Source organism: Rhodococcus sp. NJ-530, assembly GCF_003860625.1.
Classification (GTDB): domain Bacteria; phylum Actinomycetota; class Actinomycetes; order Mycobacteriales; family Mycobacteriaceae; genus Rhodococcus_F; species Rhodococcus_F qingshengii.
Window position 1 is genome coordinate 5,002,583 of the sequence record NZ_CP034152.1, and the last position, 56,819, is coordinate 5,059,401.

Annotated in this window: 55 protein-coding genes, 1 pseudogene and 1 riboswitch (2 of these 57 running past the window's edge); of the genes and pseudogenes, 34 read left to right on the forward strand and 22 right to left on the reverse strand. The window is 62.3% G+C overall.

Annotated features, from left to right (window positions below; all coding sequences use genetic code 11):
* Window positions 1–357, reverse strand: partial view of a carboxymuconolactone decarboxylase family protein gene (locus EHW12_RS23200; protein ID WP_007733549.1) — the 5' portion only. The gene continues 222 nt to the left of window position 1, outside the view; 357 of the gene's 579 nt are visible here — the first part of the coding sequence; the start codon lies at window positions 355–357; the stop codon falls past the left edge of the window.
* Between the two features lie 135 nt (window positions 358–492).
* On the opposite strand from EHW12_RS23200, the gene EHW12_RS23205 reads away from it, so the two are divergent.
* Window positions 493–1,683 carry a pyridoxal phosphate-dependent aminotransferase gene (locus EHW12_RS23205; protein ID WP_125051846.1) on the forward strand — a complete coding sequence of 397 codons (1,191 nt, stop codon included), beginning with the start codon at window positions 493–495 and terminating at the stop codon, window positions 1,681–1,683.
* A complete protein-coding gene (locus EHW12_RS23210) occupies window positions 1,680–2,690 on the forward strand; it encodes an AraC family transcriptional regulator (protein WP_003940556.1) in 1,011 nt (336 codons plus the stop codon). Before EHW12_RS23205 ends, EHW12_RS23210 begins: the two co-directional genes overlap by 4 nt.
* Here EHW12_RS23210 and EHW12_RS23215 read toward each other — a convergent pair.
* Both EHW12_RS23215 and EHW12_RS23220 read right to left on the reverse strand, forming a co-directional pair.
* The gene (locus EHW12_RS23215; protein WP_003940409.1) at window positions 2,687–3,112 is read right to left on the reverse strand and encodes a VOC family protein; all 426 of its coding nucleotides are present in this window, start codon (window positions 3,110–3,112) and stop codon (window positions 2,687–2,689) included. The genes EHW12_RS23210 and EHW12_RS23215 overlap by 4 nt on opposite strands.
* Window positions 3,113–3,169: 57 nt before the next feature.
* On the reverse strand, window positions 3,170–3,610 hold the full coding sequence (locus tag EHW12_RS23220) for an Lrp/AsnC family transcriptional regulator (protein WP_125051848.1): 441 nt from the start codon (window positions 3,608–3,610) through the stop codon (window positions 3,170–3,172).
* Window positions 3,611–3,689: 79 nt separating this feature from the next.
* Here EHW12_RS23220 and EHW12_RS23225 point away from each other — a divergent pair, with 79 nt between their 5' ends.
* The 3 genes from EHW12_RS23225 to EHW12_RS23235 all read left to right on the forward strand — a co-directional run bounded on the left by EHW12_RS23225 (window position 3,690) and on the right by EHW12_RS23235 (window position 6,035).
* The gene (locus EHW12_RS23225; RefSeq protein WP_003940360.1) at window positions 3,690–4,427 is read left to right on the forward strand and encodes an AzlC family ABC transporter permease; all 738 of its coding nucleotides are present in this window, start codon (window positions 3,690–3,692) and stop codon (window positions 4,425–4,427) included.
* A complete protein-coding gene (locus EHW12_RS23230; protein ID WP_003940007.1) occupies window positions 4,420–4,749 on the forward strand; it encodes an AzlD domain-containing protein in 330 nt (109 codons plus the stop codon). The genes EHW12_RS23225 and EHW12_RS23230 overlap by 8 nt, the downstream gene beginning before the upstream one ends.
* A 140-nt stretch (window positions 4,750–4,889) precedes the next feature.
* On the forward strand, window positions 4,890–6,035 hold the full coding sequence (locus EHW12_RS23235; protein ID WP_125051850.1) for a HoxN/HupN/NixA family nickel/cobalt transporter: 1,146 nt from the start codon (window positions 4,890–4,892) through the stop codon (window positions 6,033–6,035).
* Between the two features lie 22 nt (window positions 6,036–6,057).
* On the opposite strand, the gene EHW12_RS23240 is transcribed toward EHW12_RS23235, so the two are convergent.
* Window positions 6,058–6,426 carry a hypothetical protein gene (locus tag EHW12_RS23240; protein ID WP_042451261.1) on the reverse strand — a complete coding sequence of 123 codons (369 nt, stop codon included), beginning with the start codon at window positions 6,424–6,426 and terminating at the stop codon, window positions 6,058–6,060.
* Between the two features lie 136 nt (window positions 6,427–6,562).
* On the opposite strand from EHW12_RS23240, the gene EHW12_RS23245 reads away from it, so the two are divergent.
* A complete protein-coding gene (locus EHW12_RS23245; protein WP_125051852.1) occupies window positions 6,563–6,937 on the forward strand; it encodes a hypothetical protein in 375 nt (124 codons plus the stop codon).
* Window positions 6,938–6,990: 53 nt separating this feature from the next.
* Here the strand turns inward: EHW12_RS23245 and EHW12_RS23250 are convergent, their stop codons facing one another.
* Window positions 6,991–7,452, reverse strand: a complete 462-nt coding sequence (locus EHW12_RS23250; RefSeq protein ID WP_003940014.1) for a hypothetical protein — start codon at window positions 7,450–7,452, stop codon at window positions 6,991–6,993.
* 83 nt (window positions 7,453–7,535) lie between these two features.
* On the reverse strand, window positions 7,536–8,327 hold the full coding sequence (locus EHW12_RS23255) for a MerR family transcriptional regulator (protein WP_030535330.1): 792 nt from the start codon (window positions 8,325–8,327) through the stop codon (window positions 7,536–7,538).
* 248 nt (window positions 8,328–8,575) lie between these two features.
* Between EHW12_RS23255 and EHW12_RS23260 the strand changes: the two genes are divergently transcribed.
* Entirely contained in the window at window positions 8,576–8,803 is a 228-nt protein-coding gene (locus tag EHW12_RS23260; RefSeq protein WP_020970523.1) for a hypothetical protein, read from the forward strand.
* A 94-nt stretch (window positions 8,804–8,897) separates the two neighbouring features.
* Here EHW12_RS23260 and EHW12_RS23265 read toward each other — a convergent pair whose 3' ends face one another.
* The gene (locus EHW12_RS23265) at window positions 8,898–9,314 is read right to left on the reverse strand and encodes a hypothetical protein (protein WP_007733561.1); all 417 of its coding nucleotides are present in this window, start codon (window positions 9,312–9,314) and stop codon (window positions 8,898–8,900) included.
* A 147-nt stretch (window positions 9,315–9,461) separates the two neighbouring features.
* Between EHW12_RS23265 and EHW12_RS23270 the strand changes: the two genes are divergently transcribed.
* Window positions 9,462–10,094 (forward strand): alpha-ketoglutarate-dependent dioxygenase AlkB, encoded by a 633-nt coding sequence (locus tag EHW12_RS23270; RefSeq protein ID WP_007733562.1) that lies wholly within the window; start codon window positions 9,462–9,464, stop codon window positions 10,092–10,094.
* On the opposite strand, the gene EHW12_RS23275 is transcribed toward EHW12_RS23270, so the two are convergent.
* Window positions 10,087–11,625 (reverse strand): AMP-binding protein, encoded by a 1,539-nt coding sequence (locus tag EHW12_RS23275; protein WP_125051854.1) that lies wholly within the window; start codon window positions 11,623–11,625, stop codon window positions 10,087–10,089. The two genes, EHW12_RS23270 and EHW12_RS23275, sit on opposite strands and share 8 nt — an antisense overlap.
* The gene (locus tag EHW12_RS23280; protein ID WP_003939849.1) at window positions 11,622–12,449 is read right to left on the reverse strand and encodes a crotonase/enoyl-CoA hydratase family protein; all 828 of its coding nucleotides are present in this window, start codon (window positions 12,447–12,449) and stop codon (window positions 11,622–11,624) included. The genes EHW12_RS23275 and EHW12_RS23280 overlap by 4 nt, the downstream gene beginning before the upstream one ends.
* 105 nt (window positions 12,450–12,554) lie before the next feature.
* On the opposite strand from EHW12_RS23280, the gene EHW12_RS23285 reads away from it, so the two are divergent.
* Window positions 12,555–13,328, forward strand: a complete 774-nt coding sequence (locus EHW12_RS23285; RefSeq protein ID WP_042921741.1) for a hypothetical protein — start codon at window positions 12,555–12,557, stop codon at window positions 13,326–13,328.
* 22 nt (window positions 13,329–13,350) lie between these two features.
* On the opposite strand, the gene EHW12_RS23290 is transcribed toward EHW12_RS23285, so the two are convergent.
* Window positions 13,351–14,043, reverse strand: a complete 693-nt coding sequence (locus EHW12_RS23290) for an SDR family NAD(P)-dependent oxidoreductase (protein WP_125051856.1) — start codon at window positions 14,041–14,043, stop codon at window positions 13,351–13,353.
* 134 nt (window positions 14,044–14,177) lie between these two features.
* Between EHW12_RS23290 and EHW12_RS23295 the strand changes: the two genes are divergently transcribed.
* The 8 genes from EHW12_RS23295 to EHW12_RS23330 all read left to right on the forward strand — a co-directional run bounded on the left by EHW12_RS23295 (window position 14,178) and on the right by EHW12_RS23330 (window position 23,992).
* Window positions 14,178–15,095, forward strand: coding sequence for a LysR family transcriptional regulator (locus EHW12_RS23295; RefSeq protein ID WP_020970528.1), 918 nt, complete (start codon window positions 14,178–14,180; stop codon window positions 15,093–15,095).
* A gap of 139 nt (window positions 15,096–15,234) precedes the next feature.
* On the forward strand, window positions 15,235–16,611 hold the full coding sequence (locus EHW12_RS23300) for an MFS transporter (protein WP_125051858.1): 1,377 nt from the start codon (window positions 15,235–15,237) through the stop codon (window positions 16,609–16,611).
* A 63-nt stretch (window positions 16,612–16,674) separates the two neighbouring features.
* Window positions 16,675–17,556 carry a shikimate dehydrogenase gene (locus tag EHW12_RS23305; protein WP_007733571.1) on the forward strand — a complete coding sequence of 294 codons (882 nt, stop codon included), beginning with the start codon at window positions 16,675–16,677 and terminating at the stop codon, window positions 17,554–17,556.
* A 44-nt stretch (window positions 17,557–17,600) separates the two neighbouring features.
* Complete coding sequence (locus EHW12_RS23310; protein ID WP_206434860.1) at window positions 17,601–19,553, forward strand: FAD-dependent oxidoreductase; 1,953 nt, start codon at window positions 17,601–17,603, stop codon at window positions 19,551–19,553.
* Entirely contained in the window at window positions 19,550–20,374 is an 825-nt protein-coding gene (locus EHW12_RS23315; protein ID WP_125051861.1) for an aldo/keto reductase, read from the forward strand. The genes EHW12_RS23310 and EHW12_RS23315 overlap by 4 nt, the downstream gene beginning before the upstream one ends.
* The gene (locus EHW12_RS23320) at window positions 20,374–21,468 is read left to right on the forward strand and encodes a Gfo/Idh/MocA family oxidoreductase (RefSeq protein WP_125051863.1); all 1,095 of its coding nucleotides are present in this window, start codon (window positions 20,374–20,376) and stop codon (window positions 21,466–21,468) included. Before EHW12_RS23315 ends, EHW12_RS23320 begins: the two co-directional genes overlap by 1 nt.
* Window positions 21,465–23,192, forward strand: coding sequence for an FAD-dependent oxidoreductase (locus EHW12_RS23325; RefSeq protein ID WP_125051865.1), 1,728 nt, complete (start codon window positions 21,465–21,467; stop codon window positions 23,190–23,192). Before EHW12_RS23320 ends, EHW12_RS23325 begins: the two co-directional genes overlap by 4 nt.
* Window positions 23,189–23,992 (forward strand): TIM barrel protein, encoded by an 804-nt coding sequence (locus tag EHW12_RS23330; protein WP_125051867.1) that lies wholly within the window; start codon window positions 23,189–23,191, stop codon window positions 23,990–23,992. Before EHW12_RS23325 ends, EHW12_RS23330 begins: the two co-directional genes overlap by 4 nt.
* A gap of 54 nt (window positions 23,993–24,046) precedes the next feature.
* Here EHW12_RS23330 and EHW12_RS23335 read toward each other — a convergent pair whose 3' ends face one another.
* Window positions 24,047–25,135 (reverse strand): 3-deoxy-7-phosphoheptulonate synthase, encoded by a 1,089-nt coding sequence (locus tag EHW12_RS23335; RefSeq protein ID WP_030535319.1) that lies wholly within the window; start codon window positions 25,133–25,135, stop codon window positions 24,047–24,049.
* Between the two features lie 373 nt (window positions 25,136–25,508).
* On the opposite strand from EHW12_RS23335, the gene EHW12_RS23340 reads away from it, so the two are divergent.
* The 3 genes from EHW12_RS23340 (at window position 25,509) to EHW12_RS23350 (ending at window position 27,512) form a co-directional block, all read left to right on the forward strand.
* Window positions 25,509–26,558 carry an ABC transporter substrate-binding protein gene (locus EHW12_RS23340; RefSeq protein WP_037125863.1) on the forward strand — a complete coding sequence of 350 codons (1,050 nt, stop codon included), beginning with the start codon at window positions 25,509–25,511 and terminating at the stop codon, window positions 26,556–26,558.
* A gap of 166 nt (window positions 26,559–26,724) precedes the next feature.
* The gene (locus EHW12_RS23345) at window positions 26,725–27,015 is read left to right on the forward strand and encodes a CD225/dispanin family protein (protein WP_003940575.1); all 291 of its coding nucleotides are present in this window, start codon (window positions 26,725–26,727) and stop codon (window positions 27,013–27,015) included.
* Window positions 27,016–27,065: 50 nt separating this feature from the next.
* Window positions 27,066–27,512 carry a DUF2752 domain-containing protein gene (locus tag EHW12_RS23350; protein WP_064114434.1) on the forward strand — a complete coding sequence of 149 codons (447 nt, stop codon included), beginning with the start codon at window positions 27,066–27,068 and terminating at the stop codon, window positions 27,510–27,512.
* An 11-nt stretch (window positions 27,513–27,523) separates the two neighbouring features.
* On the opposite strand, the gene EHW12_RS23355 is transcribed toward EHW12_RS23350, so the two are convergent.
* From EHW12_RS23355 to EHW12_RS23365, 3 genes are read right to left on the reverse strand one after another with little or no spacing between them, the layout of a single operon-like run.
* Window positions 27,524–28,624 (reverse strand): DNA alkylation repair protein, encoded by a 1,101-nt coding sequence (locus tag EHW12_RS23355; RefSeq protein WP_054188897.1) that lies wholly within the window; start codon window positions 28,622–28,624, stop codon window positions 27,524–27,526.
* Window positions 28,624–28,941, reverse strand: coding sequence for a nuclear transport factor 2 family protein (locus tag EHW12_RS23360; RefSeq protein WP_007733586.1), 318 nt, complete (start codon window positions 28,939–28,941; stop codon window positions 28,624–28,626). Before EHW12_RS23360 ends, EHW12_RS23355 begins: the two co-directional genes overlap by 1 nt.
* Complete coding sequence (locus tag EHW12_RS23365; protein ID WP_125051869.1) at window positions 28,938–30,608, reverse strand: PucR family transcriptional regulator; 1,671 nt, start codon at window positions 30,606–30,608, stop codon at window positions 28,938–28,940. The genes EHW12_RS23360 and EHW12_RS23365 overlap by 4 nt, the downstream gene beginning before the upstream one ends.
* 195 nt (window positions 30,609–30,803) lie before the next feature.
* Here EHW12_RS23365 and pruA point away from each other — a divergent pair, with 195 nt between their 5' ends.
* Complete coding sequence (pruA, locus tag EHW12_RS23370; RefSeq protein WP_125051871.1) at window positions 30,804–32,465, forward strand: L-glutamate gamma-semialdehyde dehydrogenase; 1,662 nt, start codon at window positions 30,804–30,806, stop codon at window positions 32,463–32,465.
* On the forward strand, window positions 32,465–33,430 hold the full coding sequence (locus tag EHW12_RS23375) for a proline dehydrogenase family protein (protein ID WP_064114431.1): 966 nt from the start codon (window positions 32,465–32,467) through the stop codon (window positions 33,428–33,430). Before pruA ends, EHW12_RS23375 begins: the two co-directional genes overlap by 1 nt.
* On the opposite strand, the gene EHW12_RS23380 is transcribed toward EHW12_RS23375, so the two are convergent.
* The gene (locus EHW12_RS23380) at window positions 33,427–34,725 is read right to left on the reverse strand and encodes an NtaA/DmoA family FMN-dependent monooxygenase (RefSeq protein WP_125051873.1); all 1,299 of its coding nucleotides are present in this window, start codon (window positions 34,723–34,725) and stop codon (window positions 33,427–33,429) included. The genes EHW12_RS23375 and EHW12_RS23380 overlap by 4 nt on opposite strands.
* 113 nt (window positions 34,726–34,838) lie before the next feature.
* Window positions 34,839–35,384 carry a CGNR zinc finger domain-containing protein gene (locus EHW12_RS23385; protein ID WP_003939872.1) on the reverse strand — a complete coding sequence of 182 codons (546 nt, stop codon included), beginning with the start codon at window positions 35,382–35,384 and terminating at the stop codon, window positions 34,839–34,841.
* A gap of 68 nt (window positions 35,385–35,452) precedes the next feature.
* On the opposite strand from EHW12_RS23385, the gene EHW12_RS23390 reads away from it, so the two are divergent.
* From EHW12_RS23390 to metE, 7 genes are all read left to right on the forward strand, one after another.
* The gene (locus EHW12_RS23390; RefSeq protein WP_003940332.1) at window positions 35,453–36,400 is read left to right on the forward strand and encodes an EamA family transporter; all 948 of its coding nucleotides are present in this window, start codon (window positions 35,453–35,455) and stop codon (window positions 36,398–36,400) included.
* A gap of 45 nt (window positions 36,401–36,445) precedes the next feature.
* Window positions 36,446–37,402 (forward strand): ABC transporter ATP-binding protein, encoded by a 957-nt coding sequence (locus EHW12_RS23395; RefSeq protein ID WP_042921758.1) that lies wholly within the window; start codon window positions 36,446–36,448, stop codon window positions 37,400–37,402.
* The gene (locus tag EHW12_RS23400) at window positions 37,402–38,196 is read left to right on the forward strand and encodes an ABC transporter permease (protein WP_125051875.1); all 795 of its coding nucleotides are present in this window, start codon (window positions 37,402–37,404) and stop codon (window positions 38,194–38,196) included. Before EHW12_RS23395 ends, EHW12_RS23400 begins: the two co-directional genes overlap by 1 nt.
* On the forward strand, window positions 38,197–39,321 hold the full coding sequence (locus EHW12_RS23405; protein ID WP_064114428.1) for a histidine kinase: 1,125 nt from the start codon (window positions 38,197–38,199) through the stop codon (window positions 39,319–39,321).
* Window positions 39,318–39,947 (forward strand): response regulator transcription factor, encoded by a 630-nt coding sequence (locus EHW12_RS23410; protein WP_003940330.1) that lies wholly within the window; start codon window positions 39,318–39,320, stop codon window positions 39,945–39,947. Before EHW12_RS23405 ends, EHW12_RS23410 begins: the two co-directional genes overlap by 4 nt.
* Window positions 39,948–40,166: 219 nt before the next feature.
* Complete coding sequence (locus EHW12_RS23415) at window positions 40,167–40,604, forward strand: helix-turn-helix transcriptional regulator (RefSeq protein WP_003940179.1); 438 nt, start codon at window positions 40,167–40,169, stop codon at window positions 40,602–40,604.
* A 105-nt stretch (window positions 40,605–40,709) separates the two neighbouring features.
* A riboswitch (cobalamin riboswitch) is annotated at window positions 40,710–40,911 on the forward strand.
* A 158-nt stretch (window positions 40,912–41,069) separates the two neighbouring features.
* On the forward strand, window positions 41,070–43,334 hold the full coding sequence (gene metE / locus EHW12_RS23420) for a 5-methyltetrahydropteroyltriglutamate--homocysteine S-methyltransferase (RefSeq protein ID WP_064114433.1): 2,265 nt from the start codon (window positions 41,070–41,072) through the stop codon (window positions 43,332–43,334).
* Between the two features lie 58 nt (window positions 43,335–43,392).
* On the opposite strand, the gene EHW12_RS23425 is transcribed toward metE, so the two are convergent.
* Both EHW12_RS23425 and EHW12_RS23430 read right to left on the reverse strand, forming a co-directional pair.
* On the reverse strand, window positions 43,393–44,991 hold the full coding sequence (locus EHW12_RS23425; protein WP_125051877.1) for an ABC transporter substrate-binding protein: 1,599 nt from the start codon (window positions 44,989–44,991) through the stop codon (window positions 43,393–43,395).
* Between the two features lie 173 nt (window positions 44,992–45,164).
* The gene (locus EHW12_RS23430) at window positions 45,165–45,779 is read right to left on the reverse strand and encodes a TetR/AcrR family transcriptional regulator (RefSeq protein WP_116057956.1); all 615 of its coding nucleotides are present in this window, start codon (window positions 45,777–45,779) and stop codon (window positions 45,165–45,167) included.
* A 104-nt stretch (window positions 45,780–45,883) separates the two neighbouring features.
* Between EHW12_RS23430 and EHW12_RS23435 the strand changes: the two genes are divergently transcribed.
* The 5 genes from EHW12_RS23435 to EHW12_RS23455 all read left to right on the forward strand — a co-directional run bounded on the left by EHW12_RS23435 (window position 45,884) and on the right by EHW12_RS23455 (window position 51,866).
* Entirely contained in the window at window positions 45,884–46,435 is a 552-nt protein-coding gene (locus EHW12_RS23435) for a MarR family transcriptional regulator (RefSeq protein WP_003939926.1), read from the forward strand.
* 109 nt (window positions 46,436–46,544) lie between these two features.
* Window positions 46,545–47,744 carry a homogentisate 1,2-dioxygenase gene (locus EHW12_RS23440; RefSeq protein ID WP_030535304.1) on the forward strand — a complete coding sequence of 400 codons (1,200 nt, stop codon included), beginning with the start codon at window positions 46,545–46,547 and terminating at the stop codon, window positions 47,742–47,744.
* Window positions 47,741–48,610, forward strand: a complete 870-nt coding sequence (locus EHW12_RS23445) for a hypothetical protein (protein ID WP_125051879.1) — start codon at window positions 47,741–47,743, stop codon at window positions 48,608–48,610. The genes EHW12_RS23440 and EHW12_RS23445 overlap by 4 nt, the downstream gene beginning before the upstream one ends.
* Entirely contained in the window at window positions 48,607–49,797 is a 1,191-nt protein-coding gene (fahA, locus tag EHW12_RS23450; protein ID WP_125051881.1) for a fumarylacetoacetase, read from the forward strand. The genes EHW12_RS23445 and fahA overlap by 4 nt, the downstream gene beginning before the upstream one ends.
* A gap of 176 nt (window positions 49,798–49,973) precedes the next feature.
* Window positions 49,974–51,866, forward strand: coding sequence for an FAD/NAD(P)-binding protein (locus tag EHW12_RS23455; protein WP_241199034.1), 1,893 nt, complete (start codon window positions 49,974–49,976; stop codon window positions 51,864–51,866).
* 50 nt (window positions 51,867–51,916) lie between these two features.
* On the opposite strand, the gene EHW12_RS23460 is transcribed toward EHW12_RS23455, so the two are convergent.
* The 4 genes and pseudogenes from EHW12_RS23460 to EHW12_RS23475 form a co-directional block, all read right to left on the reverse strand.
* On the reverse strand, window positions 51,917–54,340 hold the full coding sequence (locus EHW12_RS23460; RefSeq protein WP_125051884.1) for an ATP-dependent Clp protease ATP-binding subunit: 2,424 nt from the start codon (window positions 54,338–54,340) through the stop codon (window positions 51,917–51,919).
* Window positions 54,341–54,454: 114 nt separating this feature from the next.
* On the reverse strand, window positions 54,455–54,970 hold the full coding sequence (locus EHW12_RS35445) for a hypothetical protein (protein WP_037128543.1): 516 nt from the start codon (window positions 54,968–54,970) through the stop codon (window positions 54,455–54,457).
* Between the two features lie 146 nt (window positions 54,971–55,116).
* Window positions 55,117–56,088: pseudogene (locus EHW12_RS23470) on the reverse strand (MFS transporter); the annotation flags it as partial.
* Window positions 56,089–56,177: 89 nt separating this feature from the next.
* Window positions 56,178–56,819, reverse strand: partial view of an NAD(P)-dependent oxidoreductase gene (locus EHW12_RS23475; RefSeq protein WP_050654757.1) — the 3' portion only. The gene runs 261 nt beyond the window's last position; only the last 642 of its 903 coding nucleotides appear in the window; its start codon lies beyond the right edge, outside the window; the stop codon is at window positions 56,178–56,180.

Below are 56,819 nucleotides of genomic sequence, written 5' to 3' on the forward strand. Positions count from 1 at the left end.
CGCGGCCCGCTCGTCTTCGCTGTACTTCGATGAATCCCGGTAGTTCGCGATCTCTTTCAACTTGTCGATGTCCAAACCGTCCAAGCGCGAGAGCATCGTCCCGAAGTCGACACACCACGAGCAGCCGACAGTCCAGGCGACGCGATAGACGGCCAGTTCACGAATGTTCGACGGCAGCACCTTCGACGCCTTCTGCACAGCCATTTCGTGGCGGGCAGCCGCTACGAACAATTTCCGATGGTTGGCCAGGACGGCAAAGGGCTCGGGGACTTCGTCGTACTGCCTGGCGGCGAATTTGTATGCCACTTTGATCAACGGACTGGCTTCTGACGGTGTCACTGCGGGAATGCGAGTCATGGCAAGCCTCCGTATGTTCTGGGGCACCGGATTCGATGCTCTCTACAGAGTTGGACGATGGCGGCGATTCAAACGTGACAAGCACCGCGTCCGAGCGGATGTGAGGATGCGGTGTCAGCCGACTAAGCTGCAAAGATGCCTTCGACGCCCCGCAACCGCACCGTCTCGCGTCTGCAGCCGTTCGCATCCACGATCTTCGCCGAGATGACAGCGTTGGCCACACTTCACGACGCGGTCAACCTCGGTCAGGGCTTTCCGGATACCGACGGCCCTGCTGCCATGCTCGAGGTAACGCGCCGAGCCATCGCCGAGGGCGTCAATCAATACCCGCCCGGTCCGGGCATGCCCGTCTTGCGTCAGGCCATCGCGGAGGATCGGCGCATCCGCTACGGACTCGACAGTGATCCCGACTCCGAAGTTCTGGTCACCGTCGGCGCCACCGAGGCGATCAGTGCTGCGATTCTCGGACTGGTCGAACCCGGCGAAGAAGTAGTGCTGATCGAGCCGTACTACGACTCCTACGCTGCATCCGTCGCGTTGGCAGGCGCTGTACGTCGCACAGTTCCGTTGGTAACCGCGGGAGACGGATTTGCGGTCGATCTCGATGCATTGCGCGGCGCGATCACCGCCAAGACGAAGATGCTGATCGTCAACAGTCCTCACAACCCCACCGGCACCGTATTCACCGATCACGAACTTCGAGCGATCGCCGAACTCGCGTGCGAACGCGACCTGATCGTGTTGAGCGACGAGGTCTACGAGCACTTGGTCTTCGACGGCCTCACCCACACACCGATGGCGTCGCTCCCGGGCATGCGTGAGCGCACCGTCACGGTGTCCAGTGCCGCAAAGACTTTCAATGTCACCGGCTGGAAAACCGGCTGGGCGATCGGCCCCCGAGAACTCATCGACGGAGTCCGTGCCGCCAAGCAGTTCATGTCATTTGTTGCCGGTGCACCGTTCCAACCGGCCGTTGCTTACGCGCTCACCAACGAACAGCCGTGGGTCGTCGAACTTCGACAGAGCTTGCAAGGCAAACGCGACGTGCTCGGTAAAGCTCTGACCGAGGCCGGTTTCACGGTGCATTCCGGTGGCGGCACGTACTTCCTCCTTGCCGACATCAGACCGTTGGGCGAAACCGATGCGGGAGATTTCTGCCGCGCACTGCCCGAGCGGATCGGCGTCGCGGCCGTTCCGGTCGACGTGTTCGCGGACAACCGCGACGATTGGAAGCACCTGGTGCGCTTCGCCTTCTGCAAGCAGGACCATATTCTGTCCGAAGCTGCACGCCGTCTCCACCTGCTCCAAGGAGCAGCGCACCCATGACAGCGCGGACCATCCCGACCGCATTCGTCCACCGCTATCTCGCGTTCTCGCCGGACAACGACGTCGATTTGTCGGGTGCACTGCGCGCTGCCGGGATCGACCTCGAGACACTGTCCGACCCGCGCGCCCGGCTGACCCCGACTCAGGTCACCACGTTCATCCAATCCACCTGGCAGATCACCGACGACGAATTGTTCGGCCTCGGATCCGCCCCGGTCCCCCGTGGCACTTTCCGATTGATCTGCCTGACGTTGATCCATTGCCCTGATCTCGGATCGGCCTTCGCTCGAATGTCCGACGTGATCCGTGCGCTACCGGCTCTGGCCCCACTGTCGATCGAGAAGGGCGAGGAAAGCACTCGGGTGAGTTTCGCTGTCCGAGCTCGCGAAGGCGTCGCCGAACCTGATGTCGCAGAACGTGTCACAACCGATTTCGTCCTGATCTTGCTGCACCGATTTTCCGCATGGTTGATCGGAAAGCGCGTCCGACTTCGGGCGGTCGAGTTTCCGTACTCGGCACCGGATGCACGGTTGGCGCAGGACTACGACTACATCTTCGGAGCGCCGGTCACCTTCGGCGCGAAGCGCGCGGCACTGGAGTTCGACAACTCGGCCATGCGTGCACCGATCATCCAAACCGAGGAGACGTTGGAGGAGTACCTCCGAGAATCTCCGATTCAGCTCATGTCCGAACGTGATTACGACAGCACTGCGTCGGCGCAGGTACGACGGGTCCTGGAACTCGGGGTGAAGGGGCGAACCTCCACGGCCGAGGAGATCGCGGAGATGCTCTCGATCAGCGTTCCCCATCTGCGTCGACTGCTGCGGCGTGACGGAACATCACTCAATCAACTACGCGAGGAAGTGCTCCGCGACGTAGCCATCGCTGGTTTGCGGCGCGGAGAATCCGTCGAAGTACTCTCGGCGCGATTGGGGTTCTCCGAGCCCAGCGCCTTCCGTCGGGCCTTCAAACGATGGACCGGCGACACTCCGAGTTCGTACCGCTAGCTGACGCAGAACTCGTTTCCTTCGGGATCGGTCATCGTGATCCACACGCTCGGCCCCTGCGCTCCTCGGTGCAGGATCGTCGCCCCCACCGTCTCGAGGTGCGCTGCGACATCCTCGCGCTTGTCGCCCACTCGTATGTCGAAATGGAGCCGGTTCTTCACCGTCTTCGATTCCGGAACCAGTTGGAACAGAACGCGGGGACGTTCGGGATGCTCCGGATCGCTGATGGCCGCACCTTCGCGCCAGACGAGGACTCCCTCGAATGTCGTGGTGTCGGATTCCTTGGCGTGACCAGCGGCGACGAGGCCCCTGATGAAGTCTTCGTCGCTGGGCTCCGCTGCCCACCCGAGTGCTGCGGCCCACCACTTCGCCTGTTCGTGCGGATGTGCCGAATCTACTGTGACTTGAAATTCGTATCCCATGTTCCGACGTTAACGCCGACCACCGACACCTAGTGAAGGTTCAGCCGAGCCCGGGCATCAGTCGACACTCTTGATGGTCTTCATGGTGATCAACGATGTCACCCGCGAGACAGCCGGAAGCCCGCTGAGCTTGGTGACCATGAAGTTCTCGTACGTCGCGAGATCTTTCACCGCGACGCGAATGAAGTAGTCGGGAATTCCGAACAATCTCCGACATTCGATCACTTCGTCGAAGGCGGCGACCTGGGATTCGAAGTCCTCGATGGTGGCCTGGTCGTTGACTCCGATCTCGGCGGTGACGATCACTTGAAATCCTCGGCCAAGCGCTTCCTGACCGACGATCGCGCGGTACCCGGTGATGATTCCGTCGGCTTCGAGCTTTTTCACGCGGCGCAGGCAAGGGGACGGTGTCAGACCCACCAGATCCGCCAACTCGGTATTGGTCAAACTCGAGTCCTGGCGTAGGTGAAACAAAATTGCGTCATCCATGGCATCCATCGCACTATTATTGCGCACCGTTCAATATGTGGGCATTCTGAGCAATCGATCACCTCGATCTTTGTTATAGATTTGCGTCGTGATCGAACCAGCATCGTCGACGGCCGCACCGGCCGTCGAACTCCCACCGCGAACCCCGGCGTGGCGGCACGCCTTCCAGCTGTCGCTACCGGTTGGATTCGGCCTGCTCCCACTTGGGATCGCACTTGGCGTTCTTGTGGTCCAACAAGGGCTCAGCCCTTGGTGGGCAGTCGCTTTCACCTCGCTGATCTACGCAGGATCGCTGGAGTTTCTCGCGGTCGGAATGGTCGCGGCCATGACACCGCTGCCGTACGTCGCTCTGACCGCACTGCTGGTCAACTTTCGACATGTGTTCTACGCCTTGAGTTTTCCGCTGGAAAAGATTCGCAACCCCTTCGCCCGCTTCTACAGCATGTTCGCGCTGACCGACGAGGCCTATGCGATGTCGGTAACTGCCGATCCCAAGGCACTCACCGGACGCGTCATCGTCTACTCCCAGCTGTACCTGCACGGCTACTGGATCGGTGGCGCGATTCTGGGCGCGACAGCAGGACAGTGGATTCCGGACTCGATCGTCGGCCTCGACTTCGCCCTGACGGCGTTGTTCGTCGTCCTCTCGATCGAAGCGATTCGCGCACAAAACGGATTCGCGGTGCCGGTCGCCGCGGTCACCTGCGCTCTGGTCGCCCGGCTCGCAGCGCCGGACCACATGCTGCCAATTGCGATGGGCGCCTTCGTGCTCTTCCTGATCGGGCGCTTTGTCTACGACTCACGAAAGGCGAAGATCGATGCCTGACACCTCGTACATCTTTGCGGCGGTCGCAGTCATGGCCGTGGTCACCTTCGCGCTGCGCGCAATCCCCTTCGCCGCGCTCATGCCGCTGCGCTCCTCCGCCCTGGTCGGCTACCTCGGCATCTACATGCCGGCAGGCGTCATGTTGATTCTCGTCATGTATTCACTCAAAGGGGTGTCGATCACCGCCCCTTCTCATGGCCTACCCGAACTGATTGCAGTGTGCGCCACGATCGCCGCGCACCTCTGGCGAAAGAATGCCGTCCTGAGCATCGTCGTCGGAACGACGATCTACGTCGCGCTGGTCAATACCGTGTTCGCCTGAGCATTTCCCATCCGGGAGCAAAGCAGTTTTACCCCCGGATGGGTGATTTGTAACCTCCAGGCGCTTATCTGAACAGTTGAACACTTATACGATTTCAGTAGCGTGGCCGCCGGCCGCGACTGAAGGATCGGTGAGGTTCGATGTCCACGACAATGACCACGACGGGCACTCGAATCGCCGGTGCTTGGCACAGTCTGGATCGAGGCCAGCGTCGAAGCATCATCGGGATGACCGTCACCGTCGTAGCGCTCAACGTCGTCGGGTGGGCAGTTCTTCTCGGCCTGGTTGTCCCCGGCCACTACACGATCGAAGGCAGTGTCTTCGGCGTCGGACTCGGCGTAACGGCGTACACGCTCGGCATGCGCCATGCTTTCGACGCCGATCACATCGCCGCTATCGACAACACCACTCGGAAGTTGGTGGCGGACGGCAAGAAACCGATGTCCGTCGGGTTCTGGTTTTCGCTCGGACACTCGACCATCGTCTTCGTACTCGTCGCCCTCTTGGCTTTGGGTGTGCGGCAACTGGCCACCAGCCTTTCCGACGACAACTCCGATCTGGAGAAGTGGACCGGCTTGTTCGGCACCACCATTTCCGGCACGTTCCTGATCTTGATCGGCCTCCTGAATCTTTTCTCTCTCATCGGGATTCATCGGGTGTACACGAAGTACAAGGCCGGAACCTTCGACGAGGAACAACTCGAGAAGGAACTCGACAGCCGCGGCGCCTTGAACAAGATTCTGGGCCCGGTGATGAAGATGGTTCGCAAGCCCTGGCACATGTACCCGGTCGGCCTACTGTTCGGATTGGGATTCGACACCGTCACCGAAGTCGGGCTGTTGGTGATCGCCGGCGGCGCGGCGGCGACAGGGCTCCCGTGGTATTCGATCCTCGTTCTGCCGATCCTCTTCTGCGCCGGGATGTCGCTTTTCGACTCGATCGACGGATCGTTCATGAACTTCGCCTACGGTTGGGCATTTGCTCAGCCGGTCCGAAAGATCTACTACAACATGGTGATCACCGGACTCTCGGTGGCAGTGGCACTGCTGATCGGGACCCAGGAAATCATCTCGATTTTCACCGACAAACTCGACATTCACGACGGGTTTATCGGCGCCATCGGGAACTTGGATCTCGGCGCGATGGGCTTCATCATCGTCGGACTCTTCGTCGCCACCTGGCTGATTGCTCTACTCGTGTGGCGGTACGGCCGCATCGAAGAACGGTGGCAGGCTCAGTCCGGTGCAGCAGTAGCACGACGAGCGACAGCAGACGAAGCGATGTGAGTTCGACTCGGTCTACGCAGAATCATGGGCCACCCGAAAGCGAATAGCTGATGTACGTCTCGCCCCATTTCAGGTACGCGCTCGACGTCGCCTGGCCGCGGATCTGGTCGTTCTGCCACTGGTAGACAGCGCGCCACGGAAATACGGAACTCACTTGTTCCAAGGTGTACTGCTCACGATGGCCCTGCGCGAATCGCTGTTCGAGATCTTCACGAGTGCGCGGCGGGAAATTGCTGATCAGGTAGGTCCGGCCGAGAGCCTCGATGCGCCCTGGCGGCGCAAAGACATCAGCGCTGCGATAAGTGAAGGCCGCATACAGGTAGGCCGCCACCACAATCGTTGCCAGCGCTACCGCGCCGATCTTGAATGCACGTCGAAGCAGGGTCGGCATTACTCACAGTACAATCCAATTCTCCTGTCGAGCACATTCAGTGCGTTTCCCACATTTATCGAAAGACGCATCCCGCGGAGTTGGCGAGATGCAATAGTGGAGTTCGAACGGGGTGAGCCCCGGCTAGGAGAAAACGGTGCGGATACGTCATGCGGTAGTGGGTGTGGCAATCACGGGACTTGTTCTTGCAGTGGCAGGCTGCGGTGGCGGCGACGGCGAAGCTGCCGAAGGACCAGGCATCGCCGTGGCGGCGGAAACCAAGCAAGTTCCCGACCGGGTGACCGTGCATCGACCTGGCCTCATCGACACCAGCATTTCCCCGTTCGACGTGCCTGCATGGCCAGGGCAGCACCCCTCCGAATTCCTCGAGCCCAACCCGCCGTCGGGCGAGAGCGGTGAGATCGCCGGCGACCAAGCTGCGGCAACGTACGCGGCCTCGCTCGACAACCCCGATGCACTATGGAATGTCGGTGGCACGGTGCAGTGGCTGGTTGTCGAGCCGATTCCCTGAAGGTCTTCCATCTAGGTCTCCGCTCTGACCGACTCCAGACGATCTTTGCGAGTTCAGTCCCGCGACAACGCTGCACAGAATTCGCCGGGTTGGTCGACATGCAACCGCAGCCCACCGATCGTGGTGGGAGTGGCCTTCGAGAGCCGTTTCGGGAGCGTGACCGAGAGCGGTTGATCGAAGTCGACATCCACGACAGTGCCGTCGGGCCCCGGCAGAACCAAGCGATCGTCGACAATCGCATTTGCTGTCTCACCGAATCTTCGGACCATGCTCGCCCGCGAAATCCGTGATCGGTCCACCTCGACTCGAATGCCCGTGCCGGAACGAAACACCACCGTTCGAGCGGACACGAGATGCGGGTGCACGACGCGTCCGGCAAGCCAACCGCCAATCGCAATCAGCGACAACACCGTTGCAACGAGCAGCACGACGCGAAGCCACTGCCACGGCACCAGGAAGTGAATCGCCACGGCCTCGATCACACTCGCCGCAACAAATGCCACCGGTATCGACATGGTCCCCCTCGCGTAGCCGAAAGTCGCTGTATCACTGGAACCTCCGTCTCTCCTGCCCGTCGAGAGCAACCACAGTGATCGGATCACGCCGTACCGCCTGACATGAGACGTGTTGCGACGCGCGCAACCACTTCACGTTGCGCTGGATCAGGCACCAGATCCGCGATCGCGACCGAAAAGCCGACACCTGCAGAGTCTCCGTCTGAGCACACGTCGCCGAGCACCCCGGCCAGCGATTCCTCCAGCTCGCAGGACAGACACGCGATCTCGTCTGCAACGTCGACTACCTCACGCCCAGCCAATGCAGCGAAACGACGGTACAGATCGACAATTCGATTCCGGTCGCTCTCGTCGGACAGCAATCGCGCAGCTGTGGAGAACAGTTCGTGCGGCGCTGCGCCCGAGATCGCCACCAATTCCCACATGTCGCGTTCGCGCTCGAACAAGCGTCGCACCGAACCCGTGGGGGACGACGCGATCAACTCGTCGAACGCCGACAGCAGCTCCATCGGGAGCGGCGAGACCACCCTCCCAGCACCTCGCGCCGTGAGCATTTCCTCGAGGCGCACTCGCTGGTCTGCGAGGACGCGCTGCTTCCGGTCTATCTCCGCGATCAGGGAGGAAAGATCTTCGGCGAAGTCGTCCGGTTCTCGTGCATCGATCGGCGTCGGTTCGATCATCGCGGCAATGGATCCGAGTGGAATGCCGGCGGCGGAGAGCCAACGAATGCGCATCAGCCTGACCAGATCGGGAAGTTCGTAAGTTCTGTAACCGTTGGACAGTCGTCTCGGCTCGGCCAGCAACCCCAGTCGGTGATAGTGCCGAACGGTCCGCGGAGTGGTGCCTGCCGCACTGGCCACGTCGCTGATTCGCATACGAACAGCATTAACTATGACGCTACGTCATAGTCAAGGCCCGGCATGTCGGGCCTTGAGGCATAAGGTCCTGTTCTTCCTGTGTGGAGTTTCGCAGACGAATTTCGCGGGTATTGATCACTTGCGGCGGCGATTTCCAGAGCGAGGGGTCAGCCGCGCAAGGTCTGCCCCCGGCTGTCACTCGCCGGGCGGCGGGCCGCCAAAACCAGCGGGCCGCCAGAAACTATCTGTGCCAGGCGATGATTTCGATGCAAACGACACGACTCGACACCATCCTGATTCTGATCGTCGGGACGGCAATCGGACTGAGCGTCTGGCTGGCTACGCAGGAACCATTCGCGTCGATCGGACTCGGAATCGCAACGGTAGTGATCTGCTGGATCTCTTGCTCGATGATCCATGGCTTCCCACACCGATCGACGAAGGACATGCGTCCGCGCGAGAACCAGGATCGCGAGTCACCGAAACGGCGCTGACGCCGCGTAGGGATGAGGCCAACCGTGGAGGCCCGGACACAGCGAAGTGAGTGGTTCACCTACCGCAGGTGAACCACTCACTTCGGTCAGAGGATCACACCTCGTCAGGTCGCCAGGTCGCGACGGCCCAGATCACAGCGACGTCGAGGGCGATGATCACGATCGACCACAGCGGGTAGTACGGCATCCACAGGAAATTCGCCACGATCGAAAGTGCCGCGATGACGAATGCCATCCCGCGGGCCCACGCCATGCCGACGAACAATCCCAGCGACACCGCGATGCCGATGATTCCGAGCACGATGTGGATCCAACCCCATGTCGTGACATCGAATTCGAAGGTGTAATTGACTCCGACGATCAGCAGGTCGTTGTCTGCGAGAGCCGCGATGCCCTGCAGCAACGCGACGATTCCCGCGACGAAGAGCAGGCATGCTGCCGCCACCGTGGTCCCGATGGCAAAGCCTTGTCGGACAGGATGGTTCGCATGAGATTGGTGCGGAGCAGTCATGACATCCCCTTCTTCGGCGAAATAGCGTGAGAACAGTATTCAAAGGTTCACGCCGCCGGACATCACCCAGCAAGGATGAACAGCCGTCCAGCACTGCAATCAAATTTCATGGGAACATATGTTCGATTTCGGTGTACGGTGGAGTCCATGACCGCCACGATGCAACCGTCTCTGTTCGACAACGGTGACCTGGGCGTCTCTCTGGGCGATCTCGAGGGCACGGTGCAGAGACGTATCCTCACCGCCGGCGCATGGGTCGACCATCGCCCGGCCTGGCTGACCGGATCGGAGGCCGTGTTCGACAATCTGGAAGCTACGGTGCCGTGGCGTTCCGAACGGCGTCAGATGTACGACCGCGTTGTCGACGTCCCTCGTCTGGTGTGTTTCTACGCAGAGAATCAACCACTGCCGGACGCACTTCTCACCGAAGCCAAAGACGCGCTGAGCAGTCACTACTTCGACGAACTCGGCGAACCATTCGCCACGTCGGGTCTCTGTTTCTATCGCGACGGTTCCGACAGCGTTGCCTGGCACGGGGACGATACGGGACGAAGTCGCACCGAGGACACGATGGTGGCCATCCTGTCTCTCGGTGCGGCTCGCCCGCTCCTATTGCGCCCTCGTGGGGGCGGCGAATCCATCCGCTTCAATCTCGGACACGGAGATCTACTCGTCATGGGCGGATCCTGCCAACGCACGTGGGAACACTGTGTCCCGAAGAGTGCGCGGGCCCTCGGGCCGAGAATCAGCGTTCAATTCCGCACTCGCGGAGTTAGATAGCGTTGCGGAGTTCGTCTCGCAGCGCCTTCCGATTGAGCTTGCCGACGGCCGTCTTCGGTATGGATTCTGCGAAAACAACCCGACGCGGCTTCTTGTACGACGCCAGTCGCTCGCCGACGTGCGCGACCAATGATGCTTGCAGTACGTCGTTTTCGACGGTCCCGTCCTCGAGTACCACCACAGCCGTGACCGCCTCCACCCACTTCGCGTCGGCGGTACCCACCACGGCGACCTCACGGACGGACGGATGCGTCAGGAGTGCATCCTCGACTTCACGGGGGTAGACGTTGTATCCGCCGCTGATGATCATGTCCGAAGCTCGGTCCTTCAAGAACAAGAATCCTTCGGCGTCGAACTGACCGATGTCACGGGTGTGAACCCAGCCGTCTTCGGTGAAGGTGTCCGCATTCAGTTCCGGTGCATTGAAGTATCCGGCGATCGCCGATGGCGAGCGGATCACGATTTCACCCGGTTCTCCCTGGGGCACTTCGTTTCCCTCGCCGTCGAGCAGCCTGATCTCGACGTCGATGGCCGGCTGACCACAGGACAGCAGGCGGTCTTCCGTGTGATCTTCGGGCCGTAGGACTGCAATACACAGCGGTGCCTCGGTCTGCCCGTAGTACTGGAGAAAACGGTGTTGCCCCCACGCCTGCATCGCCCGTTCGATGGTGGCCAGCGGCATCGGCGACGCACCGTAGATCACGGATTTCAGACTCGAGATGTCTGCGCTCGCAAAATCAGGGCGTTCGAGGAGCATCTGAATCATCGTCGGCACCAGATTGATTGCCGTAGCCCGATGCTCGGTTATCGAGTCCAAGAAGGTCGACGGGTCGAAACCGGGGAGGATGACGGTCTTACCGCCACGCAGCCAGAACGGAAGCACGAAGACACCGCTGGCATGAATCAGTGATGCCGCGTGCAGCATCGTGTCGTCCTGAGTCGCCGGAAGCAGATTGAGCAGAACATTGCGGCAGATTCCGGCGTAGCTGCGCTGAGTGTGCTGCGCGGCCTTCAGCGTTCCCGTGGTCCCGGAAGTGAACAGCGTCAGGATCACGTCGTCGGGATCTACCTCGACGTCCGGAGTGGCCGAAGGCATGCTCTGCGCTCGATCCAACAGCGAAAGCTGTCCCTCCGAAGCTGTTTCCAGGCCGACGAACGTCCGATCCGGGAACCTGGCGGACAGTTCAGCAGCTCGGCCGGCAAGGTCAGTACCGAAAACGACGTGCGAAGTGTCGGTGTCCTCGAGCATTCGTGCGTGCTCGTCGAGCGAGAGTCGCGAGTTGAGCGGAACCCTGTTGATGCCGGCTTTGACACACGCAAAATCGACAGGCACGCTGGCAAGAGAGTTGTTGACCAGCAACGCAACCCGTGCGCCACGCCCGATACCGAGCGCGATGAATGCATGCGCCAATCGGCTGCTGAGTTCGTCCACTTCCGTGAACGTCATCGATCGATCGCCGAAGACGACGGCTGTTCGCGGTCCGTGCTGTCGCGCACCACGTGCGATCAGATCTCGGGTTACGGGCATCATGGTTCAGTTTCCTCGTTCGAATTCGGGTTGTTCTCGAATCGGCCGTGCCGGCCGGCGCCCGCGGCGAACGCAGCAGCGCCGCGCACACCTTCGGCGATGACAATGGGATTTCCTGCGACACCCTCGGCGCGCAGTGCTTCGGCAAGTGGTAGATCAAAAGATCGGTAGGCCGATGCGCGATCCGCGAGCATGCAGAGTTGTGGGAAAGCGGACAACTGGTGCGCAAGCTCCTTGGCTACCTGGAGTGACTGCCCCACTGGAACAACACGATTGGCCAGTCCGAAGGCCAACGCCTCCGAAGCGTCGACCGGGCGACCGGTCAAGATCATGTCGAGCGCTCGCCCCTGTCCGACGATTCGCGGCAGTCGCACGGTCCCGCCGTCGATGAGAGGAACTCCCCAGCGCCGGCAGAAGACTCCGAACACGGAATCCTCCTCGCAGATCCTCAGGTCCGCGAGCAATGAAAGCTCGAGCCCTCCGGCCACTGCGTATCCACTGACGGCGGCGATCAACGGTTTGGACAACACCAACCGACTCGGCCCCATCGGGCCGGTGCCGCCGCCTTCCGGATGCAACTCGTGCACGCGCGCGGGGTCGGAGACTGCGGTCAAATCCGCACCGGCACAAAATGTGCCGCCCGCACCCCACAGAATTGCCACCTTCTGACTCTCGTCCGACTCGAATTCCAGGAAGGCATCACGCAACTGCGCCGCCATCGGCCCGTCCACCGCATTCTTGCGATCAGGGCGATTCATCACGATGACAGTGACGCCACCGTCACGCTCCACATAGACATCGCCACCTGGTCGATCGGAGTCGGTCACGATATTTCCTCACTGCTCGCGGATAAGGTTTCCCGGTACCCACCATGCCACTTGTAACAGAATTTGTCAGGAGTTGTTCAAAAGTTGTTACAAACTGATCGAGGAATGTCCGCAACCCGAGTTGTGCTGGACCTCGCAACAGCGAGCCCGGACACCGAGTTCAGCACCGCTGTGCTGACCCGGGCCGGCGAGATCGTCGGCGTCAGCGCATCGAGCATTCGCGTGGCAGCGGGCCGCCTGTGCCGAGAGAACAAACTGCGTCGTACCGCTCGTGGAACGTACGTCCTCAACCCGGACGGTATCCCCACCTACAGCGAAGTGGAGGGGTGGCGAACTCGTACCGATCGCATACGCCCCTGGGACGGCACCTGGATCGCCGTCGAGCACTCGGGGCTCAAACGAAGCGACCGCACTGCCGCCCGCCGGCACGATCAAGCGCTGCGACTGGCGGGTTACGAGGAGTGGAAGCCCACACTCGCAGTCCGCCCGAACAATCTGCTCGGCGGCACGGACAGCGCCCGCCGCACTCTCCACCGACTCGGCGCCGCCCCCGAATCGGCCGTCATGGAAATCGCTCACCTTGCCCCCGAGGATGATTCGACAATCCGCACACTCTGGAACTCGGAAGCACTGTTGGCCGACATCGCGGAGGCCCGTGAAGCACTCACACAGGCGCAAACACGCCTGGCGACAATCAGTCGCGAGGAGGCGGCCCGCGAATCACTTGCTCTGGGCAGCGCGGTGATCGCGGTCATCGTGCGCAATCCGCTCCTTCCGGAAGAACTCGAACCGACGCAGCCACTGCGTGAACTGATCTCGCACATGCTCGAGTACCAGGACGCATCTCGCGAACTGTGGCAGTCACTGCTCCAGTTCTGATCGATTTCTCCCAGAAGGTAATTCAGTATGTTGCGCGGCCGCCGCTGGCGTCGTACACGGCGCCGGTCGAGTAACTCACCGCCGACGACGACAGCCAGGAGATCAGTTCGGCGATTTCGTCCGCCTTCCCCATCCGTGCCATCGGCGTCAAAGACTGCGAACGGGCGAGGATGGCCGGATCGGTGCCGGCATTCATAGGACTTTCCACGGCCGCCGGAGCTATCGCGTTGACCAGCACACCGGTGGTGGCGACCTCTTTGCCGAGTGATTTCGTCAGCGCGACGACGGCCGCTTTGGACCCGGAATATGCACTCTGATTCGGGTTTCCGTCCTTGGCCGCAATACTTGCGAGGTTGACGACCCTCCCCCACCCCGACGCAACCATCCCCGGCACGAACGCCCGGCACATCAGGAATGTCCCTTCGACGTTGATGCGGAACGTACGCTGCCAAGCCGCGAGGTCGACGTCGACGAGTGGCGCTGATGGTCCGACGATTCCCGCACTGTTGATCAAAATGTCGACTCTGCCGAGCCTGGTTCGAAGCGCATCGACTGCTGTCGGATCACTCACGTCGAGTTGTTCGTCCGCGCCGTCGGCAAGATCTGCCGTTACCACCCGAACTCCCCTCTCCGTCAACAGCTTTGCACTGGCGGCGCCGATTCCGCTCGCACCGCCGGTAACGAGCGCTGTGACACCCTCTGGGTAACCCCGCATCGCATTCACTCCTGAGTTTCTGTGCGCTATGCACTCAATTTATGTTGCAAACAGGCATAATTGCCGTCACACTGTGTAGAAATTCTGAATATATGGCGTTTGTTGTCAACGTCAAATACCTGGAGGCCTTGCCGATGGAAACCCGCTGGTTGCACGCGTTTGTCGCGGTTGCGGAAGAACTTCACTTCGGGCGGGCCGCATCACGGCTCCAGATGGCCCAGTCGCCGCTCAGCCAGATGATCCGAAAGCTCGAAAAGGACATCGGCGTCAAGTTGTTCGAACGAAGCACTCGCAGCGTCGCACTCACATCCGGCGGACATGCCTTTCTCCCCCACGCCTATCGCGTCATCGAGAACATGGAGACGGCACGACACGCTACGCGCGCGTCGTCGGGAGGCGTCTACGGACGAGTCACAATCGGGTTCACCGGAGTGCTCAACTATCAAGCACTTCCGCCACTGACACGCGCGTTGCGTCAGCGTTATCCGGAAGTCGAACTGACACTCCTCGGCCGGATCATGACGCGCGACGCGGTCATCCAACTCGAGAGCGGCGCCCTCGATCTCGCCTTCGTCGGACTACCCGTGGAATCCGCATCACTGTCTACCCGACTCATCCGACGGGAGGCATTCGGCGCTGTGCTTCCGATCGACCATCCCCTCGCAGAGAGAGACGCGATCGACCTCCGCGAATTGGCCGACGACGGATTCGTGACCACCCCGCTCTCGGCCGGCTCGGCCCTCCAGGAAACCGCGATGCGCGCCTGCATGAACGCAGACTTCAGGCCTCGCGTGGTTCAGGAGATCACCGATCCGTACATGATCCTGATGCTCGTTGCCGCCGGCGTCGGTGTAGCGCTGATGACGTCCGGTATGGCTGCTATCACCCCACCTGGCAGTGTGTTCGTCCCACTCACCGGCGAGCCGACGTTCATGAATCACGGAATTGCCTGGTCACCGCGGCACATGACCGATGCGCTCGCCGTCGCATTGGAGACATCCGAGGAAATTCTGCCGACGCCGGAGATTGAGACCAAAAACGTCATTATCTGAGACTCATTTAGTGTTGGACGCGCCATAGTCCTTCGTGGCACTGTCGTCTCAGCCGCCGAAAGGTGAGGGACGTCACCGATGCGTGGTGCATCTCCAAACGTGCCGCCACGGCCGGCCCATCGGGACGAAAGGACTTCACATGGCACCTCCGATCACCTCCACCGGATCCACGAACGCGACCGAGGAACATCCGAATGCGAACGCGCGCCGCGCCGCCGTTTCGGGCTTCCTCGGCAGCACCCTCGAGTACTACGACTTCTTCATCTACGGCTCCGCGGCCGCGCTGGTGTTCCCCAAGATCTTCTTCCCCGGCGGCGGATCAACGGCAACCCTGCTCTCGATCAGCACCTTAGGTGTCGCCTACGTCGCCCGCCCGCTCGGCGCGGTGCTTTGGGGACACCTCGGCGATCGGTACGGACGCAAGAACGCGCTTCTCGCCTGCCTGCTCCTCATGGGTGTTGCGACGGTCATCGTCGGTTGCCTGCCGACCTACGACCAGATCGGCATCGCCGCGCCGATCATTCTCGTCTTGCTTCGCCTTCTTCAAGGGCTCTCTGCGGGCGGTGAATCACCCGGCTCTTCGGCACTGACGCTCGAACACGCACCTGATCACCGTCGTTCGTTCTTCACCTCGTTCACCATGAGCGGGATCATGTTCGGCATCGTCGTCTCCAGCCTGGTATTCATCCCAGTGGCGAGCCTGCCCGACGAAGACCTCTACTCGTGGGGTTGGCGAGTTCCCTTCTGGCTCAGCATCATCGTGACCGTCGTCGCGCTGTGGCTACGTCGCGCCCTGGATGAGCCGGAGGTATTCGAGGAACTCAAGGAACAGGACGAGACGGCCGGAATTCCCGTCGTCGAGATGTTCCGCTCGCACTGGCGCACCGTGATCCGTATCAGCATGAGCTCGACCTTCGCGATGATCAACACCATCGTCAACGTCTTCGCCCTGGCGTACGCCGTCGAATCCGGCTTCGAGCGCTCCACGATGCTGTGGGCAATCGCGACCGCCAATTTTGTTGCCGTACTGACTCAGCCGCTGTTCGGCATCCTCTCGGATCGCTACGGACGCAAGCCCATCTTCGTCGTCGGCGCGATCGGAGCCGGCCTGATGATCTTCGTCTTCTTCCATTCGATCGGAACCCAAAGCGTCCCCATGGTCTTCGCTTCGGGAATCGTCATGATCGGCATCTTCTACGCCATGCCCAACGGCACGTACCCGGCGTACTTCCCGGAGCAGTTCCCCGCGAAGGTCCGATACACCGGAATGGCCGTCAGCCTCATGCTCGGACTCCTTGTTGCCGGCTTCACACCGGCTATCGCTCAGGCGATTTCAGCCGGAGACAAGAGCAACTGGACACCGGTTGCCTGGATGTGCCTGGGCTTCGCCGTCGTCTCCGCCATCGCGGCAATGACCGGACCGGAAACGTACCGCACGCCCACAGCAGAACTGGGCCAACCGAAGCCGAGCCTGCCGATCAAGCAGGACTCAGAGCTCACCAGCAACAACGCTTGACCGGACCGGCCCCTCGCGCTGAATTGCCGCGAGGGGCCGTCCCCACTTATGCAGGAGAATGTCATGACCACCGAATACACACGTCACCGTATCGGCCTTGTCGGGTCGGGTATCGCCACCTCACTCTCGCCCGCGTTGCACGCACACGAAGCAGCAGCACTGGGACTCGACGATTACAGCTACGAACTGGTAGATCTCGAGAACCTGAACATCTCGGTCGAGAAAACCGGTGAGGTGGTGCGTGGCGCCGTCGCGGGCGATTTCACCGGACTGAACATCACCCACCCGTGCAAGCAGGTTGTCGTGGACGCGCTCGACGAGCTGTCCGACAACGCGCGGTTGCTCGGTGCCGTCAATACGGTTGTGGTCGACAACGGCCGTTTGATCGGCCACAACACCGACCACAGCGGATTCCTCACAGCACTGCAGCGCGGTTTGCCCGACGCCGCCTTGGACCGAGTGGTGCTTGCCGGGGCAGGAGGGGCGGGTTCCGCTGTGGCATACGCACTCGCCGCCGCCGGCACCACGGATCTTCGCATCGCAGATATTGATCCCGCTCGCGCTGCCGATGTGTGTTCTCGCGTCGCCTCGGCCTTCCCTGGCACGCGCACAACGGCTTTGGCGATCGATGAGATCGCCGTCAACCTGACTACGTGCGACGGCGTCGTCAACGCATCTCCGATCGGGATGGTCGGCCATCCCGGAACTCCGTTCGACCCCGCGGCGCTCCACGCGGGCTTGTGGGTCGCGGACATCGTCTATCGGCCGATGCGCACCGAATTGCTCGACGCTGCAATTACTCTCGGATGTCGAGTCCTCGACGGCGGCCAGATGCTGGTGGCTCAAGCCTCTGACACCTTCACACTCCTGACGGGTGTCGAAGCCGATACGGATCGCATGCGCAGCCATCTGAGCGAGCTGCTCTCCGAGACGGCACGCGCATGAGCACAACCGAACACCTACTTTCTCGCGAAGTACCAGGAGCACTGATGAACGTGACTGCGCCGTTCGCCGAACCTCTCGACATGGGCAGCGTCCGCCTCCGGAACCGGTTCGTGTCGGCCCCGATGGAACGCAACTACTGCGAAGTCGACGGCACCATGACGGACGAGTACATCGCGTACCTCGCCCGCCGCGCCGAAGGTGGTGCTGCACTGATCTTCACCGAAGCGAGCTACGTGCGTGCCGACGGCAAGGGACGCATCCGGCAGATGGGCGTCGACGTCGACGAACGGATTCCCGGCATCAAGAAGATGGCCGACGCGATCCACGCTCACGGCGCCCTCGTCGGAGTCGAACTCAACCACGGTGGACGTACGGCGCAAGGTTCTGTCAGCGGGTTTGTTCCCGTTGCCCCGACACCGATTCCGTGTTTGGTTGTCGGCGGCGAGATGCCAGAACAACTCGACGGCGACGACATCGAGCACATCATCGAATGCTTCGGTGAAGCCGCGGCACGCTGCCATCAGGCCGGCGTCGACGTCATCTCCCTGCACGGTGGCCACGGGTATCTGATCCACCAGTTCCTCTCCCCTGCTTACAATCACCGCGACGACGAGTGGGCCGACCCCACCTTGTTCGTCAACAAGGTCATCGCCTCCGTCCACGAGCACGCACCGGGAATCACTCTGGGACTCCGATTCTCAGCCTTCGAAGGCATCGACGGCGGACTCGACGCCGAGATGACTCGCGCTCGCATCGGCGCCATCGACACCGACCGACTCGATTTCCTCGACGTCTCGGCCGGCAACTACGAAGCGGGACAGTGGATCATCCAGCCCGGTGAATGGTCGCGCGGTCTCCTCGCGCCGTACTCCGAGCAGTACCAGCGCGACTTCGACATCCCGGTGGGAGTGGCCGGACGCATCACGTCGCCGGAGATCGCTGCGCGGATCATCGAATCCGGGCAGGCGAACTTCGTCAGCATGGCTCGTACGCTGCACGCAGATCCGGACTTCCCGAATCGTGCCATCGACGGTGGCCGGTACCGCCCTTGCATTGCCTGCAACTACTGCATCGACAGCCTGGCCGCCGGCCCCATTCCCTGCTCCGTCAACCCGTGGGTCGGCCGCGAATTGGATCAGCCTACCAAGCCGGCTGATGCCACCGTGCGGGTCGCCGTCATCGGTGCCGGGCCGTCGGGAATGGCCGCTGCCCGCGACCTCGCACTTGCCGGTCACCGCGTCGACCTGTACGACGAGCGACCCAGCCTCGGTGGCGACTTCGCTCTGGCATCGAAGCTGCACGAGTATCCCGAATATGGACGGATCGTGGACTGGTACGCCGCGGAACTGGCTGAACTCGGGGTCCACTGCCACACCTCGACCCGGGCAGATGCTGCTTTGCTCTCCGGTGTCGATTTCGACGCCATAGTTCTTGCCGCCGGCGGCGTCGGCCCCGTGGTCGATCTCCCCGGAGCAGCTACCCGTACCGTTCGCGACGTCCGCGAATTCCTCGTCTCCGGCAATCCAGCTCCTGCCGCTGTCACCATCTTCGGCGCCGACCGTGAGGCTGCGGCCGTCGCCGACGATCTCCTTCAGAAGGGCACCCAGGTCGTGATGATCGGCCCGCAGGAAACCATCGCGCACGACGTCGGACGCCGCGGAAAGATCGTGCTGCTGCCGCGCCTGGCCGCAAGTGAGAACCTCACGACCTACCTCAGCTCGATCGTCACCACAGTCGCCGCTGACCGCGTCACGATTTCGACGGCCGGTGTGCTGAGCGAGGTCGATGCTCCGGGCGAACTGCTGATCTCGCAAGGCGTCGAGCCGCGTTCGGAACTTCTTGCCGAACTCCGTTCACTGGCACCACGACTCGGAGTACATACCGTCGGCGACGCGAGCGGTGACGGCGGGTCCATCCATGCCGCACTCGTGACCGCAGCCGACGTTGCCGTCGCGATCACCGCCGCCGCTGCGGCACGTCAGGAGGTTCACGCATGACCACACAGGCAGCCACACCCGTGGCAACTGCATTGCCGCCCATTGGACTCGGAACCTGGCCCCTGGTCGGTGCCGACGCCACGAACTCGGTTCTCTCCGGCATCGAGGCCGGGTACCGCCTCATCGACACCGCCGCGATCTACGGCAACGAGGGCGCCGTCGGTGTGGCGCTGGCGGAATCAGGTGTGCCGCGAGAAAAACTGTTCGTCACCACCAAACTTCGTGGCAACGACCAGGTTTCCGGCGACATTCGGGGCGCCCTCGAGCAGAGTCTGGAACTACTGGGACTCGACCAGCTGGATCTGTTCCTGATCCACTGGCCACTCCCGCGAATCGATCGCTATGTCGCGTCGTTCGAGTCGATGCTGGCCTGCCGCGACGCCGGACTGGCTCGGTACGTGGGTGTGTCGAACTTCCTGGAGCTCCACCTGCGCCGCGTCGTCGCCGAAACCGGCGAGGCACCGGCAGTCAACCAGATTCAGATGGACCCGTCGCTCGCTCGGATCCCGGTTCGCCGCGCAAACGACGAACTTGGCATCTTCACTCAGTCGTGGAGTCCGCTCGGCCGGGGTGACGTGCTCGACAACGCCGTTGTGAGCGAGATCGCCGGTCGAATCGGTTGCACACCAGCTCAAGTGGTCCTCGCTTGGCACGTCGCGCAGGGTGTGGTTCCGGTCGCGCGATCAGCGAACCCGACGCGTCAGGCCGAGAACCTGGCAGCACTCGACGTCACCCTCACCAGCGAGGACATCGAAGCACTGAACAGTCTCGACCGCGGCGAGTCTGCCGCGCGGGACGTCGAAGCAGAGGAACATTTCTGATGACGTTGAAAGTCGGAATCGTCGGCTGCGGCAAGATCGCCGGCAACCATGCCCGCGCGCTGCAACAAGTCCCCGGTGTCGAGGTGATCGGCTGCTGCGATCCCGATCTCGGACGCGCCCAGGAGTTCGCGGCAGCGCACGGCATTCCCGCAGCCGTGAGTTCAGTGGAGCAACTTCTTGCCCTCGGACTCGACGCCTGCACCGTTTGCACGCCGCACCCGGTACATGAAGAGGTAGTCGTGGCCGCTGCCGAAGCTGGTGTACATGTTTTGTGCGAGAAGCCCATCGCAGTCGATGTTGCTGCCGCCGACCGCATGATCGAGGCCGCCGACCGCGCCGGTATCACGTTCGGGGTGCTCTTCCAACGCCGATTCTGGCCGGCAGCACGTCGGATCCGCGACGCCATCGACGACGGGCGGATCGGACTACCCATGCTCGGTGAGGCGTCGGTGATCCTGCATCGCCCATCGAGTTACTACTCGGCCGACGCCTGGCGTGGACGCTGGGACACCGACGGCGGTGGCGTGCTCATGACACAGGCCGTGCACCAGATCGACATGCTGGCCTGGTTCATGGGCGAGGCCGTCTCGGTCAGCGGCTTCATCCGCACCCACACCCACGGTGCGCACATCGAGACCGAAGACAGCGCGTCAGCTGTGATCTCCTTTGCCTCGGGCGGCACCGCCACCGTCACCGCGACTACCGGTGCCAATCACAATCTGGGTAACCGCGTGACGGTGATCGGGCGCACCGGCGCCATTGCCAGCGTCCTCGAATTTCCTGAAGGGCACGAGGGTGTCAACGAAATCTGGACGGTGCCGGGCGAAGTGGAGTTCCGGTCGCCGTACTCCGCGGACATCGATGCGAATCTTGATGTGGGCGCGGTCAATGCGGCACTGACCGACTTCCACACCCTGCAGGTTCAGGACTTCGCCGACGCGGTCCTGACCGGGCGCGAACCCTCCGTCACCGGTCGAGACGCCCGCGCGTCACTTGCCATCATCGCCGCAATCTACGAATCGTCACGAACGGGCAAGGTTGTCGAGCTGACATCGACACCGACCCTCGCAACAACTGCCAAGGAGCAGAAATGAGTAGCAGTACCCCCCTCACCTACGACGTGGTTGTCGTGGGCTCCGGCGCAGGCGGGCTTTCCACAGCAATTGCCGCAGCACATGGCGGCGCGTCGGTACTCGTTGTCGAGAAGGCCGACACCTGCGGCGGCGCAACGGCCTGGTCGGGCGGGTGGATGTGGACCCCACGCAACATGTTTGCCATCGCCGACGGGGTTGTCGAGGATCGCTCGGCACCGCGGACATATCTGGAAAACCGACTCGGCGACAACTTCGACGCCGCCAAAGTTGATGCACTCCTCGACGGCGCCCCGGAGATGGTCGAGTTCTTCGAACGCAAGACTGCTCTGAAGTTCGTGCCCGGAGCCAAGATCGCCGATATTCACGGTGACACACCGGGCGTCGGCACGGGTCACCGTTCCGTCGGACCGAAACCGGTGAGTCTGCGAAAGCTCGGACCAGATGTCGCGGCGCTGCTACGTCGACAGTTGTACGAGACGTCATTCCTCGGCATGGGCATCATGGCCGGGCCCGACCTGCAGGCATTCCTGCACTCGACTCGATCGCCGAAAGCATTTGTGCACTGTGGTGTTCGGGTGACAAAGCACATGTTCGATCTCGCCACCAAGCGTCGTGGCCAGCAACTCGTCAACGGCACCGCGCTTGTCGGCATGATGCTGCGCTCGGCACTCGATCTGGGCGTCGAGTTTCGGGTGAAGACGTCCGCGACCGCGTTGCAGACCGATGACGACGGCCGCGTTGTCGGCGTCCGCCTCGAAAGTCCGGACGGCGCGTACTCGGTAACTGCCCGACGTGGTGTCGTACTCGCCACCGGCGGCTTCGCCCAGGACATCGACCGACGACGCGAACTGTTCCCGCGCACCCCCACCGGCAACGAGCACTGGTCGCTCACCCCGAAGACAACCACCGGCGACGGCATCACCCTCGGCGAATCCGTGGGCGGCCGACTCGACCGCACCCTCGCCTCCCCCGTCGCGTACTGCCCCGTCTCCATCGTTCGCTACCGCAACGGCAAGGAAGGTGTGTTCCCGCACATCCTCGATCGCGGAAAGCCCGGTGTCATCGGAGTTCTCGCGAACGGCAAGCGGTTTGTCAACGAAGCACTCGGCTATCACGACTACACACTCGCGATGGTCGAGCAGGTTCCCGAGGGCGAAGAGGTGTGCTCGTGGTTGATTGCCGATCAACAGTATGTGCGATACCTCCCGCTGGGCATGGCGAAGCCCTTGCCGATCCCGATCCAGCCGTACCTGCGCTCGGGGTACCTCACGCGTGGGCGCACTCTTCGGGACTTGGCCGAGAAGATCGGCGTCGACCCCGTGCAGTTGGAGAAAACCGTCGCAGCTTTCAATATCGGGGCCGTGGCCGGTGAAGACCCCGAGTTCGGTCGCGGTACAACACCGTTCAACCGAGGTTCCGGAGATGCTTCCAATCCGTGGCCGAACCCGTCGCTCGCGCCCTTGCAGAAGGGTCCGTACTACGCGGTGAAAGTCGTGCCAGGGAGTTTCGGCACCTTCGCCGGACTGGTCACGGACTCGTCGTCGCAGGTTCTCGATGACAACGACCGCCCCATCGAGGGGTTGCTCGCCGTCGGCGTCGATCAGGCGAGCGTGATGGGCGGGCACTACCCGTCCGGGGGCATCAACCTCGGACCGGCCATGACATTCGGTTACCTGGCCGGCCGGGAACTGGCCGGAGCCGAGACAGTTGGAGCGCACGCATGACACTCTCACTCGGACTGGCAGCCCTCACAGTGCTCGACACCGCACCGATGCAGCACGTCGCCTTGGCTGAAAAGCACGGCTTCGACACCATCGGTATCCGTCTGATGCCTGCGGCACCAGGTACGACGGCCTACCCTCTGCACGAGGACAAGCAGTCGTTGGACGAACTGGTGCGTCGACTGGGCGATTCACCGGTCGAGGTATTCGACCTCGAAATCATCCGTCTTGCAGCCGACTTCGACCCCACCGACTACGCTCCGCTGCTCGAAGCCGGAGCACAGCTCGGAGCCAAAGCCGTTCTGGTGGGCGGCGACGACCGCGACCGCGCTCGGCTCACGGACTCCTATGCCCGCCTCACTGAACTGTGCGCGAACTACGGCATCGTCGCCTCGCTCGAATTCATGCCGTGGACTGCGGTGCCCGATGCGCGTGCGGCCATCGAGATCGTCTCGGCGGCAGACGGTCCGGCTCGCAGTGTCCTCGTCGACGCATTGCACACCGACCGCTCGGCGACAACGCTCGAGGATCTTGCGTCCATCCCTCGCGAGTGGTTGCACTACGCCCAGATGTGCGACGGTTCGACCCCCGCTCCCACTGGGGACGCAGAGCTGATCCGTCAGGCCCGCGAGGAGCGTCTGGTGCCCGGCACCGGCGGCATAGCCCTGGCCGACATCTGGTCGACTTTGCCTGCCGGACTGCCGGTCAGCATCGAACTGCCCAACGAGCCACTGCGCCGCGCCGTCGGCACCGACGCCTGGCTGGAGCGCCTGGTCGAGGCCACGCGAGAAGTGTTGGCCTAGCGGCCCTGTGCGCCTTTTTGGTAGTTGGCGCTACCAAATAGGCGCACGGGGGCGTCAGCCCCTCCGAGCCGCAACGGCCTGCGCCAGACGGTCCAACTGCGCTGCGGTGGTGGACCAGTCGATGCACGCGTCGGTGATCGACTGGCCGTAGGTGAGCTCGTCCGCCTTGCCCAAGGTCAGGTCCTGACGGCCGGCCTCGATGAAACTCTCCAACATGACGCCGGCGATTCCCTGCTCGCCCTCGGTCAGACGTCGGGCAATGTCGTCGAGCACGATGACCTGACGCTCATGGTCCTTGCTGCTGTTACCGTGGCTCGCGTCGATGACCACGCGCTCGGGCAGGTTCGACTTACGCAGGCGGGCAAGGGTGTCCGCGACTGTCTCGGCATCGTAGTTCGGTCCGTCGCTACCGCCACGAAGAATGACATGGCAGTCGGGGTTGCCCGCGGTACGGATCAAGGCAGCCTGGCCGTCGAGGTCCGTTCCGGGGAACACGTGGCTCGCTGCCGCGGCGCGGGTGCCGTCGACGGCTACCTGCACGTCACCTTCGGTGGAGTTCTTGATACCGACGGGCATGGACAGCGCGCTGCACAGCTGACGGTGAACCTGACTGGCGGCGGTCCGGGCGCCGATCGCACCGTAGCTGACCAGGTCGGCAATGTACTGAGGCATGATCGGATCAAGGAACTCGCAGCCGACTGGCAGGCCCAGGCTCGACACGTCGAGAAGCAACTTGCGGCCGATACCGAGCCCGGTGTTGATGTCGAACGTGCCGTCGAGGTGGGGGTCGTTGAGCAGGCCCTTCCACCCGAGTGTGGTGCGCGGCTTTTCGAAGTAGACGCGCATGACGATGTGCAGATCGTCCCGCAGTTCGTCGGCCTTGGCGGCCAACCGGCGGGCGTAGTCCATCGCCGCTTCCGGATCGTGCACAGAGCACGGACCGACTACGACGATCAAACGATCGTCGTCACCGTTGAGGATGTTGATGGTGTCGGCCCGACCGGTGCGCACAGTGGCGGCGGCGACCTCGTCCGGAGCGTGCTGAGCACGAACAGTCGCCGGTGACACGAGCGGACTGATACTCACAGTGCGCTGATCGTCGAGGCTGTCCGAAGCTGTGGTGGTGTCGATGGTGACAGTCATGGGGTTTTCGGTTTCCTGTTCTCAGGCCGACCCCAGAGATGAAGAGAAACTCCAGCGAGCCGGTCTGTAGTCCGGCTCTTGGGTGGAGGTTGTCAGCGCGTGGTTACGCCGGCAGGCCCACCCGGGGCCGGCCTGCTAAACCAGAAATAGACGCGCTGCATGTCGGCCACGATACCTCGAGTTCGGATCAGATGGGCGCGCCCCTCCACGACGAGCCGAATCCGAGGGGAGCGTCCCGTGGCACGAGTCCGTGACGAATGGCCAAATCCGCTGAGCGATTGGCGCTTTCGAGCAAGGCTCCGGCTACGGAATTCGAATACGTTGGTCAGGCACCTGCCAATGCCCGGAACATCAGATGGAGCTGCGCCTTCTCATGCCTGTGATCGAATCGACCGAAACCTTCCACCCGACGGTGTCCCCTTTTGCGACCGATACCCCCTTGCAGTCGACAAGAGATGTGGACGGCGAGTTCACCCGTCTGATCGATTCCTTGACACGACGCGGATTCCTGGCCGGTGCGGCGGCGCTCGGTGCACTAGGCGCGCTCTCTGCATGTTCGAGCGAATCCAGCGGCACCGAAGCCTCGGACGAGTGGGTCGACATCGTCGTCGCGGACCAGGCCTACCGCCTGCCGCGGGACCCCAAGCGTGTCGTGGTGCTCGAAGCTCGAGGCGCCCTCGATTTTGCACTACTTGCCGAGTACCCGATCGTCGCGACCAATTGGGATCCGAAGTCTCAACTCATGCGCCAGGTACCCGCCGGCGCGGCTCGCCTCGGTGGGACGAACAACGAACCGAATGCCGAATCGATACTGAGCCACGACCCCGATCTTTTGGTCGTCGGGAAAGGCTGGTGGAATTACTACCAGGACAAGGGCCTGCTCGGCACTGACATCGCACCGGTGCTCGTCGTCGACGAGGGCACGACGGGCTCGTCGTGGAAGCAGGCCATGACCGCGCAGCTCACGGCTCTCGATCGCCGCGAAGTCGCCGAACGCGTCATCGCCCGATACAACGCCGAACTTGCACAAGCGCGGGCCAAGATCGGTGGTCTCCTCGAAGGCAAGTCGATTGCGATCGCCGGCGCAGACAGCGGTCAGATCTGGCTGCAGAACAACACGTTCGCCGTCTCGGTTGCGCAGGACCTCGGCTTGAACGTCTTGACCGACGCTGCCCATGCCGCACCTGATCGGAAGGATTCGACTTTCTACAGCCTCGAGGAGCTTGCGATCTTCGACCAGGCCGACTTCGTCTTGCTACAGAACCCCGACGCTGTGGAAGCCGAGTCGCCCACGTGGAAACGAGTCCGCGCTGTCCAGGACGGCCATGTCGGGCATCTGCGATACGACCTCAACAACGGCCTCGCTCTGACTGCGATGGCCCTGGCCGCTGATATCGCCGAGCAGGTACAGGTCATGCGCTGACGTCTTCGGTATCGCCTTCCGAATCAGAAATCAACCGGATTCTCTGTCATACGAACAGTCGATACTGACTCACTCGGAAACGGATTATGTTGTCACCTGCCCGTGCTCTTCGCACGTCAGAGGGTGTTTCTCCGAACGCCCTGTTTCTCCGAACGCTAGGTGACCAATGACGCAGAACCCGTACTACGGCCAGCAACAACCGGTCGGCCCTCCGCCGGACAACAATCTGGTCTGGGCGATTCTCGTGACAGTGTTCTGCTGCCTCCCGCTCGGCATCGTCTCGATCGTCAAATCAAGCCAGGTCAACACTTTGTGGGCGCAAGGTCAGTTCGACGCTGCGCGAAAATCAGCTGACGATGCCAAGAAGTTCGCCTTGTGGTCAGTCGGCGCAGGTGTTGCCGTCGCTGTTCTGTACTTCCTTTTTGTCGTCGTCCTTGCCGGATCGAGTTCCCTGTGACCGCCGACGCCGACCGGCGACACTGATCGACGGCCAAACACCGAACTGCAATGACACCGAATTGTGGTGACACCGAGAACGATGACATATCACGACTCGCCGCACTGAAGGCGCCAGCGGCAGTTGCGTTCACGGCAATTGCGCTGTGCGGCTTCATCTCCTGGAGTGACCCCACCACACCTGGTGGGGTCATTCCCGTTTGTCCGACCAAAGCGCTGTTCAACGTCAATTGTCCCGGTTGCGGTAGCACTCGGATGGTGTACAGCCTCATCCACGGCGATTTCGGTGCAGCGATGCGTTTCAATGCCTTTGGCCTCGTGATGCTGCTTGCACTGGCGTTCACGTACGTCTCGTGGACGACCGCCCGCACCCGTGGAAGACCCGTCGTGCTCTGGCATCAGTTGCGCTGGTCACCGGCTGTGATCTTGACACTCGTGTTGATCTGGACGACGGTCCGCATAGCCCCGATCCCGATATTTGCCGGTCTCCGCGTCTAGGCCGGATCTCCTCACGCGTCCAAACGGAATACACCTCGCACCTGGCGTACGCCGTTGATCTGCACCTCGACGGCATGTTCGCCGGCGTAGTACTTCCGGGTGCTGATCGGTTTGAAGGAATGCCTCTTCGCGATACGGGCCGGCACCCCGGGTTCCAGCGTTCGTGTTGTCAGTTTGAAGACCTTGGGCGTCGTCTGCCCGTTGGCCTTCACGTGGTGGACGATGTAATCGATCACGACGGTGACGGACTCGCTGCCATTGTTCGTGACGGCGAAGTCGAAGGTGAGTTCTCCACCCGCATCAACTGTTTCGCGGTCGATGACGAACCCCTCGACCACGACGTCGGTGGGCGGCGAGAACCCCAAGAGGGACAGAGCATCTGGATCGCCGGCCTTGATCAACGTCCGCAATGCATGTTTGACGATTTTCAGTGTGTTGGCATCCGGTGTCTGCAGCCAACGCTTCGCAGTCGATACTGCGAGCGCAGCGTCAGCACGACTGAGATCGTTGAGATGGTTTGCGACCGAACGTCGTACATATTCCGAATCATCCCGATACAGCTCGTCGAGAATGACGATTGTCGACTCGGGACGCGCCGTCAATTCTTTCACTCGTCTTCCCCAGGGCAAACGAGTACGAGTGCCTTCGGTCGCCAAGCGCCGGACGTGTTCGTCTTCATGGCCGGTCCAGGTGAGTGCGATCGCCAGCGAACGGTCAAGGTTCGTTTCGAGAAATGAGCGAATTGCGAATTCGGCCGTCAGACGCGACGTCAACTCGGCAAGCAGAGCCATTCCCTCGTCGAAATCCGACTCGGAGCCACTTCGTGTCGCCGTGACGGCGACGGCTTCGGTCACCGGCCAGATCATCCAACCGGTGAAGGTCTCTTCTGAAAGCGCACGGCGGATGATCTCGGCGAAGGCCGGAAGATCTCGAGACAGTTCGGCAGTCATCGCGTCCCGCACAACGCGCGTACGTTCGCCGAGACTCATACCGTCGAATTCGGATGTACTACCCCGAACGAGGGCGAGGCGTGTGTGACCGGAGGCTCGCTCTAGACAGCCTGCCAGATCGGCGACGACGGATTTCCCGAGCAGTTCGTCAGCGGTGGGCATCAGGGGCACACCGTGAGAGCGGAAATCCGATCACCGTCGAGAGTGAAATGGTGATGTAACTGGACGGGGCTTCCGGGAAAATCACCCTCGACCTTCACCGACACGACAACGGCCGAGCCTGGGGTGTTGACCGACTCGATCTTCTGGGTGAAGGTGAACGCCGTCGACACGGCGGACTTCCACGCCACGATTTCTTCGATCCCGACATACGTCCGGCCGTCGTCACGAACCACTGCGTCTTCGGTGAAAACGCCGCGGACGTCGCCGCCGTCGAAATACGCGCGCGCTGCGCCTGGCACCTTCGCTGAGTCGATCATTCGCGAAGAGTACTGCTGGGGTCCGACAGGTTCGGCGAACTCACTGCCCGAGCAGACGCCGCCAACTGAATCTCCATCAACAGCCTGGCCGACGGCTCGGAGAGGTCGGTATCCGTGATCTCCTCGACCCTCTTGATCCGATATCTGAGGGTGTTCGGGTGAATCCGAAGCTGCTCGGATGCACGTCGGACATCGCCCGAATGTGCGAGGTAAACGGAGATGCTTTCGCGCATGTTCGACCCGTTGCGTCTGTCGTAGACGTCCAGGGCGTCGACTCTCGGATCGTGCAGTTGCTCGTCGGCCGCAATGGTGTCCATGATTTCGCCCAGCAGCACCGGTGTGCGCGAGTCCGCGAGGGTGGTCACACGAACATCCCCCGACGTTCCGTCCAAGACCCGATCCACTTCGGCCCGAGCCTGGGCCACCTCCGCAAGCGTCGAAACCGGCGACGAGACCGCGGCCCGTAGCCCCGAAGGCGACACCTTGTCCAAACGCGCGACAACTTCGCGGGTCCACGAGACTGTGGATTTCACGGATTGGGTTCGCGGAAACAGCACATAGATCCGGGTGCCGACGGCACTCACCAGCGATTCACGCTGAAAGGCGCTGGCGTGCAGTCGCAAAGACGACACGAGTTCGCCCGAAGACGGCAGCCCACCGTTTCCGATACTCGCCACTCCGACCACCATCGCCGGTCCGGACATCGGGATGGTCAACGAGGCCGCGAGCGAAGGAACGTCGACACCGCCGCCGCGAACCCCGAGCAACCGCTGAATCTGTATCGCCTCGTTACTCGGCGCGTCTCGGATGCGCGAAATCAGCCGAGCAGCAACGGCCGCGGCACCGCGGAGCACGCTGTCGGCATCGCCGGCAATGGGAACCGGGCCTTCCTGCACCCAGATCGTGCCGAGAAGATCAGAGCTGAAACCGCTCTCCCCCTTGACATTGTCGGATATTCTCCGAATCGGAACCACCAACCGTCGCCTGATCGCGAGGTCTTCGTGCGCAGGCACCTCCACTACGTCGTCGCTTCGCCGCAGGCTCTCGAAGACGCCCCACTCCTGTAGCTTTCTGAGGTATTCGCGAGGTCCTTCACGGCCGAGGATTGATTGCCGGCGGAGCTCGTCCGCAGCATCTCCCGATGCCGAATAAGCCAAGACGTGGGAATGATCGTCCTCGATGCTGACCATCCCCCGCGTGATTGCGGCGACGTTCTGCGCCAGCTCGAACAAGTCTGTGTCACTACCGAATACGATGTCGTCCGAATCTTGTCGGGACACCGAATGATCGAGCACGCCCCGGATGGTCGTGAACAATCGATCCCAACGAGCATCCGGATGGACCGCTATCAAGGCGATCCCGGCGCGCTGTGCCGCCGCACGCACCGACGTGTCCGAGGCCTCCTTCGACATGACGGCCCGAGGCGCTGATCCCTTCTGATCGAGGCGGTTCAGCCAGGCCGCCAATTCGGCTGCGCCGATACCGACAGCGAGCCAGAGCTCAGAGGATTCGACGGCCGCGGTTCTGGGGCGCGTGAGGTCCCCGACCTCTGCGAACACCACGGAGTCGACGAAGACGTCATCACCTGACGGCGCGAGGACGAGCTCGACAAAAGCTCCGCCCAGCGCCCGAAGGACCGCGTCGAGCCTGACCCCACGGATAGACACGTACCACCCACTCTCCGGACCGCCGCAATGCCTCAACTTCGAGAATAGTGCATTTTCCTGCGAAAACGGTTCAGCCGATCGGACAAACACGGACACCGATGTTTGGCCGCTCAGCGGATTACTCGCCGACGTCTTTCGACTTGACTGGTTCACGACACGACAACTGCCCACTCCTGAGTCTGCCGAAGGATCGTCATGGACGCCGTTACCAATGTCCCCCACCCAGCCAACGAACCGGTGAACAATTACGCGCCGGGAAGCCCGGAACGATCGCGCCTCCGTATGAAACTGACCGAACTGGCCGAATCGCCGACCGACATCAGGCAGGTCATCGGCGGCATTCACCGAACTGCGGAAGGTAAGCGAGAGAGCGTTGTTCAACCACACCGTCACAGTTCGGTGCTCGGATCGTATGCGGGCGCAACCCACTCGGACGTTCGTGATGCCATCGACGCCGCCACACTCGCCGCCCCGGCCTGGCGCGACCTCTCGTTCGACGACCGCGCTGCGGTCTTCCTCCGCGCCGCCGATCTACTTTCCGGCCCGTGGCGCGAAACCATCGCCGCCGCAACAATGCTCGGCCAGTCGAAGACCGCATACCAGGCCGAGATCGACGCGCCCTGCGAACTGATCGACTTCTGGCGTTTCAACGTCGCGTTCGCACGTCAGATACTCGCCGACCAACCCGTTTCCGCTCCGGGAGTGTGGAATCGCGTCGAATATCGTCCACTCGAAGGTTTCGTCTACGCGATCACTCCCTTCAATTTCACCGCCATCGCCGGAAATCTCCCCACAGCACCGGCCCTGATGGGCAACACCGTGATCTGGAAGCCGTCACCCACGCAGGCCGTCGCGGCGTACCTGACAATGCAACTACTCGAAGCTGCCGGCCTCCCGCCCGGGGTGATCAATCTTGTTCTCGGCGACGGCCCCTTGGTGTCCGAGGTCGCGCTTGCCGACCCCCGACTGGCGGGTATCCACTTCACCGGATCCACCGCAACGTTCCAGCGTTTGTGGCGTGAGGTCGGAGCCAACATCTCGAACTACCGGACGTATCCGCGTCTCGTCGGCGAAACCGGCGGCAAAGATTTTGTACTCGCACACAGTTCCGCTGACCCGGACGTACTCACGACGGCATTGATTCGCGGGGCCTTCGACTACCAGGGCCAGAAATGTTCGGCCGCATCACGGGCGTTCATCCCGAAGTCGGTGTGGGCCAAGATGGGCGACACGTTCATCGACACTGTGTCGACGTTGAAGTACGGAGACGTCACCGACCTGACGAACTTCGGCGGCGCCGTCATCGACCAACGTTCGTTCGACCGAAACGCCGCCGCGATCGTCCGCGCCAAGTCGACCAGCAGCCTCACCATCGCAGCAGGCGGCGACTACGACGACCGTGAAGGATTCTTCATCTCACCGACGGTCCTACTCGGTGACGACCCGAGCGACGAAGCCTTCAGCACCGAGTACTTCGGTCCCATCCTTTCGCTTCACGTCTACGACGACTCCGCACCCAATGCCTACGCCGACATCCTCGCGCGCGTCGACAGCGGATCCGCTTACGCCCTGACCGGCGCCGTGATCGCCACCGACCGTGCGGCCGTCGATCAAGCTCATCATGGTCTGCGGTTCGCCGCCGGAAACTTCTACGTCAACGACAAGCCGACGGGAGCGGTTGTCGGACAACAACCCTTCGGAGGTGCGCGGGCTTCGGGTACCAACGACAAGGCCGGTTCGCCGCAGAATCTGCTCCGTTGGGCGTCGACACGCACCGTCAAGGAAACCTTCGTTCCTCCCACCGATCATCGTTACCCCCACCAGGACGTCGATCCAGCCGAGAGCGAGAACCGTTGATGAGTGCCGTCTCGCTGAGCAACCCACTGCGCCCGGTGCTCCTCGCGGCGGCACGCTCGTCGCGACTGGAGAAGACAGTCTCCGGGATGACCTTGACCCGCAAGCTTGTAGACAGGTTCGTCGCCGGGGACGCGGAACCCGCAGCGATGTCAGCGGTGCGCAACATCCTCACCAGTGGCCGGTTCGTGACGGTCGACTACCTCGGCGAGGACACCACCGATCCGGCTCAGGCAACAGCTACCGTCGACGCCTATCTCTCCCTTCTCCGCTCGTACGCAACGCTTTCCGAGATTGCCGGGACGCAACACTCCCTGGAGGTTTCGCTCAAGCTCTCCGCGTTGGGGCAGTCACTTCCCGGTGACGGCGAGAAGATCGCCCTGGCGAACGCTCACCGAATCGTCACAGCGGCAGACGAAGTGGGCGCGTGGGTCACCGTCGATGCGGAGGATCACACCACCACCGACTCGACACTGTCCATCGTCGAAGAGTTGCGCCGCGACTTCCCGACGCTCGGCACGGTCCTGCAGGCGTATCTACACCGCACCGAGGCCGACTGCCGGCACTTCTCCGGATCAGGTTCACGAATTCGGCTGTGCAAGGGTGCATACAAGGAACCGGCCGTCGTCGCGTTCCAAAAGGCCGGCGAAGTCGACGCGTCGTACCTGCGTTGCCTGAAGGTCTTGATGGAAGGTGACGGGTACCCGATGGTCGCCTCCCACGATCCCACCATGATCGACGCCGCCCTCGAACTCGCCACACTGACCGAGCGGACAGCCGCGGATTTCGAGTTCCAGATGCTCTTCGGCATCCGCGACGGCGAACAACGCAGATTGGTAGCCGAAGGCAATCACCTGCGGGTCTACGTTCCCTACGGCAGCCAGTGGTACGGCTACTTCATGCGTCGCCTCGCGGAAAGACCGGCCAACCTCATGTTCTTCATGCGCTCACTCGCTTCCAACAACTAGACACCGGAAACCGTTGGCAGCGGTGGCAACTCGAGGTTTTCGCGAAAGGTACCGCCGACGTAGTCGGATCCCACGATTCCGCGCTTGCGCAGCTCCGGCAGCAGCTCGTTCGTGACGAAATCGCGTGTACGCGGATCGGCAAGGTCACCGAGCGTGATGACGTCGAGTACGCCCGCGTCGTATCGTTCCTCGATCGCGTCCGCGAGCTGTTCCGGGGTGCCCGCCGCTGCCCAGTGGCCGGTGTCCTTGGACGCGATGATCAACTCACGCAGAGTCTTTCCTTGTGATGCGAGCTTGCCGAAGATCTCGACCCGGCCCCGTCGTCGATTCACCGACGACGGGTCCGGCAACAACGACTCCGGGATCGACCGATCCAGCGGCAATTCCGAGAAATCCACGTCACCGCCGAACATGTCGGCAAGCCTGGTGCGTCCGGCGTCGAAGTCCGTCGATTCCTCGGCTTCTCTGACCAATCGTTCGACTTCGGCTTCGGTAGCGCCGTACGTTGCGTGGAACGAGCTGAAAATCAGTGGCAGTTCGTCCCCACGCCCCAACTCTGCCGCCCTGGCGCGGATCGTCTTCGTGTAGGTGACCGCGTCCTCGAAGGTTGCGAGAGAAGTGAATACGACCTCGGCGAAGCGAGCACCCAGTTCGATACCTCCGGCAGATTGGCCTGCCTGGAATTGGACCGGACGACGCTGCGGCAGGGATGGAATGTTCAACGGCCCCTGCACGGTGAAGTACTTGCCTCGGTGCTCGATGGGGACCACCCTCGACGGATCTAGCACCGCAGAGCCCTCTCCCCGGATCAAGGCGCCGGGCTTCCAGCTGTCGAAGAGCGCGTTGACCACCTCGAGCGATTCGGCCGCTCGGGCGTACCGCTCCTCCGGACTCGGCAGGTCCAGGTCGCTGTAGTTCTCTTCTCCGAGTGAGGAAGTGACGGCATTCCATGCGGCTCGACCATTGCTGACGTGGTCCAGGGTGCCGAACAACCGTGCCAGGTTGAATGGGTGATGAAACGTCGTCGTGACGGTGGCGATGAGCCCCACATGGGTGGTGACCGCACTCAGCGCGGCAAGGAAGATCAACGGCTCCTGCGCACCGATCGCGCCCTGCGCACCGAAACTCAGCAGGTCGGCGGCAAACAGTCCGTCGATCTTGTTCGCCTCGGCCGTCTTTGCGACGTCGATCGCGGACGCGACCGTCGAAGTCGTCGGATCGATCGCGGCGTCGTAGATACTCACCGCCCCGCTGACACCGGTCACCGTCTTGAGTGGACGCCTACGATCGGCCACCGACCATCCTCCTGGCTTCGCGAAATCTGTTCCGAATTCACAACGCTAGACCGATCCTGGCTCCCGACAAGGTATTCACTCAGCCTGGTTCTATCCCTCCGAACGCCGCTTGGTCACGCCCCGGATTTACGGGCACGATAGGCGGCGACGTGCGCCCTGTTCCCACAGTTCCCGGTGTCGCAGTATCGCTTCGAACGATTGCGCGACAAATCCACGAAGACCGCTTCGCAGTCCGGGGCCTCGCACCATCGCAACCTAGAGAATTCGTCGGTTCGGATCAGATCGAGCACACCCATCGCCGCTTCTGCGGCCATCCGGTCCACCAGTGGCGAATCGTCAGCGGTGACGTGCAGGTGCCAGCCGAGGTCGTCGTGCCTGGTGAGCCGCGGCCTCGCGCCCGATTCGAGTAGCAGTGTGTTCACCACCTCGACGGCGTCGTCCACTCCCGCGGCTTCCCAGAACTTTCGCAGTCGTGGACGCAGCGCACGAACCGCCGTCAATTCCTCCGGTGTGCCGTCCCGCCTGCCGGTCCAGCGATCCGCGTCGAGAAACCGTGTCAGCTCCTCTTGATCCGGAAGCAGTTCGGCCCCGCCGCGGGCCGTGTTGACCAACGACGCGGCGAAGACGAGCGCCGATTCCGTGTCACCAGCAAAATGCACTTTGACTCCTGAGCCGTATCAACCTAATGTCAGCATCGTAATCGCTTTTACTCCTGACGGGTGACGACGTGAACTCTCGCAACGGCTTGATCTTCGCTCTGCTGTCCGCGGCAACGTTCGGCGTATCGGGCCCGTTCGCGAAATCTCTCATCGAATCAGGGTGGTCCCCCGGCGGCGCAGTGTTCGCGCGCGTTGCCGGCGGCGCACTGGTGATGATGGTGATCGCCGTAGCCACCCAATGGCCTCGCCTACGACAGGTGAGCACCCACACGCGAACGGTACTGCTGTACGGGGTGTTCGCGATCTCGGGCGTTCAACTGTGCTTCTTCAATGCCGTGCAACATCTTTCGGTCGGCGTCGCATTGCTTCTCGAGTACCTTGCACCGATCATCGTCATCGGGTGGGTGTGGATAACCAAGGGCGCGCGTCCGAGCGTGCAGACGCTTCTCGGTGCGGCGGTGGCCTTGATCGGCGCCGCCGTGGTGATCGACGTCTTCGGATCGGCAGAGATCAGTGCCGTCGGAGTCGCCTGGGGACTGGCCGCCGCGGCATGCCTTGCAGTCTATTTCGTCATTTCCGAACGTGCGGACGGTGATCTCCATCCTGTTGTGCTCGCGGCATCGGGGCTCACGGTCAGTGCGGTGGTCATCGGCGCGCTCGGACTCGTAGGCGTCCTCCCCCTCCAGTTCTCGGCCTCGAACGCCGTCGTGGCAGACCATTCGGTGAACGTGTGGCTGCCGGTGGTGGTCCTGGTCCTGGTCAGCACTGTCATTGCCTATCTCACCGGCATCGCCGCGATCACGCTGCTGGGGCCGACAATCGGGTCTCTGGTAGCGCTGACCGAAGTGCTGTGCGCGGTCGTCGCCGCGTGGATCCTGGTCGGGGAATCCGTCACCGCACTCCAAGCTGTAGGTGGCGCAGCAATCATCGCGGGGTTGGTCCTCGCGCGCCTCGGTCAGGTTGCACCGAAACAGATACCGGCCGACCCGATGACAAATGTCATGGCAGAAGAATGACGGACGGACGAGGGATCACGACCTCGAAGCGAGCAGATTCTATGTATGACCTCAACACAGGCACGGCATTCACCACAGGCACTGCATACACGCACTGAAGGATCGGCACACGACGCCGTCCGGTTGACCGGACTTCGCAAGAGTTTCGGAACCGTCGACGCCGTCAAAGGTATCGACCTGAGCATCCGCCCCGGCGAGATCGTCGCGTTCCTCGGCCCGAACGGCGCAGGCAAGACGACAACCATCGACATGATCCTCGGCCTGTCCCGGCCGACGTCAGGCGAGGTGAGCGTCTTCGGAATGTCACCTCGATCGGCGATTGCCCGCGGACTCGTCTCGGCAGTCATGCAGACCGGCGGACTACTGAAAGAGCTGACGGTTGCCGAGACTGTGCAGCTGACCGCCAGCCTGTACTCCCAATCCCGTCCGGTCGACGAAGTGCTGGGGAGAGCCGGAATCCTCGACATCTCCGATCGCCTGGTCAGCAAATGCTCAGGCGGACAACAACAGCGGTTGCGATTTGCGATGGCGTTGCTGTCGAACCCGCAATTGCTCATTCTCGACGAGCCCACCACCGGCATGGACGTCGAAGGGCGTCGGGACTTTTGGTCCGCCATCCGCGCCGACGCAGATCACGGTCGCACTGTGCTTTTTGCGACGCACTACCTCGAAGAGGCCGATGTCTACGCCGACCGCATCATCCTGGTCAGGCAAGGCACCGTGGTCGCAGACGGGACCACCGCCGAGGTCAAGGCGATGGCGTCCGGACGCACCCTGCGCGCGACTGTTCCAGGCATCACCGACGAACTCCTGCGAGCCATACCGAACTCCGACGCCGTCGAGGTGCGCGGTGAGTCGCTGCTCGTGCACTCGGGCGACACCGATGCCGTTGCACGGTTCCTGTTGACCAATACGCAGGCTCGCGATCTCGAAATCGTCTCGCGTGGCCTCGAAGACGCATTCATCGCACTCACGTCGAACAACTCCGAAGGACAGAAGTGATGACCACTGCAACCGAAGCGAATACCTACGGAGCCGAGCGAACCGTCGTACCTCTCGGCGGATTCAACACGACGCTACTGCGACTGGAATTTCGTCGCCTGACTCGCAACCGGCGCACGATGATCTTCACGCTCGTCATGCCGGTTGTCTTCTTCCTCGTCTTCGGTCTCGGTCAAGGCGACGACGACCACGGGATCGGGCACGGCAATGTCGCCGCGTACATCATGATCAGCATGGCCCTGTACGGCGCGATGCTGGCCACCACCAGCGGCGGCGCGATGGTCTCGATCGAACGAGCGTCCGGGTGGAGCCGACAACTTCGGCTGACTCCCCTGACCCCGGTCGCCTACATCGCCGTCAAACTGATCATGGCGATGCTGCTCGGTCTCGTCTCGATTCTCGTGGTCTACGTCGTCGGCGCGTTCACCTCGGCGCAGATGGACGGATCACTCTGGTTCACAACGGGATTGATCGCCTGGCTGGGATCGTCGATCTTCGCGGCCTTCGGCCTGTTCATGGGGTACCTACTCCCCAGTGAGAACGTCATGCAGTTGCTCGGACCGGGACTGGCTCTGCTCGCATTCGGCGGCGGACTCTTCGTACCACTCACCGACGGTTCCGTATGGGCGACCATCGCACAGTTCACCCCGATGTTCGGCATCAACGCCCTCGCCCACGCACCGTTGACGGGCAATAGCATTCACTGGACCTGGATCGTCAATATCCTGGTGTGGTTCGCCATCTTCGCCGGCGGAGCGATCTGGCGGTTCCAACGAGATACGGAGCGTGTGTAGTTGTCGCAAACGACTGACCGAGAAGATTCCGTCGCGCTCCCGCGGCGGAATCGTTTCGGCGTTCTCTTCGCGGCGGTCTGGATGGTATTTCTCGGCGGGCCGCTGATCGAGGGATGGAATCTGCGCGACGAACTGCGCGGCTGGACAGGGATTCTCGCGACGGTCGCCTTCAGTGCGCTCTATCTCTACACGTTCGCCACAACGCAGCAGCGACGTCGAATGACAATGACTCGGCCGACGATTCGCGAAGCTGCACTGGCTCTGTCCGCCTTGACCGCGTTGGCCGCCGTGATGATCGTGAGCGTCGGGCCGACAGGTTTGGCAGCAGCACCGTACCTCGCGGTGACAGCGGTGACACTGTTGCCGACCGTCGCCGGCGGCATTCTCGCCTTGGTGTTCGCGGCCTCCGTGGAGATAGTCAGCCTCTCGTCCGGATGGGGGAACTACTCCGGACTCTCACTCGGAGTCTGCGCGGCCGCGTTCGCGACCTGGGGAATCATGTCCCTGATCAGCCGCAACTTCGCCATACTCCATGAACGCGAAGAGCAGGAGCAGCGGGCAATCATGGAGGAGCGAACGAGGATGGCGCGCGATCTGCACGACATCCTCGGGCACTCGCTGACCGTCATCACGATCAAAGCCGAACTGGCCAATCGCCTACTCGATGTCGATATCGAACGTGCGCGCAACGAACTCGACGACCTCGAAAGACTTTCTCGTGACGCGTTGGCAGACGTGCGCTCGGCCGTCGAAGGATTTCGTGGGATTTCGCTACCCGTCGAGATAGCCCGAGCGCGAGAGGCTTTGCGTGCGGCAGGTATCGAAGACGACGTGCCGAGCAGCACCGACATGGTTCCCACGCGTCTTCGGGAACTCTTTGCATGGACGATCCGTGAGGGCGTCACCAACGTCGTTCGACACAGCGGTGCGACCCACTGCCGGATCACGGTCGACGAGAATAGTGCGTCGGTCGTCGACGACGGACGAGGGGCCGAGTCGACGTCTTCCGGAAACGGTCTGATCGGATTGCGCGAGCGCGCCGGAGCGTCGGGCGCACGAGTGATCATCACTCATCCCCAGCCGCAGGGGTTTGCACTTCAGGTAGTCGAACAGGAGACAGAGTGAACAGCCAGGGCGATCGAGCAACCATACGGCTGCTCTTGGCGGACGATCAGGCGCTCGTGCGAGGAGCTTTGGCCGCGCTGCTCGATCTGGAATCCGACCTGTCCGTGGTGGCCGAGGTCGGTCGCGGCGACGAGGTGGTGTCCGCCGTTCTCGAACACCGCCCGGACGTCGCGCTTCTGGACGTCGAGATGCCCGGCATGGACGGAATCGCCGCGACGGCGGCCCTTCGCGAGGCAGCGCCCGACACCCGGGTTCTGATCGTCACCACGTTCGGCCGTCCCGGATTTCTTCGTAAAGCCCTGCACGCCGGGGCCGGCGGGTTCGTCGTCAAGGACACCCCCGCCAGGCAGCTTGCCGACGCGGTCAGGCGTGTCCACGCCGGACTGCGCGTCGTCGATCCTACCCTTGCGGCCGACAGCCTCGTCAGCGGCGAGTCGCCCCTGACGGAGCGTGAGACCCAAGTACTGCGCGCCGCTCACGACGGCGCACCCGTGGCAGCCATCGCAGGGGCGCTCTTCCTGTCTGCCGGGACAGTTCGAAATCATCTGTCATCCGCGATGGGTAAGACGGGTGCGTCAACGCGCGCGGAAGCCGTCAGAATCGCCGAGTCGAACGGCTGGCTCTGATCCGCGCGTCTGGAATAGCCTTCCCCGGCAAATAGTTCGCCGTTCGATTCGTGATGGCGATTTGTCCAGATCACTCAAAGTAGGGACCTTCTACCCTAGGGATTTTCCCTGCAAACGACCGCTTCGCGAGAATCCGAAACAGCTAATCGTTCGATACCTGGCTATGATGCAGTTAATTGAACCGACGGAGCCTGTGCGTAGCGGGGGAAGGGACGTCTCATGTCGAACCAGTTCAACGATCGCTTGAACTCGCTGTTCGAGACTGCCGACTTTCACGTCACCAACGCGATGGTCGTTCGCGGCATGACCGAGTTCGGCTGCCGTATCTCGACGCCGTACCTGTCGCAACTGCGCACCGGCGTCCGAACCAATCCGTCACCCGAAGTGGTTGCCGCCCTCGCCCACTTCTTCAAGGTCCATCCGGACTACTTCTACGCCCCGTCCGATCACACTCCGCCCGCGATCTCAGGTGGCGAGGCAGACCTCTCCCTCCTCGAACAGCTGCACAACGTGCGCCTGCGGAACCTCACCTCCCGTGTCGTCGACCTCTCACCGTCTTCACAGGATCTGCTTGTCGAAATGGCGGAGAATCTACGTTCCTCCGAAAATCTTCCGCGCGTACCACCGGACTCGAATTCCTACATGTCACGCGCATAGCGCCCTTCGCCGACTCTCCTTGACTGTTCAGGGAGGGTTGGCCTTATGCTGGTCGATGCAGCTGGTTCGCCCGGCACGGTCATGAGGAGCCCCGAAGACCGGTCCCGGCGTCGAAGCTCCGTCAGCGCAAGCTGTCGGGGTGAGAGGGAACCCGGTGAAAATCCGGGACTGTCCCGCAGCGGTAAGCAGGAACGACCGCCGTTCATGTGCACTGGGCATCCGCCTGGGAAGCGACGGCCAGTAGGTTCGATCCAACTCGATCGAGTGCCCGCGAGTCCGAAGACCTGCCGACTGTGTCGGGCACGCCGTGCCCGACGGTCCACCGCCTCGTGGAATGGGCGTGTAGATCTCCATCGGACCTCGCGTGCGGTGCGGGCAGTGCTGCCCGCTGAAACTCGGGGTCTCGTGAGGTATACCCGTCTGCCGGCAGTGGCCATCAGTGCATTGGCAATCTGGAGAAACTCCGTGACAACAACATTCACTTCGACCGTGCTGGGCTCACCGCGCATCGGTCCTCATCGAGAACTCAAGCGGGCAACCGAAAGCTACTGGGCAGGGCGCATCGACGCCGACGCCCTGCAGGCTGTCGCCCGTGACCTCCGTCGGCAGGGCTTGGCCGACCTCCGTGACCTGGGCCTCGACTCCGTCCCGGTCAATACCTTCTCCTTCTACGACCAGATGCTCGACACCGCAGTTCTTCTCGGCGCGCTGCCCGACCGCGTCGCGTCGGTCGCCGATCCGTTGGACCGCTACTTTGCCGCTGCCCGTGGGACGGACACCATCGCGCCGCTCGAAATGACGAAGTGGTTCGACACCAACTACCACTACCTGGTGCCGGAGATCTCGCCGTCCACCACGTTCGCACTCGACCCGTCCAAGGTCTTGTCCGAACTGGCAGAAGCACTTTCCGACGGCATTGCAGCCCGCCCGGTCGTCATCGGACCGGTCACCTTCCTGCTGCTCTCGAAGGCTGTCGGCACCGACGAGCCGCTGCTCTCGCGACTCGACGAACTACTCCCCCTCTACGCGGATCTACTCGGTCAGCTCGCGAAGGCCGGTGCGAGCTGGGTTCAGCTCGACGAACCGGCCCTCGTGGGCGATCGCACCGACGAGGAAATCGAAGCGGCACGCGCTGCGTACGAACAGCTTTCAGCGCTGTCCGAGCGGCCGTCGATCCTGTTGGCGTCGTACTTCGGTTCGCTGCGTGAGGCGCTGCCCGCGCTTGCGTCCACCGGCGTCGAAGGGTTTGCCGTCGACCTGGTGGCCGGTCAGGATTCGATCGGCTCCGTCCCCGAACTCGCCCGCAAACTGGTCGTCGCCGGTGTGGTCGACGGACGAAACATCTGGCGGTCGGATCTGGATTCGGCACTGAGCACGTTGGGTGCTCTGTTGGGCAGCGTGGATACTCTTGCCGTCTCCACATCGTGCTCCCTGCTGCATGTTCCGTACACTCTCGACGCAGAGGCCGATGTCGACAAGGCCCTGCGCTCGTGGCTCGCGTTCGGCACCGAGAAGGTCAAGGAAGTAGTAACTCTCGCAACCGCTCTCACACAGGGCCGAGAGTCGGTGGAGGACGAGTTCGCTCTGGCACGAGCGGCCGCGTCGACCCGCAAGGACGATCGCAGACTCAATGATGCGAGTGTTCGAGGCCGTCTGGACGCCGTGCTGAACTCGGCGACCGGTCGCGCGCCCGCCGCCGAACGTCGCGCTGCCCAGGACGAACTGCTTTCTCTGCCGCCGCTGCCCACGACGACAATCGGTTCGTACCCGCAAACCTCGAAGATCCGCATCGCTCGCGCAGCACTGCGCAAGGGCGAGATCGACGAAGCCGAGTACGTCAACCGTATGCGCGCCGAAATTGCCGAAGTTGTTGCGCTCCAGGAAAAGCTGGACCTAGACGTTCTTGTTCACGGCGAGCCGGAACGCAACGACATGGTCCAGTACTTCGCGGAGCAGTTGGACGGATTCTTCGCCACCGCCAACGGTTGGGTCCAGTCGTACGGCACCCGCTGCGTGCGTCCGCCGATTCTGTACGGCGACGTCTCCCGCCCGAAACAGATGACCGTCGACTGGATCACGTACGCGCAGTCCCTGACCGACAAGCCGGTCAAGGGCATGCTCACCGGACCCGTCACCATTCTGGCCTGGTCGTTCGTCCGCGACGACCAACCCCTCGTCGACTCGGCAAATCAAGTCGCACTGGCCATTCGAGACGAGACCGTCGACCTGCAGGCCGCCGGAATCGGAATCATCCAGGTTGACGAACCGGCTCTACGAGAACTACTCCCACTGCGCGCCGAGGATCAGCGTGCCTACCTGGACTGGTCGGTCGGCGCCTTCCGGTTGGCTACCTCGGGCGTCGCGGATTCCACCGCGATCCACACGCACCTGTGCTACTCCGAGTTCGGAGCGGTGATCGGCGCCATCGCCGGCCTCGACGCGGACGTCACGTCCATCGAGGCGGCGCGCTCACACATGGAGGTCCTCGACGATCTCAGTTCGGTCGGGTTCGATCTCGGCGTCGGCCCGGGTGTCTACGACATCCACTCGCCGCGGGTGCCGAGCGTCGACGAGATTGCCGAATCCCTGCGTGAGGCACTCAAAGCTGTTCCTGTCGAGCGGTTGTGGGTCAACCCGGACTGCGGTTTGAAGACCCGCGGTTCCGTCGAGGTCGAGGCGTCACTGCGTAACCTCGTCGAAGCCGCGAAGTTGGTACGAGCGGAGCTATAGGGGCAAAGCCCCTGTGCGCCTTTTTGGTAGTGGGCACTACCAAAAAGGCGCACGGGGGTCAGCTCAACCACGTGTTGCCGAAGAGCAGAATCCCGTCCGCACTCGGCATCACTCCGTGCACGTTCTCGCGCCACGGGATGAAAACCTTGCCGGAGTTGACCACGGCCATCGGCGCCGTCTCGTTGACCACGGTTTGAATATCGTCGATGACGGCTCGCCGCTCATCCTCGCCAGACGCTGTTTGCAGCTTGCCGAGCAACTCGTCCATCCGAGCGTTCTTGTAACCGAGGATGTTCGACGGCGATTCGCTGAACAGGTTGCCGTACATACGCACGAACGGTGACTCTTCCAGCACGTTGAACGCGAAGTAGGACACGTCGTAGTCATGCTTTGCGTACAGCATGGAAATCAGATCGTTGATGCTGGTTGCGTAGGTGATGTCGACCGTGAAACCCACTGCCTGCAAGAGCGACTGAAACGTCAGTGCGCTGCGCTGCGTCGCCGGATCGTTCATCCCGACGTACGTCAGTTTTCCGTCGTAACCGTCCGCCTTCGCCTCGGCGAGATACTTCTTGGCCGCCTCGGGGTCGAAGCCGTTCCCGGCCACCGATCCGTGCCACTGCGACCACGACGCGAACATGTCGGTGCCGGGTTCGCCGAAGCCGCCCTGAACTCGCTCGTTGAACGTATTCGGGTCCACCGCAGCGACAATCGCCTTACGCACGCGCTCGTCCTTCGCTGCCCGATCGTCGCGCTGATTGATTGCCAGAACTCCGGCCATGCTGGCCGAGTACACAAATCCGGGATCACCGGCTTCGAAAGCCTCGTGAATGAAGTCGGGAGACTTCAGATAGGCAACCTGGATTCCGTCGGTGTGCAATCCTTCCAGTTTGCTCTTCTCGTTGACGATTGCGGGAAAGCGCAACTTCTCGAGGTACGGCGCCCCGTCCCAGTACGTCGGACGAGCAGCGAGCACCAATTCGTCCTGGGAGGCGAACTTCTCGACGGTGAACGGGCCTGCCCCGATCGGGGTGAACGTGCCGGTAGCCATCGACGAGGGCGCGACGATCATGCCGGGACCGGTGGTGAACATGATCGGGAACTCGTCCCACGGCTGCGCCAATGCAAAGACGACCGTACTCGGATCCGGTGAATTCGTCTCGCGCACAGCGGTCTTCCATACCAGCGCGTGAGTTCCCTTCTTCTGCAGATAGTGATCGATGCTCCACAGGACTGCCGCACTGTCCATCGGAGTGCCGTCGCTGAAGGTGACGCCGTCGCGCAATTTCAGTGTCCACACCGTGTTGTCGCCGTTGGCCGACAAGGACTGCGCCAAGTGGGGGACGTATTCGCCCGCCGCCGTATCGAAGCGCATGAGAAGGTCGTAGATGGCTGCCATTTCGCTACCACCGGTAGCGCCGCCGTCCTGACGGTCAGCCGGATCGAGACTGCTGATCCCGTTGTAGGTGGCAAACGACACGGTGCCACCCGATCGCGGCTCTCCCCCGTTGTTCTGGTCACCGACAACTCCGACCGTCACGTCCGATGCATCCGTGGTCGTACCTTGGCTGCTACCGGCGCACCCCGTCACCACCAGCGTCGCCGACGCCAGGACAACCATCCAGATTCGAGCGCGGACTCGGTACGAGCGCTTCATTGCGACTCACTTTCACAGTTCACGGATACGTCGATCCCTGGATCGGACACCCGACATATTTGTAAGTGAATTCTAGGTAAGGTCTCGTCCTGCTTCTTCGTTTTCACGAAGCCGAAGCGATAATTCGCGTTCATGACTGCAGAAACAAGAACTGAATTCTAGGTTGCAACCGTTCAGCGAATTACCAGTCCGATGACGTCTTCGACGTTCCGCTGGGCCTCTGCGAATCCGATCCGGCCACTGGTCCACAGCGCAAGGGCCGTCAACATCGTGCCGCCTATTGCCACGGCCGCAACCCTCGCCGTCTCGGCCGGGACGCCGTCCATCAACTCGAACAGCATCCTCCGATGTGCCGCTGCGCGCAGATCCAACGACTCGATCACGAACTGATCCGAGGACGAATGGAGTTCGATCTCCAACCGAGCGAAGTAGGGCCTACGCTCGAATGCCTTCATCTCGCGGCGATGAAGTGCCAGAACCCGCTCGTACGCGTTGTTCTCGCCACCGTCTGCCCGCAACTTCTCAGGACGACGGACCGATTCGAGACCGCTCCACGCCGTCATCGCCGCAGCCAGAAGTTGCTGTTTGGTCGGAAAGTAGCGATACAGCGTTCCGAGTGCGACGCCTGAACGCTCCGAGACGTCTTTCATCTGGATTCGATCCGACGGCATCTCGGCCAGCATCTCGACCACCGCCGCGGTCAGTCGTCCTCTCCGCTCGAGTTGCCCCACCGACATGAGGTCGACGTCCAAGGGAAACTCGTCGCTGCGCGCAGTCACGCGCGTCACGATAGTTCAGAATCCTGACCGCAGTGCCGGGTTGCGAAGTTTCATCGTAACCCCGATATCTAATACACGGATTAATCAACTGCAGATCGCGCTAGGGTTAGTCCATGACTGACCGGACAACCGATGACCAGCCAACCGTCGGCGTGCTGAACTTCTGGTCGTTCATCGAACTGGCCAACAAGCGACTGGCCACCGAACACGGCTTTCGCGACCAGCTGGCCACCGAGGTACTACTGACACTCAATCGGGCTTCCAACGTGGTCACCTACGATCTCGAGTCGTCGATCCACCGCCCTCGCGGCTGGTCATGGTCCTCCTTCAGGCTGTTGTTCGTCACCTGGCTGGCCGGTCCGATCGAGCCGAAGGCTGCCGCCGAGCTCACCGGCATGAGTAGGGCAGCGGTCTCCAATCTGTCCAAGTCGCTGCTGGCAGACGGATTGATCGATCGTCGGCCCACCGAGAACGACGGCCGTTCCGTCCAGCTGTACCTGACCGACAAGGGCCGAGAAGCCATGGTCGAAGCCTTTCGCGAGCAGAACGAACGCGAACACGCCTGGGTAAGCGTCCTGAGCGAGGCCGAACAGCGAATTCTTGTCATGCTCCTGGACAAACTGATCACCAACCGCAGCCAGTTCGACGTACGCGGACGTAACTGACATAGACCCCAACCCCCTTGGAGGGTTGCGCTCATCACATCATTTTAGTTAATGTGTTTACTATCTGGTGGAGGTGAGCCAGGCAGAACAGCACAGAAGGAGTCCCGTCATGGCGTTCTATCGACAACTCGGCAACATCCCACCGAAGCGTCACACCCAACACCGTGACGAGTCCGGCAACCTCTACTACGAAGAACTGATGGGAGAGGAAGGTTTCTCCTCGGATTCTTCGTTGCTGTACCACCGCGAGATCCCGTCGGCCATCGTCGACGCAACGGTCTGGGAACTGCGCGATCAGAGCACAACCCCCAACCATCCCCTCAAACCTCGCCATCTGAAACTCCACACGCTGTTTCCCGAAAGCACCTGGAACGAGACCGACGTGGTAACCGGCCGTCGTCTCATCCTCGGAAATGCCGACGTGCGATTGTCCTACGTCGTTGCGGCAGCGCCATCTCCCCTGTATCGCAACGCAATCGGCGACGAGATGGTCTACATCGAATCTGGCGAGGCGACCGTCGAGACCGTCTTCGGTGCACTCGAGGCCAGTGAGGGTGACTACGTCCTGATCCCGATGTCCACAACGCATCGATGGATCCCCAAGGGTGACAAGCCACTTCGTGCCTACGCCATCGAGGCGAACAGTCACATCGTCCCGCCCAAGCGCTATCTTTCCCGCTTCGGCCAGCTGCTCGAGAACGCACCGTTCTGTGAACGAGACCTGCACGGACCGATCGCGCCCATGATCGCCGAAGGAACCGACGTCGAGGTACTGGTCAAGCACCGAACGTCGGCGGGCATCGTCGGCACCCGAATGGTTTATCCCACGCACCCTTTCGATGTCGTCGGCTGGGACGGCTGCCTGTACCCGTACACCTTCAACATCTCCGACTACGAGCCGATCACGGGCCGTGTTCACCAACCGCCGCCGGCGCACCAGGCGTTCGAGGGGAACAACTTCGTGATCTGCAACTTCGTTCCGCGCAAGGTCGACTACCACCCCCTGTCGATCCCGGTGCCGTACTACCACTCGAACGTCGACTCGGACGAGATCATGTTCTACTGCGGCGGTGACTACGAGGCGCGCAAGGGTTCCGGCATCGGACAGGGTTCGATATCGATTCATCCCGGCGGCCACGCCCACGGACCACAACCCGGCGCCTACGAGCGGAGCATCGGCGCCGAGTTCTTCGACGAGCTCGCCGTGATGGTCGATACGTTCCGGCCCCTCGAATTGGGTGAGGGAGCCCTGGCCTGCGAGGACGAAGCGTACGCCTGGAGTTGGGCAGGGCGGGGGCCTCGGCAATGACGATCATCTCCCCACTCCTGCGTGGCCTGTGCGACGACGCAGCACTCTTCCCACCCGGCAATGCTCCTCTCGCCGAGGCAATTCCGGCCCACGTCGCCTACCTGCAGGCGGATTACGACGCACTGGTCGGGCCTTTCGTTTTTCCCGCGCCGCGACTGGGCGAACTGGCTGCGTACGTTTCAGCGGACAGCCCGGTGACGCTGAGCCTGACCGTGCCGGCCGGCCCATCCGATACGGCGGCCGCACTCTCGAACGCGCTCGTCATCCCTGGTGTTCACGTCGCCGCCGTCGAGGTGGGAATTCCTGACGGGTTGGACGCCGATGCGGCCTTCGAGGAACTCTCTCGTGTCCATGCCGCTCATCCCGACGTCGACATTTTTGTCGAGGTGCCTCGAGGTGATCGGCGCGCGGGCTATCTCACAGCTCTCGAAACTGCCGGGCATTCCGCAAAGTTTCGCACCGGCGGGATTGTCGCCGAGGCGTACCCGAACGAGGAAGAGCTCGCCGATGCGGTGATATCCGTTGTCCGAGCGAATATCCCGTTCAAGGCGACTGCGGGACTGCACCACGGTGTGCGCAACACCGATCCGGAAACAGGCTTCGAGCAACACGGCTTCCTCAACATCATGGTGGCCGTCGACGCGGCGAGGCGGGGCGCCGATCGTTCGGAAATTGTTGCTGCACTGTCTCAGCGCGATGGAAAATCGATCGCGCAAGCCCTGGCCGACCTCACCGAGGACGAGGCCGGCGAGGTGCGTCGCCGATTCCTCTCGTTCGGTACCTGCAGCATCTCGGACCCTCTGACCGAGCTGGAAGGCCTCGGGTTGATCGTCCGCTCCGACAAAACCGAAGGAACTCTCGTATGACTGTCACGACCATCGACATTCCCGCCGACTCACTGTTCGGTCTCGACAATCTGCCGTACGGGGTCTTCTCCCCCGCGGGAGGGTTACCGCGTGTCGGTGTGCGCGTCGCCGAATCGGTGGTCGATCTCGCAGCGACACTAGGTGATTCCGTCTTCTCCGAACCGACTCTGAACGCGTTCATGGCTCAGGGACGAGATCAGTGGGTATCGGTGCGAAACCGGATCACGGAGCTCGTGACTAGCGAAATAGACTCGAATGCAGTGTTTTCCGTTGATTCGGTGACAATGCATTTGCCGATCGCAGTGGCCGATTACGTCGACTTCTATGCCTCGGAGAATCACGCAACCAACCTCGGGCGGTTGTTCCGCCCGGACGCAGCCCCCTTGATGCCGAACTGGAAGCATCTTCCCGTCGGATACCACGGGCGCTCGAGCACCATCGTCGTCTCCGGCACCGACATCGTTCGTCCCTGCGGACAGCGGAAGGCACTCGATCAGGAAAGCCCGGACTTCGGACCGTCCCGGCGCCTCGACATCGAAGCCGAGATGGGGTTCATCGTCGGAACTCCCTCGAAGATGGGCGATTCCATCACCCCGGACGAATTTGCCGAGTACGTCTTCGGCGCCGTGGTCGTGAACGACTGGTCTGCCCGAGACATCCAGGCGTGGGAGTACGTGCCCCTCGGTCCGAACCTGGGGAAGAGTTTCGCGACCTCCATCTCACCGTGGGTCGTACCCTTGCTCGCTCTCGAAGCAGCCCGAATCGACACTCCGGTGCAGGATCCCGAACCGCTTTCCTATCTGCGTGGTGAAGAGAAGTGGGGGCTGGACATCGACCTGGCCGTCGAATGGAACGGTCACGTCGTCTCCCGGCCGCCCTACGCCCAGATGTACTGGTCGCCTGCGCAGATGCTCGCGCACACCACCATCAACGGCGCAGCAGCGAGCACCGGCGATCTCTTCGCGTCCGGAACCATTTCCGGACCGGACAAAGATCAGCGCGGCGCCTTCATCGAGCTGACGTGGGGCGGCAAGGAACCCGTAGCTGTGGGCTCCGAGACCCGTACCTTTCTCGAAGACGGCGACACCATCGCCATCTCAGCCACCGCTCCCGGCGCCGGCGGATCACGAATCGGCTTCGGGGATGTTCACGCTCGGATCCTGCCTGCAACGCAAACCGAAAGATAGTGATTGACAACTGTTTGATTCACGCTGATCTGATGTCCGGAATTCCTTGCCTCACGATTCTCCGAAGATAAGCTGGACTAACCATCCAGAGCGATCGAGAGTCCTGGCTCCGTGACGTCGCAGCAACCCCCTCTGCTGAGGTGCGGGTGCTTTCTGCCAGGTCCGATGGAGGACTCGTGCCAGGCGATCGACCCCGTACCTCAGTGGGGACAGCAGCTGTCATCGTGATCGTGGGTGGTGGACCCCGCGGGACCGGCGTACTCGAGCGGATCCTCGCTCACGAATCGGTGAACGCCGATCCCACACCGATCGACATTCACGTTGTCGACCCGTATCCGGCAGGCGCCGGCCGTATTTGGCGAGGCAGCCAGGCGCCGCTTCTGTGGATGAATTCGACAACAGCGGACGTCACGATGTTCACCGACGAGACCACCGCCGTGATCGGCCCGGTGCTGCCGGGTCCGACCCTCGCGGAATGGGTCGCCGAGCGCTCGGCTGAGCTTGCCGAATTCCCAGAAATCGCAGCAGAAGTTCCGACGATCACCCCGTCGTCGTTTGCATCGAGGTCACTGCAGAGCCGATACCTGAACTGGGTGTTCGAGACTGCAGTCGACTCCGCGCCAGCGCACGTCGACGTTCGAGTTCATCGACGATCCGTGGTCGACATCGTGAACGTCGGCGAGACACAGACGGTTCATCTGGACGACGGAGCTGTCATCGACGCGACGACCGTCCTTCTCGCACAAGGGCACCCCGATGCGTTGCCTGCCCCACGTGAAACCGCGCTGACCAGCTTCGCGTCCGATCACGGGTTGACGTATGTGGGTCCGGGCTACACTGCCGATCTCGACGCCGATGTCATTCCCGACGGCGAACCGGTTCTGATCGCCGGACTCGGGCTGGCTTTCATCGACTGGATGGTTCTCCTCGCCGAGAGCCGTGGCGGCATCTTCGAACGCGGTGAAGACGGCGTCCTCACTTACGCTCCCTCGGGTCGGGAACCCCTGTTGTATGCCGGATCTCGTCGCGGAGTGCCGTATCATTCCAAGATTTCGTACTCGATCGCTGACGCGCGGCCACCGCTACCGCGGTTCTTCACCGCTGATCTCGTTCCCGGCGACGGACCGTTGGATTTCCGAAACGACATCTGGCCCTTGGCGTCGAAAGAACTGGCAGGCGCCCACTATTACGAGCTGTTTGCATCTCATCCGGATCGGACAGTGGGCACCTGGGAGGAGTTCGACGCCGAATTCGCCTCGCTGGCTTGGGGATCGCCTCGATTGCAGGAACTGGTCGAGAACGCAGTCCCGAAGCCGGAAGACCGTATCGATCTCGAGCGGCTGAACCGCCCACTCGGCGGTGAGCGCTACGACGGGCTTGCCGAGGTCCAGTCCCGGATCACCGAATACATCTCGGCAGATGTCGCGCGGAGGTCGGACCCGTATTTCAGCGCCGACGCGGCTGTCTTCTCAGCGCTGCTGTCGACGTACATGACCGTCGGAGAATTGTTGCGGCGCGGCAGAATCCCGGCCGAATCCGTCGCCAAGGACGTCGAGGGTTGGCTTCATTCGTTCTTCAGCTTCATCGCCAGTGGTCCGCCGCCCGAGCGTTTGGAACAGTTGGTCGCCCTCAACGAGGCGGGCATCGTCCAGTTCCTCGGGCCGGATTCGGTGTTCTCCACCGAGATCGACCCGGCAACGGGGGCTGGGATCTTTGTCGCGCGCAGTGCGTCGCACACCGACATCGTGGCCGCGAACACCCTCGTCGAAGCACGCTTGCCGGTTGCTTCCATCAGCGCGAGCGGTGACTTGCTCCTGCGGACGCTTCACCGTCGGGGCGAGGCAGTCGAACTTCGTGCGACCGTGGACAGTTCGGCGAAGCTCGCCGTCGACGGTACTTCACGAATTCTCGACCAGAACAACACTGCTCATCCCCGCCGCTTCGCGGCCGGGCCGTGGGTTGCAGGCCATAACTGGTCGGCGGCTTTCCCTCGTCCCCGTACCAATGCAGGGTTCTTCCGGCATAACGATGCCCTGGCGGCGGAGATTTTGGGTGCTACGCGCCTGTGAGCGGTTAGGGAGTCCTGGGACTCCCTAACCGCTCACAGGGGGCTGTGCCCCTAGCTGAACACCAACTCACCCTCGTCAACCGCGACGGTGATACTGCCGCCCTCTTCGAGGAGATCGTCGAGCAGCATGTCGGCGATCTTGTCGTCGACCACACGCTGAATCGAACGACGCAACGGGCGAGCCCCGAACTCGGGTTGATGCCCGTGCTCGGCGATCCAGTCCACCGCGTCGGCAGTGAACTCGATCTCGATGCCCTTGGACTGCAGCCGCTTCCGGCTGTCGTCGAGCAGCAGATCAGTAATCCGGTGCAGTTGCTCGGTGTCGAGCTTGCGGAAGATCACGATCTCGTCGATACGGTTGAGGAACTCCGGCCGCATCGATTCGCGCAACCTGGCCATCACGCGGTCGCGCAGTGGCTTCTCCGCCGACTCTGCGTCACCCGTGGTGAAGCCGAGTCCACCGGACTTGCTCGAGATGATGTCCGAGCCGAGGTTGCTGGTCATGATCACGACGGTGTTCTTGAAGTCCACCGTCCGACCCTGACCGTCGGTCAGACGGCCGTCGTCGAGCACCTGGAGCAAGGTGTTGAACACGTCCGGGTGTGCCTTCTCGATCTCGTCGAGCAGGATCACCGAGTACGGGTTACGACGCACCTGTTCCGTGAGCTGTCCGGCCTCGCCGTAGCCGACGTATCCGGGAGGAGCACCGACCAATCGGCTGACCGTGTGCCTCTCACCGAACTCACTCATGTCGAAGCGCAGCATCTTGTTCTCGTCTCCGAAGAGTGTGGCAGCCAGAGCTTTTGCGAGCTCCGTCTTGCCGACGCCAGTGGGTCCGAGGAACAGGAAGCTACCGACGGGACGATCCGGATCGCTCATACCGGTCCGGCTACGACGCACGGCACGCGCGATGGCGCGAACGGCGTCATCTTGCCCGATGACACGACCGTGCAGTTCCTCTTCCAGACGGCGCAGGCGATCTTTCTCTGCCTGAGTCATCTGGCTTGCCGGAATACCCGTTGCGCGAGCGACAACTTCGGCGATTTGTTCAGCGGTCACGTCCGGCGTTTCCTCGGAAGGAACCGAGGATCCTGCCTTCTCGAGACGCTTTGCGACGCCGTTGATCTCGTCACGCAGGGTCGACGCCTTCTCGTACAACTCGTCGGCGACGGCTTTTTCCTTGTCGCTCTCGAGCTGCTCGAGACGCTGCTGCAGCGCAGCGGTGTCTACCGTGGCCGTCTTCAAGCGAAGCCTGGCGCCGGCCTGGTCGATCAGGTCGATTGCCTTGTCCGGCAAGAACCTGTCGCCGATGTAACGTGCCGACAGCTCTACCGCAGCGGTGATCGCCTCGTCGGTGTAATGGACCTTGTGGTGATCCTCGTACCGACTGCGCAGGCCGCTCAAGATGGCGATCGCGTCCTCGATCGACGGCTCTCCGACCTGTACGGGCTGGAAGCGCCGCTCGAGCGCGGGATCCTTCTCGATGTTCTTACGGTATTCGTCGAGCGTGGTGGCGCCGACGATGTGCAGTTCACCGCGAGCGAGCTTGGGCTTGAGGATGTTTCCGGCGTCCATCGCACCGTCTGCGCCGCCTCCGGCACCGGCGATGGTGTGCATCTCGTCGATGAAGACGATCAGCTCGTCCTTGTGTGCGGTGATCTCGTCGATCACCTTGGTCAGCCGTTCCTCGAAGTCTCCGCGGTAACGGGTACCCGAGACCATGCTCGAGAGTTCGAGCTGGACGATCTTCTTGCCCACCAACGATTCCGGGACATCCCCGTCGACGATGCGCTGGGCGAGACCTTCGACGATGGCAGTCTTGCCGACGCCGGCCTCACCCACCAGGACCGGGTTGTTCTTGGTGCGGCGGGAGAGGATCTCGATGGTCTGTTCGATCTCGTCGGCGCGGCCGATCACCGGATCGACGCCGCCGTTGCGGGCGCGATCGGTGAGATCGATGCCGTACTTGTCGAGCGTCGGTGTGGTGGACTCGTCTTCGACTGGACCGCCTGCGGGATTCTGAACCGCTGCCTGCAGCTTCTCCGGCGTGATGCCGGCCGAAGCGAGCAGACGACCCGGAACATGATCGGGGTCACCGGCCAGGGCGATGAAGAGATGTTCGGGGTCGATGTACGTCGATCCCAGGGCTCGGGCCAGTTGATGAGCCTCGAGTAGAGCGGTTTTCACGGCACTGCTGAGCGCAGGAGCAGAGTAGGCCCCCTGCTCACGGCCTTGTGGCAGCCGCAGGTCGACGGCGTCGACCACGGATTTCGGGTCGGCTCCGGCGCGCTGCATGAGCGTGCGGACCGGATCCTGCTCCGCCATGACGCGGAGAACGTGCAGTGCATCGAGATCCGAATCACCGCGAGCAGCCGCTACACGTGCAGCGTCAGCCATGAGTTGCTGGGTGGCCCTGCTCATGAGCCGGGAAATATCGATGCGACCGGGACCCTCGGGCCCGAAGAATGCTGGCATTCCGAAGCCTCCTTGCAGAAAGTTGAGCGTTACTGACTCAATTAACGTGCATGGGGCTCGATCAATTCCCGCGGCCTCAGATTTGTTTCAACACCATCCAGTCGCCGATCGTTCTCAACTACCGAAAGATCCGGTAGACCGACCGACCGGGTACGCCTCGACGCGCATGATCACCGATCCCGCGCAGGGACCACTCTTGATGTCGGTACGCCACGAACCTTTCAGACTGCCATCGGGCTGAGGTGTGTAATACGCCTCGGAGTGCGCCGGTGCCCACACCTTGGGCACGCCCTCCCCCTGGTAGCAATCCCACTCCCAGTCATAGGGGTGCACCCAACTGGTTCCGTCCCAGGTGTATCGAGCAGGCTGCGGCAACGTCGGATTGGCGGGAGCCGGACCGCCGACCACTGTGGCGATACAGACTCCGCTCGAGCAATCCGTCTCGAACGTGTAGGTATCGGAGAAATCCGGCTCCCACTGGCTGGCGGCCAGACTTGTGCCCGTCTTGGTCGCGGCGAAACGCTTGAGCGAGTAATCACCGGACCAATTCGCATCCGCAGCACCCGCGGGCATCGCTCCGGCGACAAACCACGTAGCAACGAGCGCAACCACCAGCAATGACTTTCGCATGCGTGAAGTGAATCACAAGCATGTCCGAATTGTCGGATACTGGCCACAAGAACACCGACGACGATCAGCACCAGCGAAACCAACGGCAATGCTCCCGCACCCCTGTCCGCCAAGATCAGCCCGCCTACGACGCCGCCCGCTGCGATCGCCGAATTGAAGATCGTCACGAAAACCGATTGCGCAGTGTCCACAGCGTCGCCCGTCGTATCCGCGAGCGCCGTCTGAAGGAGAGTGGGAGCGCCTCCGAATGCCACGCCCCATGCCGCAACACTGAGTGCGATCACAGCGAAGCTGTCACCGCCGACGCCCAACGCCGTCAAAGCTGCGGCAAAGACCACCAAGCTCAGCACGGTGAGACTTCGAAGGGCCCGGTCGACAAACACCCCGACCACACCGATGCCCACGAAGGCGAAAAGTCCGAACACGAACAAGACGATTCCCAACCGATCGCCGAAACCGATGCGATCCAGAAACGCCGCCAGATACGTGTACACGATGTTGTGCGCGAGGATCCACAAGAACGCGACAAACAGAATAGGTCGTACGCCAGGCAGGACCAGGACTTTCCGCACCGGCAGCTGCCGATCCGCTTGTTGCCCGGGAAAGTCCGGCATCACCGTGAGTATCCACGCGACCAGAAGTAGCGCAGCAACCGACATCACGGCGAAGACGACGCGCCAATCGGCCAGGGTCCCGAGCCACGCCCCCATCGGAACGCCGATTGCCAACGCGATCGGCTGTCCGACGGAGGCAACCGCAACGGCCCGCCCCTGCAGGTGAGGGGGCGACATCCTGCGTGCGTACCCGGCAAGCAACCCCCACACCACACCTGCCGCCATACCGGCCAGAAACCGAACACCCAAGGTGAGAACCGGATTCGACGAAAGCGCTGTCACCAGATTGAAGACACCGAACCCCAGAATCGCCGACACCAGGACAGCACGCCGTCGCAATCCTCGGGTCAATGCGATCAGTGGTACCGCCCCGACGACGGAACCCAATGCGTATGCGGTGACCAATTGCCCTGCGCCGGAGACCGATACGGACAACCCTGACCCGATCTGCACCAGTAGTCCGGCCGGCATGGTTTCGGTTGTGATCGCTATGAAGCCTGCCATTGCGAGTGCCGACAACCCGGCCAGCGGTAGTGTCCGGACGGAATCGGTCTCCGCCAGTGCCGAAGTCGCCGTCCCGTCCGAGTTCGAGCTCACCTCGTCGGTGTTTCGGGACTGCCTTCACCCGACTGGCCGGAACGGACCAGTTCTGCAATAGACGCCCAGTCCATCTCGCCCTGACCGTTCGCCAGAGCCTGAGCGAGCACGCCTCGAAGTACGCCACCGAACGGCAAATCCAGATCGACGCTGTCGGCGGCGTCGAGCGCAAGCCTCAAATCCTTGAGGCCCAGAGCTGTGGTGAATCCTGCAGGCTCGTACTGACGCGTCGCGACGAGGTTTCCGTAGCTGGAGTAGACCGGCCCCGGGAAGATCGTCGAGGTCAGCAGTTCTACGAGTTGGCTTCCGTCCACACCGGACCTCTCCCCCAATGTGATTGCCTCGCCCAAGGATTGAATCGCGGCGAGGATGAGGTAATTGCCGATGATCTTGACGATGTTGGCCTGCTCCGGACGCTCACCTTGTGGCCACGTGCGAGCACCGATGACGTCGAGGAAGGGTTGCACTCGCTCGAGGAGGGAACTGTCGCCGGCGGCGATGATGTTCAACTGGCCAGCCTGAGCAACAGAAACGCGTCCGAACACCGGCGCCGCGATGTACCCGATGCCGTACTCGGCGTGCAGTGCGGCGGCGCGCTTGGCAAGGTCGACGCTGACGGTGGCCATGTTGACGTGCAC

Excerpts from the sequence above, each read along its gene's own strand:
- EHW12_RS23205 (WP_125051846.1), top strand. The coding sequence starts at position 493 with ATGCCTTCGACGCCCCGCAACCGCACCGTCTCGCGTCTGCAGCCGTTC.
- EHW12_RS23210 (WP_003940556.1), top strand. The coding sequence starts at position 1,680 with ATGACAGCGCGGACCATCCCGACCGCATTCGTCCACCGCTATCTCGCG.
- EHW12_RS23215 (WP_003940409.1), bottom strand. The coding sequence starts at position 3,112 with ATGGGATACGAATTTCAAGTCACAGTAGATTCGGCACATCCGCACGAA.
- EHW12_RS23220 (WP_125051848.1), bottom strand. The coding sequence starts at position 3,610 with ATGGATGCCATGGATGACGCAATTTTGTTTCACCTACGCCAGGACTCG.
- EHW12_RS23230 (WP_003940007.1), top strand. The coding sequence starts at position 4,420 with ATGCCTGACACCTCGTACATCTTTGCGGCGGTCGCAGTCATGGCCGTG.
- EHW12_RS23235 (WP_125051850.1), top strand. The coding sequence starts at position 4,890 with ATGTCCACGACAATGACCACGACGGGCACTCGAATCGCCGGTGCTTGG.
- EHW12_RS23240 (WP_042451261.1), bottom strand. The coding sequence starts at position 6,426 with ATGCCGACCCTGCTTCGACGTGCATTCAAGATCGGCGCGGTAGCGCTG.
- EHW12_RS23250 (WP_003940014.1), bottom strand. The coding sequence starts at position 7,452 with ATGTCGATACCGGTGGCATTTGTTGCGGCGAGTGTGATCGAGGCCGTG.
- EHW12_RS23255 (WP_030535330.1), bottom strand. The coding sequence starts at position 8,327 with ATGCGAATCAGCGACGTGGCCAGTGCGGCAGGCACCACTCCGCGGACC.
- EHW12_RS23260 (WP_020970523.1), top strand. The coding sequence starts at position 8,576 with ATGCAAACGACACGACTCGACACCATCCTGATTCTGATCGTCGGGACG.
- EHW12_RS23265 (WP_007733561.1), bottom strand. The coding sequence starts at position 9,314 with ATGACTGCTCCGCACCAATCTCATGCGAACCATCCTGTCCGACAAGGC.
- EHW12_RS23270 (WP_007733562.1), top strand. The coding sequence starts at position 9,462 with ATGACCGCCACGATGCAACCGTCTCTGTTCGACAACGGTGACCTGGGC.
- EHW12_RS23275 (WP_125051854.1), bottom strand. The coding sequence starts at position 11,625 with ATGATGCCCGTAACCCGAGATCTGATCGCACGTGGTGCGCGACAGCAC.
- EHW12_RS23285 (WP_042921741.1), top strand. The coding sequence starts at position 12,555 with ATGTCCGCAACCCGAGTTGTGCTGGACCTCGCAACAGCGAGCCCGGAC.
- EHW12_RS23290 (WP_125051856.1), bottom strand. The coding sequence starts at position 14,043 with ATGCGGGGTTACCCAGAGGGTGTCACAGCGCTCGTTACCGGCGGTGCG.
- EHW12_RS23295 (WP_020970528.1), top strand. The coding sequence starts at position 14,178 with ATGGAAACCCGCTGGTTGCACGCGTTTGTCGCGGTTGCGGAAGAACTT.
- EHW12_RS23300 (WP_125051858.1), top strand. The coding sequence starts at position 15,235 with ATGGCACCTCCGATCACCTCCACCGGATCCACGAACGCGACCGAGGAA.
- EHW12_RS23305 (WP_007733571.1), top strand. The coding sequence starts at position 16,675 with ATGACCACCGAATACACACGTCACCGTATCGGCCTTGTCGGGTCGGGT.
- EHW12_RS23310 (WP_206434860.1), top strand. The coding sequence starts at position 17,601 with ATGAACGTGACTGCGCCGTTCGCCGAACCTCTCGACATGGGCAGCGTC.
- EHW12_RS23315 (WP_125051861.1), top strand. The coding sequence starts at position 19,550 with ATGACCACACAGGCAGCCACACCCGTGGCAACTGCATTGCCGCCCATT.
- EHW12_RS23320 (WP_125051863.1), top strand. The coding sequence starts at position 20,374 with ATGACGTTGAAAGTCGGAATCGTCGGCTGCGGCAAGATCGCCGGCAAC.
- EHW12_RS23325 (WP_125051865.1), top strand. The coding sequence starts at position 21,465 with ATGAGTAGCAGTACCCCCCTCACCTACGACGTGGTTGTCGTGGGCTCC.
- EHW12_RS23330 (WP_125051867.1), top strand. The coding sequence starts at position 23,189 with ATGACACTCTCACTCGGACTGGCAGCCCTCACAGTGCTCGACACCGCA.
- EHW12_RS23335 (WP_030535319.1), bottom strand. The coding sequence starts at position 25,135 with ATGACTGTCACCATCGACACCACCACAGCTTCGGACAGCCTCGACGAT.
- EHW12_RS23340 (WP_037125863.1), top strand. The coding sequence starts at position 25,509 with ATGCCTGTGATCGAATCGACCGAAACCTTCCACCCGACGGTGTCCCCT.
- EHW12_RS23345 (WP_003940575.1), top strand. The coding sequence starts at position 26,725 with ATGACGCAGAACCCGTACTACGGCCAGCAACAACCGGTCGGCCCTCCG.
- EHW12_RS23350 (WP_064114434.1), top strand. The coding sequence starts at position 27,066 with ATGACACCGAATTGTGGTGACACCGAGAACGATGACATATCACGACTC.
- EHW12_RS23355 (WP_054188897.1), bottom strand. The coding sequence starts at position 28,624 with ATGCCCACCGCTGACGAACTGCTCGGGAAATCCGTCGTCGCCGATCTG.
- EHW12_RS23360 (WP_007733586.1), bottom strand. The coding sequence starts at position 28,941 with ATGATCGACTCAGCGAAGGTGCCAGGCGCAGCGCGCGCGTATTTCGAC.
- pruA (WP_125051871.1), top strand. The coding sequence starts at position 30,804 with ATGGACGCCGTTACCAATGTCCCCCACCCAGCCAACGAACCGGTGAAC.
- EHW12_RS23375 (WP_064114431.1), top strand. The coding sequence starts at position 32,465 with ATGAGTGCCGTCTCGCTGAGCAACCCACTGCGCCCGGTGCTCCTCGCG.
- EHW12_RS23395 (WP_042921758.1), top strand. The coding sequence starts at position 36,446 with ATGACCTCAACACAGGCACGGCATTCACCACAGGCACTGCATACACGC.
- EHW12_RS23400 (WP_125051875.1), top strand. The coding sequence starts at position 37,402 with ATGACCACTGCAACCGAAGCGAATACCTACGGAGCCGAGCGAACCGTC.
- EHW12_RS23415 (WP_003940179.1), top strand. The coding sequence starts at position 40,167 with ATGTCGAACCAGTTCAACGATCGCTTGAACTCGCTGTTCGAGACTGCC.
- EHW12_RS23425 (WP_125051877.1), bottom strand. The coding sequence starts at position 44,991 with ATGAAGCGCTCGTACCGAGTCCGCGCTCGAATCTGGATGGTTGTCCTG.
- EHW12_RS23435 (WP_003939926.1), top strand. The coding sequence starts at position 45,884 with ATGACTGACCGGACAACCGATGACCAGCCAACCGTCGGCGTGCTGAAC.
- EHW12_RS23440 (WP_030535304.1), top strand. The coding sequence starts at position 46,545 with ATGGCGTTCTATCGACAACTCGGCAACATCCCACCGAAGCGTCACACC.
- EHW12_RS23445 (WP_125051879.1), top strand. The coding sequence starts at position 47,741 with ATGACGATCATCTCCCCACTCCTGCGTGGCCTGTGCGACGACGCAGCA.
- fahA (WP_125051881.1), top strand. The coding sequence starts at position 48,607 with ATGACTGTCACGACCATCGACATTCCCGCCGACTCACTGTTCGGTCTC.
- EHW12_RS23460 (WP_125051884.1), bottom strand. The coding sequence starts at position 54,340 with ATGCCAGCATTCTTCGGGCCCGAGGGTCCCGGTCGCATCGATATTTCC.
- EHW12_RS35445 (WP_037128543.1), bottom strand. The coding sequence starts at position 54,970 with ATGCGAAAGTCATTGCTGGTGGTTGCGCTCGTTGCTACGTGGTTTGTC.